30 protein-coding genes are annotated in these 44,306 nt (G+C 67.9%); 15 read left to right on the plus strand and 15 right to left on the minus strand.

From position 1 onward, the window contains the following. Positions 1 to 515: 515 nt before the first annotated feature. The 4 genes from GXY15_13065 to GXY15_13080 all read left to right on the plus strand — a co-directional run bounded on the left by GXY15_13065 (position 516) and on the right by GXY15_13080 (position 7,571). Positions 516 to 1,472 (plus strand): hypothetical protein, encoded by a 957-nt coding sequence (locus GXY15_13065; protein NLV42140.1) that lies wholly within the window; start codon positions 516 to 518, stop codon positions 1,470 to 1,472. 253 nt (positions 1,473 to 1,725) lie between these two features. Beyond that, positions 1,726 to 3,972, plus strand: coding sequence for an amino acid permease (locus GXY15_13070; GenBank protein NLV42141.1), 2,247 nt, complete (start codon positions 1,726 to 1,728; stop codon positions 3,970 to 3,972). Positions 3,973 to 4,074: 102 nt separating this feature from the next. Continuing rightward, positions 4,075 to 5,196 carry a hypothetical protein gene (locus tag GXY15_13075; protein ID NLV42142.1) on the plus strand — a complete coding sequence of 374 codons (1,122 nt, stop codon included), beginning with the start codon at positions 4,075 to 4,077 and terminating at the stop codon, positions 5,194 to 5,196. A gap of 41 nt (positions 5,197 to 5,237) precedes the next feature. Further along, positions 5,238 to 7,571, plus strand: a complete 2,334-nt coding sequence (locus GXY15_13080) for a glycoside hydrolase family 92 protein (GenBank protein NLV42143.1) — start codon at positions 5,238 to 5,240, stop codon at positions 7,569 to 7,571. A gap of 9 nt (positions 7,572 to 7,580) precedes the next feature. Here GXY15_13080 and GXY15_13085 read toward each other — a convergent pair whose 3' ends face one another. Genes GXY15_13085 through GXY15_13095 form a run of 3 tightly spaced genes read right to left on the minus strand, consistent with a single transcriptional unit; the run spans position 7,581 to position 12,557 of the window. Then, positions 7,581 to 8,777 carry a hypothetical protein gene (locus GXY15_13085; GenBank protein ID NLV42144.1) on the minus strand — a complete coding sequence of 399 codons (1,197 nt, stop codon included), beginning with the start codon at positions 8,775 to 8,777 and terminating at the stop codon, positions 7,581 to 7,583. Positions 8,778 to 8,811: 34 nt separating this feature from the next. Next, positions 8,812 to 10,782, minus strand: a complete 1,971-nt coding sequence (locus GXY15_13090) for a hypothetical protein (GenBank protein ID NLV42145.1) — start codon at positions 10,780 to 10,782, stop codon at positions 8,812 to 8,814. After that, positions 10,779 to 12,557: a trypsin-like peptidase domain-containing protein gene (locus tag GXY15_13095; protein NLV42146.1), complete on the minus strand. Its 1,779-nt coding sequence runs from the start codon at positions 12,555 to 12,557 to the stop codon at positions 10,779 to 10,781. Before GXY15_13095 ends, GXY15_13090 begins: the two co-directional genes overlap by 4 nt. Positions 12,558 to 13,103: 546 nt before the next feature. On the opposite strand from GXY15_13095, the gene GXY15_13100 reads away from it, so the two are divergent. From GXY15_13100 to GXY15_13110, 3 genes are read left to right on the plus strand one after another with little or no spacing between them, the layout of a single operon-like run. Continuing rightward, positions 13,104 to 14,996, plus strand: a complete 1,893-nt coding sequence (locus GXY15_13100; protein NLV42147.1) for a 1-deoxy-D-xylulose-5-phosphate synthase — start codon at positions 13,104 to 13,106, stop codon at positions 14,994 to 14,996. Between the two features lie 32 nt (positions 14,997 to 15,028). Continuing rightward, positions 15,029 to 16,759 carry a hypothetical protein gene (locus GXY15_13105; protein ID NLV42148.1) on the plus strand — a complete coding sequence of 577 codons (1,731 nt, stop codon included), beginning with the start codon at positions 15,029 to 15,031 and terminating at the stop codon, positions 16,757 to 16,759. 29 nt (positions 16,760 to 16,788) lie between these two features. After that, on the plus strand, positions 16,789 to 17,886 hold the full coding sequence (locus tag GXY15_13110) for a hypothetical protein (protein ID NLV42149.1): 1,098 nt from the start codon (positions 16,789 to 16,791) through the stop codon (positions 17,884 to 17,886). Positions 17,887 to 17,895: 9 nt separating this feature from the next. Here GXY15_13110 and GXY15_13115 read toward each other — a convergent pair whose 3' ends face one another. Both GXY15_13115 and GXY15_13120 read right to left on the minus strand, forming a co-directional pair. Beyond that, positions 17,896 to 19,836, minus strand: a complete 1,941-nt coding sequence (locus GXY15_13115) for an alpha-galactosidase (protein ID NLV42150.1) — start codon at positions 19,834 to 19,836, stop codon at positions 17,896 to 17,898. 11 nt (positions 19,837 to 19,847) lie between these two features. Then, positions 19,848 to 21,212 carry an NCS2 family permease gene (locus GXY15_13120; GenBank protein NLV42151.1) on the minus strand — a complete coding sequence of 455 codons (1,365 nt, stop codon included), beginning with the start codon at positions 21,210 to 21,212 and terminating at the stop codon, positions 19,848 to 19,850. A gap of 314 nt (positions 21,213 to 21,526) precedes the next feature. Here GXY15_13120 and GXY15_13125 point away from each other — a divergent pair, with 314 nt between their 5' ends. The 3 genes from GXY15_13125 to purD all read left to right on the plus strand — a co-directional run bounded on the left by GXY15_13125 (position 21,527) and on the right by purD (position 24,141). Next, positions 21,527 to 21,988: a hypothetical protein gene (locus GXY15_13125; GenBank protein NLV42152.1), complete on the plus strand. Its 462-nt coding sequence runs from the start codon at positions 21,527 to 21,529 to the stop codon at positions 21,986 to 21,988. Positions 21,989 to 22,166: 178 nt separating this feature from the next. Further along, positions 22,167 to 22,772: an IMP cyclohydrolase gene (locus GXY15_13130; GenBank protein NLV42153.1), complete on the plus strand. Its 606-nt coding sequence runs from the start codon at positions 22,167 to 22,169 to the stop codon at positions 22,770 to 22,772. Positions 22,773 to 22,851: 79 nt separating this feature from the next. Further along, entirely contained in the window at positions 22,852 to 24,141 is a 1,290-nt protein-coding gene (gene purD / locus GXY15_13135; GenBank protein ID NLV42154.1) for a phosphoribosylamine--glycine ligase, read from the plus strand. Positions 24,142 to 24,148: 7 nt separating this feature from the next. Here the strand turns inward: purD and GXY15_13140 are convergent, their stop codons facing one another. Together GXY15_13140 and GXY15_13145 are read right to left on the minus strand one after the other, a co-directional pair. Beyond that, positions 24,149 to 25,015 (minus strand): diguanylate cyclase, encoded by an 867-nt coding sequence (locus tag GXY15_13140; protein ID NLV42155.1) that lies wholly within the window; start codon positions 25,013 to 25,015, stop codon positions 24,149 to 24,151. A gap of 148 nt (positions 25,016 to 25,163) precedes the next feature. Next, complete coding sequence (locus GXY15_13145) at positions 25,164 to 25,976, minus strand: hypothetical protein (GenBank protein ID NLV42156.1); 813 nt, start codon at positions 25,974 to 25,976, stop codon at positions 25,164 to 25,166. A 237-nt stretch (positions 25,977 to 26,213) separates the two neighbouring features. Between GXY15_13145 and GXY15_13150 the strand changes: the two genes are divergently transcribed. From GXY15_13150 to GXY15_13160, 3 genes are all read left to right on the plus strand, one after another. Next, a complete protein-coding gene (locus tag GXY15_13150) occupies positions 26,214 to 27,497 on the plus strand; it encodes a 6-phospho-beta-glucosidase (protein ID NLV42157.1) in 1,284 nt (427 codons plus the stop codon). A 48-nt stretch (positions 27,498 to 27,545) separates the two neighbouring features. Next, entirely contained in the window at positions 27,546 to 28,439 is an 894-nt protein-coding gene (locus GXY15_13155; GenBank protein ID NLV42158.1) for a phosphoribosylaminoimidazolesuccinocarboxamide synthase, read from the plus strand. 84 nt (positions 28,440 to 28,523) lie between these two features. Beyond that, entirely contained in the window at positions 28,524 to 29,942 is a 1,419-nt protein-coding gene (locus GXY15_13160) for an amidophosphoribosyltransferase (protein NLV42159.1), read from the plus strand. 86 nt (positions 29,943 to 30,028) lie between these two features. Here GXY15_13160 and secD read toward each other — a convergent pair whose 3' ends face one another. From secD to GXY15_13180, 4 genes are all read right to left on the minus strand, one after another. Next, complete coding sequence (gene secD, locus GXY15_13165; protein NLV42160.1) at positions 30,029 to 32,710, minus strand: protein translocase subunit SecD; 2,682 nt, start codon at positions 32,708 to 32,710, stop codon at positions 30,029 to 30,031. A gap of 67 nt (positions 32,711 to 32,777) precedes the next feature. Next, complete coding sequence (gene yajC, locus GXY15_13170) at positions 32,778 to 33,035, minus strand: preprotein translocase subunit YajC (protein ID NLV42161.1); 258 nt, start codon at positions 33,033 to 33,035, stop codon at positions 32,778 to 32,780. Between the two features lie 129 nt (positions 33,036 to 33,164). Further along, positions 33,165 to 34,289 carry a tRNA guanosine(34) transglycosylase Tgt gene (gene tgt / locus GXY15_13175; GenBank protein ID NLV42162.1) on the minus strand — a complete coding sequence of 375 codons (1,125 nt, stop codon included), beginning with the start codon at positions 34,287 to 34,289 and terminating at the stop codon, positions 33,165 to 33,167. Positions 34,290 to 34,380: 91 nt separating this feature from the next. Further along, a complete protein-coding gene (locus GXY15_13180; GenBank protein ID NLV42163.1) occupies positions 34,381 to 35,241 on the minus strand; it encodes a ThuA domain-containing protein in 861 nt (286 codons plus the stop codon). 163 nt (positions 35,242 to 35,404) lie between these two features. Between GXY15_13180 and mutL the strand changes: the two genes are divergently transcribed. Then, a complete protein-coding gene (gene mutL, locus GXY15_13185) occupies positions 35,405 to 37,327 on the plus strand; it encodes a DNA mismatch repair endonuclease MutL (protein ID NLV42164.1) in 1,923 nt (640 codons plus the stop codon). Further along, positions 37,324 to 38,316, plus strand: a complete 993-nt coding sequence (miaA, locus tag GXY15_13190; protein NLV42165.1) for a tRNA (adenosine(37)-N6)-dimethylallyltransferase MiaA — start codon at positions 37,324 to 37,326, stop codon at positions 38,314 to 38,316. Before mutL ends, miaA begins: the two co-directional genes overlap by 4 nt. Here the strand turns inward: miaA and GXY15_13195 are convergent. From GXY15_13195 to GXY15_13210, 4 genes are all read right to left on the minus strand, one after another. Next, complete coding sequence (locus GXY15_13195) at positions 38,242 to 39,486, minus strand: hypothetical protein (GenBank protein ID NLV42166.1); 1,245 nt, start codon at positions 39,484 to 39,486, stop codon at positions 38,242 to 38,244. The two genes, miaA and GXY15_13195, sit on opposite strands and share 75 nt — an antisense overlap. Positions 39,487 to 39,584: 98 nt before the next feature. Continuing rightward, positions 39,585 to 40,814, minus strand: a complete 1,230-nt coding sequence (locus GXY15_13200; protein ID NLV42167.1) for a hypothetical protein — start codon at positions 40,812 to 40,814, stop codon at positions 39,585 to 39,587. Positions 40,815 to 41,012: 198 nt separating this feature from the next. Next, a complete protein-coding gene (locus tag GXY15_13205; protein ID NLV42168.1) occupies positions 41,013 to 41,387 on the minus strand; it encodes a TraR/DksA family transcriptional regulator in 375 nt (124 codons plus the stop codon). A 152-nt stretch (positions 41,388 to 41,539) separates the two neighbouring features. Continuing rightward, positions 41,540 to 44,017 (minus strand): S1 RNA-binding domain-containing protein, encoded by a 2,478-nt coding sequence (locus tag GXY15_13210; protein ID NLV42169.1) that lies wholly within the window; start codon positions 44,015 to 44,017, stop codon positions 41,540 to 41,542. Positions 44,018 to 44,306 lie beyond the last annotated feature (289 nt).

Below are 44,306 nucleotides of genomic sequence, written 5' to 3' on the forward strand. Positions count from 1 at the left end.
CGGCAGCTCTTTCCCGGGAACCAAAGCGGCGTCGTTGCCGCCGCACTCCAAAAGGAGACGCCGCGCGCCCCTCCCGTCTCGCCACGGCTTCGGCACCCTCCATCGCCCAAACCGCGCGCCCCCTGGGATCGCCAAGCTCCAGCTTGGCCTCTTGGGTTTTTCCGCGCGGGCCTGTTCGCTCCGTGTTTCCCCGAAAGCCAAGGGGAAGCTTGGCGATCCCAGGGGCACGGCCGCTCCAGCGAACCCGGTACTTTCTTAGCAGGGAGCGCAGCGACCGAAGCGATCTCGTTCTCGCCACGGCCACCCCCCGTCACTGCGAGCGAAGCGCGGCAGTCTCGTTCCCGCCACGGCTCCGGCACCCGCGCCCGGCGAAGACAAGGCCGGCGGGACGCCAGCGGTACGAAAACGTCCAGCGGCGCGCAGTCCCGTACCGCCGGCGTCCCGCCGGCCTCGTCTTCCTTCCAGGGGGAGACCGCCGCTTTTCCCACACGCGCCCGCCGGGGTATACTCGGCACATGGATTCGCGCACCGTCACCCTGAAGGCCGTTGACCGCCTCTCCCCTCCCCGGACGCCGCTGTATTTCTGCAACCGGGATTTCGGGGAGTCGGACGTCGTTAACGTGACGTATGCGCCCGCGGCGGGCTTTGTTCCGTCCGTTCCGGGCATGACGGAGTGGGGCTTTGTGTGGGAGGTGCTGGACGGGACGATGGGCCAGCCGAAGACGCATCCGCTGGCGGATGCGGGGGCCTTGGCAACCTATCGTCCGCCGGACGCCGCCGCGCCGGGGCGCTTTGACGGGGTGGAGGCGGAAATCGCGCAGTGGCCCGGGCGGTTCATCAAGTTCAGTCTGGGGATCACGGGGTTCAACCAGGCGACCTTTCTGCGCGGGTATTCCGCCTTCCTGGAGGACCTCTTCGAGGTGCCGGACCGGGCGGGGGCCGTGCTGGACTTCGTCTTTGACTTTGAGACGGAGATCATCCGCCGGGCGCTGGAATACCCCGTGGACGCCGTCAGCTTTGGCGATGACTGGGGCACCCAGCAGGGCCTCATGATCGCCCCGGAGCTGTGGCGTGACGTGTTTCGGCCCCGCTACGCGGCGCAGTTCGACCTGATCCGCCGGGCGGGCAAGAAGGTGTGGTTCCATTCCTGCGGCAATGTCCACGCGATGCTGGGCGACCTGATAGACATTGGCGCGGACGTGGTGGAACTGCTCCAGCCGGATGTGATGGGGGTGGACCGGCTGGCCCGCGATTTCGGCGGGAAGGTGTGCTTCTGCTGTTCCGTGGACCACCAGCGCCGGGCGATCCACGACGGTCGTGAGGCCATTCTGGACTACGCCCGGCGGCTGCGCGACACCCTGGGCGGCGCGGGCGGCGGGTTTATCGGCTATGTGGAGGACTACGCCTGTCTTGGCATGAGCGAGGAGAACTACCAGCATGTCCGCGAGGCCTTCCATGCGCTGAACCGGTAGGGCGGCTGACTGCCGGAGAAGAGGCTGTGGAGGGGGTCGTGGCGGGCACGAGATTGCGTCAGTCGCTCCGCTCCTTCGCAATGACGTGGAACGTTGTGTCAGCACCATGACGCGCGTGTTCCCGTCATGGCGAACGAAGTGAAGCCATCTCTTGTCGGAATGCCTGCGGTCATTTGGCCCAGGCCGCCCTTCTTGGTGCGGCGGGGCTGGTTTGGGCTATGATGCCCAATGCGTCCGGGTGGGCGCGGGAGGCATGCTTGTGCGTCAGCCGGCGGAGAAGAACAATCTCGGCGTGTTCGGGGGCGTGTTCACGCCCTGCCTGCTGACGATTCTCGGCGTGATCCTGTTCATGCGCGCCAACTACGTGGTGGGGGCCGTGGGGGCCTACCGCGCGCTGCTGATCCTCGTCTTCGCCGAGGGGATTGTCCTCGCGACCTCCTTCTCCACCAGCGCGGTGTGCACCAACACGCGCATGCGCGGCGGCGGCGCCTACTTTCTCATCTCCCGCGTTCTCGGCCCGGAGTACGGGGGGGTGATGGGCATTGCGCTGTTCGCCGCCCAGGCGGTGTCGGTCCCCTTCTACCTTCTCGGCTTTGCCGAAGCCTTCTGCGACACTTTGCCCGGCCTCGGGCTGGTTCCCTGGCGCGTGGCCGCCGTTGCGGCTGTGGTGCTGTTGGCCATCGCGTGGACCGGGGCAAAATGGGCGATAAAGGTCCAGTATGGCATTTTGGCTGTGCTGGGTCTTTCCCTGTTCGTCGCGTTCGCCGGGATTGCCCTCGTTTTTTCTCCGGAAACCCTGGCGCAAAACTGGGCCGGCCCCGTCCCGGGCGCTGCAACGGTTCCTGGCGGGGTGTTTTCTCCCCCCTTCTGGGCCATGTTCGCCCTCTATTTCCCGGCGGTGACGGGCATCATGGCGGGCATCAACATGTCCGGCGACCTGCGCGATCCCGCGCGGAGCATTCCCCTCGGGGTCTTTCTGGCAGTCGGCGCAGGATTTCTGGTCTACGCGGGGCAGATCGTCCTTTACGCCGGGGCCATGCCCCGCGAGGAACTGCTGCTGCGCCCCTATCTGGTCATGACTGAAAACGCCCTGCTGGGCGCGGGGTTTCTGGTGACGGCGGGCGTGTTCGCCGCCACCCTGTCCAGCGCGCTGGGGAGCCTGCTGGCCGCGCCGCGGGTCCTGCAGGCCATGGCCCGCGACGAGGTTGTTCCCCTGATCCGTGTGTTTGCCCAGGGCACCGCCATCGGGGATGAGCCCCGGCGGGGGGTGCTCCTGACCGGTGGCATCACCTTTGCCGTGCTGGCCTGGGCCGGACACACCCCCGGCGGCGCGGGGCTGAACATGGTCGCCTCGGCCATCACCATCCTGTTTCTCGCCGTCTACAGCACCATCAACGCGGCGGCGTTTATTGAGGGCATCACGGGGAACCCCTCCTTCCGGCCCCAGTTCAGGTTTTTTCACTGGGGCATCGCCCTGGCGGGGCTGGTGGCGAGCGCCGCAGTCGCCTTCATCATCTCGCCGATGGTGTCGCTGGGCGTGCTGCTGGTCCTGCTGGCCATGTACCAGCACGCCCGCCGCGTGGAGACCAGGGCCTCCTTCGGCGACGTGCGGCGCGGCCTCTCCTACGCCCGCGTGCGGCGTGGGCTGCTCCAGCTCACCCGCATGGAGGAGTCCCCCAAGAACTGGCGGCCCACCTGCCTCGTCTTCTCCGGACGGCCCGAGTCGCGGGAGACGCTGGTGGATTACGCCGCGTGGTTTGAGGCCGACAAGGGCATCGTTCTGCTCGCCGAGGTGCTTGTGGGGGACATGGACACGAAAGCGCCGGAGCGCCTGCTGGAGCTGAACCGGCTGAACCAGGGCCTCGCCGGGCGGAGCCGGGCCGTGTTCCCCCTGGTGCTGGTGGCCGAACAGCTCGACCAGGGCATCCGGAGCATCCTCCAGACCGCCGGCATGGGCCCCATCCGGCCCAACCTCGCCATGTTTGCCTGGACCTCCACAGAACTGCGCGCCCCGGCCCTGGCCGGACACATCCGCCGCGCCTTCAGCTTTGGCATGAGCGTGCTGGTGCTCCACGAGGGCGCCCGCCCCCCCCGGGACGGTGCGCGCCGGATTGACGTCTGGTGGCGCGGCCAGGCCAACGGGAACCTCATGGCGCTGCTCGGCCACCTCCTCACGCAGAACTGGGAGTGGCGCGGGGCGCGCCTGCGGCTTCTGCGCCAGGTCCGCGGCGAAAGCGACCGCGCGCGGGCCCTCGCCGGACTCGCCGACCTCCTCGTCGCGGCCCGGGTCGCCGCCGAACCCGTCGTGGTCGCCAGCGAAAAGCCCTTCGGCGAAATCCTCCGCGACCTCTCCGGCGACGCCGACTGCGTCTTCCTCGGCCTCAACCTCCCGAACCCCGGCGCCGAGACCGACTGGTACCGCGCCTGCTCCTCCCTCTTCCCGGCCGACCCCACCATTGTTCTCGCCCTCTCGAAAGGCGACGCCGACATCACCGCCTGACGGGCCTTGTCCCGCAGGGGGCGGTTGGGCTATCCTGCGGGTGTGTTTTGCGGCGGTTGCCCCTCTTCGGACGGGGAGGGCGCCATGCAGGAGGTATTTTTCATGCTGAAAAAACTTGTCTTTCTGGGTTTGTTTGCGGCGCTGGCGGTTCCCGCGTTCGCGCTGGACGTGAACAACACCCCCGTCACTGAGCTGACGTCGGCGCGGGTGCGGCGGGTGCTGGCGGTGCCGGACATTATGGGGATGAAGACGCTCAAGGGCGACTTCCACATACACACGATGTTCTCGGACGGCGTGGTGTGGCCGGAGGTGCGGGTGATGGAGGCGTGGATGGACGGGCTGGACGCCATCTCCATCACGGACCATCTGGAGAAGCACCCGAGCAAGGAGGGCGTGAAGGACGACGACAACTTGTCGAACCGGATCGCCTTTCCCGCCGCCGTCCAGCATGACATCCTGCTGGTGAGGGGCGCCGAGATTTCGAAGGACATGCCCCCGGGACACTACAACGCCCTGTTTGTCAAGGACCAGGCGGCCATTGAGAACGAGGACTTCATGAAGTCCGTCGAGGAGGCCATCAACCAGGGCGCGTTCCTCCAGTGGAACCACCCCGGCTGGAAGCGGCAGCAGCCCGAGGTGACCAACTGGAACGACGCGGCGGAGACACTCGTGAAGAAGGGCTGGGTCCACGGCATCGAGGTGTTTAACAGCGACGAGTGGTATCCCGTGGCCTTGGGCTGGTGCATGGACCGCAATCTCGCCGTAACGGCCAACAGCGACATGCACGGCATCATCCGCCAGCAGTACGACCTGACCAAGGTGCAGCGGCCGATGACCCTGATTTTCGCCAAGGAACGCTCCCTGGACGCCCTGAAGGAGGCGATGTTTGCCGGGCGCACGGCGGCCTGGTTCGGCAACAGCCTAGCCGGGAAGAAGGAGTATCTGGAGGCCCTGTTCCGCGCGTCCGTGACGGTCATGCCCCCCCACACGGTGGACCGCGACGGCAACCTGGTCTTTCACGTGAGCAACGCCACCGACCTGCCCTTCGCGCTGACCTGCCCCGCCGCCGGCTGGAAGGACAGCGTCCTCGCCCCGCGCACGGCGATCATGCTGAAGGCCCCCAAGGGCACCGAAACCCTCCAGGTAAGCGTGTCCAACTGCCACACGAACCTGAACGAGACCCTGGCGCTGGAGCTGGCGATCCCCGCGAAGAAGGACAACTGACCCGCCGCGCCGCGGCGGGGGCCATGGAAGGCTTTTCCCCGATGAGTTTTGCAAAAAAGGCCCTGAAGGTCCTGCTTCTCCTGGTCCTCGCCGCGGTGGCGCTGCCCGTCCTGTTCTTGGGCGGGCTCCGGCTGCACTATCTCAACATTGTCCGCCCGGCCCAGACGCTGGTGACCGACGAGTTCCCCGGCCCCCTGGGCGCCAAGGTGAACGTGTTCAGCGGCACCGGCAACGCGTTCTGGATGTGCGGGCACAACACCCCCGCCGCCGCCACCCCCTTCGGCATGGTGCGCCTCGGCCCGGACACAGTCTCCATGCTGGTGGAGAAGCCCGCCCTGAACCGGTCGGGCTATTTCTACGGGGACAACCGGACGACCGGATTCAGCCACACCCGGCTCGTCGGCGCCGACGCCCAGGAGGGCGGTGTCTTCCGGGTCTTCCCCACGGTGGCCTCCCGGCTGAAGAAGGTGACCGCCCCGGGCCGCAAGACGAAGTTCTCGCACCGGGACGAGAAGGGCTTCCCCGGGTACTACGCCGTCAAGCTCCCCGCCGAGGGCGTGCTCGCGGAGATGACCGCCACCCCGCGCAGCGGGGCGCATCGCTACACCTTTTCCGGCGCGGACCCGGCCGTGCTGCTGCTGGACGTCACCAGCTCCATCGGCGACCGGCGCTGCGAGAACGGGACGGTGAGCATCCTCCCCGGCGCCGGGGAGGTCGAGGGGGCATGCAGGCTCTACGGCTCCTTCTCGGGGCGCTACGACGGCCTGGACGTCTTTTTCGCCGCCCGGTCCAGCGTCCCTTTCAGCGCCCACGGCACCCGTATCAGGGAGCAGGTCAAGATGGGGGCGGTCCAGGCGGCGGGCAACGAGCTGGGCATCCTCCTCCAGTATCCCCCGTCGGTGCGGCAGGTGGAGCTGCGGGTCGGCATCTCGTATGTGAGCATCGCCAACGCCCGCGCCAACCTCGACGCGGAGGCCCCGCCCGCCACGGCCTTCCCGGTGCTGGTGAAGGGCGCGCGCGACGCCTGGGAGGCGTATCTGGGCCGCATCCGCGTGAAGGGCGGCACGGAGACCCAGCAGCGCATCCTCCACACGGCCCTGTACCGCACGGCCATGATGCCCACCCTCTTCACGGACGTGACGGGCGAGTACATGGGCTTTGACAAGGCGGTCCACCGGGCGGAGGGTTTCACGTACTACACCGACTTTTCCCTGTGGGACACCTTCCGCACCGCGCACCCTCTCTACAATCTGGTCGCCCCCGGGGAGACGGGGGACTTCATGCGCTCCCTGCTGGAGATGGCCAAGGCGGGCGGGGCCTTCCCCCGCTGGCCCTCCGGCGCGGGGTACACCAACTGCATGTTCGGCACCCCCGCCGACGCCGTCGTTTCCGAGGCCTGGCTGAAGGGCATCCGGGGATTTGACATTGAGGCGGCCTACACGATCCTGCGGCAGACCGCCACCTCCGGTCCCCCCGAGGGATGCCGCTTCGCGGGGCGCGGCGGGCTGCAGGACTACCTGCAATACGGGTACTGCCCGACGGACAAGATGAGGAAGGCCGTGTCCGCCACCCTGGAATATGCGTGGGAGGACCACGCGCTGTCCCTGCTGGCCGGCGCACTGGGGAAGGAGGACGACGCCCGGGAGTTCGCGCGGCGCGCGCAGTTCTACCGCAACCTGTGGAATCCGGCCACCCGCTTCTTCCAGCCCCGCGACAGCCAGGGGAGGTTCACGGAACCCTTCGAACCCCTCGCCCTGAGCTACACGGATTTCAAGCAGAAGTACACCAAAGACTTCGTCGAGGGCAGCCCCATGCAGTGGCGGTGGTGCGTGCCCCATGATCCGGAGGGGCTGGTATCGCTCTTCGGCGGCCCGCAGCGCTTTGTGCCCGAACTCGAGTCGTTCATGGAGAAGACGCGGAAGAAAACCGGCGCCTGGCACCCCGGCAGCCACTACTGGCACGGGAATGAGCACCACCTCAACGCCGCCTACCTGTTCAACCATGCCGGCCGCCGAGACCTGACGCAGAAGTGGGTGCGCCGCATTCTCGACACCAAGTACGCGGACGACTATGTGGGCGTGGACGGCAACGACGACGGGGGAACCCTCTCCTCGTGGTATGTCCTGAGCGCCCTCGGCATCTATCCCATCGCGGGCACGGTCACCTATGAGCTGGGCATCCCCCTGTTCGACGAGGCCGTGGTGGATATCGGCGGCGGGAAGACCCTGAAGGTGACAGCGGAAAACAACGCCCCCGGCGACATGCGCGTGCGCGAGGTGACCGCGGGCGGCACCCCCGTTGAGACGGCCACGCTGACGCATGACCAGCTCATGGCCGCCAACGAGCTGCGTTTCGTCCTCACCCCGCCGAAATGACGCTTCCGGTCAGTTGACGCTGATCCGGTAGATGGCCGGGGAGTTGAACTCCCCCTCCAGGGCGGGGCCCAGCGGGGTTACACCGTCCTCGGCATAGACCTGGACGCTGCCCTTCGGGGAGACGCCTTCGGGGATGCGCAAAATCTGGCGGTCGGGGCCGACGGCCCCCTCGGGAGCACACACCGTTCCGTCCTCGGAGGTGAAGACGGCCTTCTTCTGGAGCCACCGCGCGAAGATCCGGTTGCGGTTGAGCTCCGGCACGGCACCCGCGCCGTAAAGCACGCCCATCACCCGGTTTTCGCGGACCACCCAGCCCAGCGCCACAATGTACCGGTCCTCCGGCCCCGCGTTCTTCAGGAAGTCCACCGGGTCGGCGAAGGCGTCGGGCGTTTCGCCGAGGCTGTACCACAGCGCGTCGCAGTTCATGTGCAGGCCCATGAGGTAGCGGGGCCCGGCCGGGGTGTCCAGCCGTTTCACATCGTTCACCGCCAGCCGCTGGGCGAGGGCCACGCCCTTCAGCGCGTAGGTCATCCCGTCGGTCCCCGCGGCGTGGTACACCTTGCCGAAGTCCCTGTAACTGCTGAAATACAGGTGGCGGGTCTCCCCTTCCCGCAGCAGCACGTTCACGCCGTTGATGTCGGCGTCGTCATAGAGGTCGTATCCCGTGACGCGGACGATGTCCCCGTGCGCCGCGACCCGCGGGGCGGCCTGGTCCAGCTTCGGCAGCGAAAAGAAGGCGGGCTTGTTCAGGTCCTTCGCGTCGGGGTAGGCGGTGCACATCAGCTCGTACCCCCCGCCGGGGGCGTGCTGTGCGTTCACGTTGCAGACATGGATGAACGGGCCGTGCTCGATGACCGTCCGCCGCGCGCCGAAGTCCACGAAGTCCGGCGTGTCCACGGCGTAGATGCGGTCGTTGCCCGTCGGCACGCCGTCCCACGCGCCGTAGAACAGGAGCCATCCGCCGTCCACCGGCAGGGCCGACGGCGCGTAGATGTTCCGGTAGCCCCCGCCCTGGCGGGGTTCCAGCAGCGGGTGGCGCAGGTCCCGCAGGAAATGCAGGGAGCCGCTCCGCCAAAGTGCCTCGTTGAACTCCCCGGCGGCCACCCCGTGGATTTCGAGGCATCCGGGATCCGCCTGGCCGGGCTGCGGGTCCAGCGTGACACCCGAAAGGCCTGCCGCGAGAAGAAGACAAAGCGCTGCCGACATGAAAGACCTCCGTGCGTGGCCGTCGGACCGGCCCTCAGTTGCGGTTGATCCAGGGCAGGGTGAGCGAGCCGAGCCGGGCGGTGTCATTCGGATCCAGCGGGTTCTTGCCCAGGGCGATCTCCCGGAAATCGCTGTATCCGTCGCCGTCCGTGTCGGGGTTCAGCGGGTCCGTCAGGAATCCCCGAATGCCCAGGACCTCCTCGCCGTCGCCGAGCCCGTCCCCGTCCGTGTCCCACCGGTTCGGGTCGGTGACCTGGCCGTAGTGGCCCGAGGTCTCCGCCGCGTCCGACAGCACGTCCCCGTCGCTGTCCACATCGTCGTCGAGCAGGAACACGGTGAGGGTGTGCCGGGTCGCATCCACCCCCGCACAGGGCTCGGCCGCCGCCAGCCGCACCTGAAAACTCCGGGTTCCATCCAGCTCCACATTGTCGTAAACCGGAACGGAGACGGTTGCGAAAATATCGCCCGCAGCGAAGGGGACGGTGCCCGCCCCCTCTTCGTAGTCCCTGCCCGGAAGCGCGGTGTCCGGGAGCAGCGTGTACCCGACCGCCACCGCCTGCGCCGCCGGACGGCTCAGGCGGACAGTGAAGGAGGCGGTCCCCTCGTTTTCCACCACATTGGTCCCCGTGATGGAGAACCGCGCCTCCGGCGCCTCCAGCAAGGGGCGCAGCAGCGTCTCGTAGCTCCGGTCAAACCGCCCATAGTAGTCCGGGGAAAGCGGCAGATCGCACGAGGCGGTGCCCCCCCAAAGCTGCCCGATGATCTGGCCCGTCGCGGAGAGTGCCAGCGGGGAGCCGGACGACCCGTTCTCCGTGGTGCCGGCGCTCCACTGGACCTCGTGGTACCACTCGGGGAAGGCGTTGTCAATGTCCGAAAGCGCCCCGTGGCTGATGCGTTTCCACGACCCGGAGGGATGGTGGAGACAGGTCACCTCCGTCCCCGGGGCGGGAACCCCGGTGGTCCATCCAGCCCGGGCCAGTCCGGCGGGCGGCGCGGAGCGCAGTCGCAGAAGCGTCACATCCGACCCGCCGCCCACATAGCCGGTGCCGCCCATCCCGGCGACGTAGTCCGCCCCGCCGATGGTGCGCGGCCCGGCGTAAATGTCCGGCGGCGCGCCGTTGCAGGACGCCGTCTGATAGAGCCAGTAGAACTCCAGCGTGGACGCCCCCCGGTAGCCGCTTTGCCCGGAGACGCAGTGGTTCGCCGTCAGAACGTAGGGAATGTCGGCGCAGGGGTCGTTTTCGTTCAGCAGCGTGCAGGTGCAGAACAGGATGCCCTGGGAGGTGACCGTGCTGAGCCCGCCGACGGCGGACGCGAAATCCGCCCATCCGGGCTCGCAGGTGGCGTCCAGATGGCACGGGCCCGGTTCGGCTTTTTGCGGCGCTTCTTTCACGGGGTCGCGGTAGATGTGCCCGAGGGTGGAGATTCTCAGCGACAGCGCCCCCGCGCCGTCTTTTCCAAGACCCCGCACCATCACCAGCACCGCGTCGCCCGGGCAGGCGGGCGACCACAGGGGCCAGTCTCCGGCTGGATCGGGCATCACGGGGCCGACCAGCCGCTCCGGGCGCGCCGCCTCCGCCAGCCATACCGACGCCCCCACCGGCACCTCCAACCGGTCAAAGGCGATCCGCAGGGCAAGTGCGCCGGGGGCGTGCAGGCACACCGCCCAGACGGCTTCCCCGTCATCGGCGGTGAACAGCCGTCCCGTCTCCGGAACGACCGGCGTGGCGACGGACTGAAACGCGCCGATGCGCAGGCCCCCCTTCGCGCCGTCCAAGGCCAGCGCCTTGTCCTCCGCGAGGAGCCGCGTGGTGTCCAGGGGGGGGGCCGCCACCAGCGGGGCCTGGTCCCAAGGCACGCCGGACGGCGGGGCCGGCGTCGCGGGGGCGCTCAGGGCCATGCTTCCCGGAACCGTGGGACACTGCGCCGCCGGGCTGTCTGCCGCCCCGGCCGGGGCCGCCAGCGCAGCCGACAGCGCCACAAGCGCGGCGGGCAGGAAACTCATGGCCTGCCGCCGGGAATCACCGCGCCCAGCGCCAGCACGGCCACCACCAGCAGGGCGGCCAGCGCATTGGCGGGATTGGCGATCTTGAATAGATGGCAGCAGCCGTCGTCCTCCTCTTCCTCCCCTTCCCCCTCGCCTTCGCCCTCGGGCTGGCCCTCCCCCTCGCCTTCATCGGGGGGATTCAGCTTTCCCGGGTCGAGATACGGCTGCACCAGCGCGTAGGACCGGTCGAAACGGCCGAAATAGTCGGCTTCATCCGGCGCCTCGCAGGAGGCATAGCCGCCGTAGAGCTGGCCGATGATCAGGCCGCCGTCCCCGGTGAACAGCGGGCACCCCGAGGAGCCCCGCTCGGTGGTCCCGCGGTTCCACACCACGGCGTGAAAGCGATCCTCGTGCATGAGGCGCTCGCCGTCCACCCGGGCGGGAACCGCCCCGAAGGAGATGCACTTTGGGTCGCCCGACGGGTGGTGGATGGTGGCCGTGGCGCGGCCGGGCGCAATGGACTCCGTGGACCACCCGGCATACGGAATGCCCTCGGGCACGGAGCCGCGCAGTTGCAGGAGCGAGACATCTGTTCCCCTGAGGCAGCTGGACGTGGTGAGGATGTCGGCGCCCCCCGTGGTGCGCGGGACGTTCTCCAGCGCGCCCGCGGCGCCGTCACAGGTGTCTGACTGATAGAGCCAGTACACCTCCAAGTTGCCCGCACTGGCCACGTCGCCCACGCAGTGGTTCGCCGTGAGCAGATAGGGCATCGTCGTCTCCGCCACCGTGTCGGCAATCAGCGTGCCCGTGCAGAAGAGGGCCGCAGCCCCGCTGACCTTTCCCAGCCCGCCGACGGACATGGCCGCCGTGGCCCACCCCGCCTCGCAGGCGGCGGGGATGTTGCAGGATCCCGCCTTCTCGGCGGACGCCGCCGCGGGGTCGAGATACAAATACACCAGCCCGTCCAGCGCGAAGGGGGTGAACTCCGTGACCTGCGGGGCCACCCGGCATTCCACCGTCAGCGCCTCGCCGAAACAGGTGGGGCTCCAGCCCGCTTCGGTGACCGCCCAGGCCTCTCCCAGCCTGTCGGAGGGGTAGACCACCAGGTCAACGCCCGGTTCCGCGCGCAGGCCGGTGACGCGCACCCGCTGCCCGACCGCGTCCAACGACCGCAGCGTGAGCGCCCACATCCGCGTGCCGTCCGCCAGCACGCGCCACTCCCCCGCCGTCGCCCCGCCGGGCCCCACCTCCACGGCGGGGACCAGATCATCGGCGACCCCGATGCGGACCAGTCCCTTGGCCCACCCGGCGTCCAGCGCATCCTCCGCCAGCAGCGCCGCGGCGTCCTTCGGCGGAAAGACCATCTGGGGGGCCTCCCCGGCGGCCAGCGCGGGCACCGGCCGTGCTTCCGTCTCCTTTTTGCCGGAGGGGGCAAACTCGGTCGGCTGGCTTCGGCGCACGGGATTCCAGCGCTTCGCGGAGATGCCCAGGGCCTTCACTGCCCGGTCATCCAGCGGCGCGCCGTCCGCGTCAAAATACCGCTCCACCCGTTCTCCCGTCGCGGCGTCGCGGTAAAGGCGGCCCTCCACATGGATTTCCGGCAACGCGGGACTCTGCTCGGTCCACACCATCTCCACGGCATGTCCCTGCGGGGCGGCGAAGTCCGGGCCGCCCTCCCCCGCCTCCGTCCCCGCAAAGGCCGCGGCCATTCCCAAAAGAGCCGCAAGACACCCCGGCAGCGCCCATCCCGCCGACCAGCGCGCCCCGGATCCGACCCGTGGAAGAATACCCATGTCGTGCAACCCTTTCCCGCGCGGGATATCCCCGCGCTCTCCCCAAAGTGTACCCCAAGGACCCGTGCGCGGGGAAATCCCGCCGACGGCGCAGTGCCGCACCAGGGCGCAGCAAGCGGCGCCCCTGCATCCGTGGGCCTGGGGCTTTCGCAGCGGCCCAATGCACGGGCCCGTAGGGGCGCCGCTTGCCGCGCCCTCTTCGTTCGCGGCATGACCGTCGCCCCGCACGACGGCGTGCACCGCCGAACTTGTCATTGTGGACGAAGTGCAATCTCTTGTCGGCAGCGCGTCGGCGGAAGGTATGGCGGGCACGAGATGGCCGCGCTTCGCTCGCCATGACGCGCGGGGATGGGGCCGTGGCGGGAACGAGATGCACGGGCCCGTAGGGGCGCCGCTTGCCGCGCCCTCTTCCGGTGGTTGCGCGCCTCTCTCTCGCGCGGGTTTCAAGACGCCCCGGGGAATATGGTATGCTTTGGCCGCATTTTCCCGGCACACAGGCAGACCTTTCCCCGGGCCCGCAACGGGCCCGTTTGCGAGCAGAACCCCATGCGCATTCTGGATTCCATTAATGGCCCGCAGGACGTGAAGGCGCTGGATCTCCAGCAGCTTTCGACGCTTGCGGAGGAGCTGCGGCGGCAGATCATTGAGACGGTCAACCGGAACGGGGGGCATCTGGCCTCGCCGCTCGGGGTGGTCGAACTGACGCTGGCGCTGCATTACGTCTATGACGCGGCCGTGGACCAGATCGTCTGGGACGTGGGTCACCAGTGCTACGCGCACAAGCTGCTGACGGGCCGGCGCGACGCCTTTGACACGCTGCGGAAGAAGGGCGGCATCAGCGGGTATCCGAAGCTGTCGGAGAGCCCGTGCGACGCCTTCGGCACGGGGCACAGCTCCACGTCCATCTCGGCGGCGACGGGGCTGGCCATCGCGCGGGACCGGCGGGGGGCGGACCACCAGGTGGTCGCCCTCATCGGCGACGGCGCGATCACGGGCGGCATGGCCTTTGAGGCCCTGAGCCACGCGGGCCACCTGGGGCTGGACATGCTGGTGGTGCTGAACGACAACAAGATGTCCATCTCCCCCAATGTGGGCGGGCTCGCGCACTACTTCAACCGCATCATCACGGCGGGCCCGTACAAGCGCGCGAAGCAGGACGTGGGCAGCTATGTGAAGGCCCTGGTCGGCGACCGCATGACGCGGCGCATCCAGGATCTCGAAAAGTCCGTGAAGGGCTTCATCACGCGCGGCGGGCTGTTTCAGGAGCTGGGCTTCAACTACATCGGCCCGGTGGACGGGCATGACCTCCCGCTGCTCATCGAACTACTCCAGCGGGTCAAGACCATCCCCGGCCCCGTCTTCCTCCATGTCGTGACGGAGAAGGGCAAGGGGCTGCAGGCCGCGGAGCGGGACCCCCTGGCCTTCCACGGCGTGACGCCCAACTGCATCAAAACGGACGCGGGCGAGGGGGACGCCGTGCCCTCGAAGGTGGAGGCCGCGCCCCCCGCCAAAATTACCTTCACTTCGGCCTTCTCCGGCGCCGTGCTGGCGGCCGCCGCGGAGGACGACCGGGTCTGCGCCATCACGGCGGCCATGCCCACGGGCACGGGGCTGGGCGTCTTCGCGGAGCGGTTTCCGGACCGCTTCTTCGACGTGGGCATCTGCGAGCAGCACGCCGTCACCCTGGCCGCCGGCCTGGCGGCGGGCGGTCTGCGGCCCGTGTGCGCCCTCTACTCGACCTTTCTCCAGCGCGGCTACGACCAGGTCATTCACGATGTCTGCATCCAGCACCTGCCCGTGGTGTTCGCCATAGACCGCGCGGGATTGGTCGGCGAGGACAGCCCCACCCAGAACGGCACCTTTGACCTGTCGTTCCTGCGCGCGGTGCCGGGGCTGGCCCTGTGCGCCCCCCGGGACAACGTGGACACGGCGCTGATGCTCCGGCACCTGCTGCGCCGCGACGGGCCGGGGGCGGTGCGCTACGCCCGCTGCGCCGCGCCGACCATCGGGGCCGCGGAAGGCCGGGATGTGACCCGAGCCGAAAGGCTGCGCCGGGGAACGGACGTGGTGCTGCTGACGGTGGGGCCCCGCGCGGCGGCGGCCCTGGAGGCTGCGGCGCTGCTCGAGGCGGACGGGGTGCATGCCGGCGTGGTGGATGCCCGGTGGGTCAAGCCGCTGGACGCCGCGCTGCTGGACGAAATCCGGGGGTTCCCGATTTTGACGGTCGAGGAGAACACTCTCGACGGCGGATTTGGCGCGGCGGTTTTGGAGCATTACGAGCGGGAGGGCCGTCTCGGGGGACTGCGCATCCGCCGGCACGGCGTGCCCGATGTCTTCACGGAGCAGGGTACCCGCGCCGAGCAGCTGGAGATGCACGACCTCCATGCCGCGGGACTGCGCCGCACCGTGCTGGATTTCCTTTCCTCCCCCAGTTCCTGACACTTCCCGGCTGTTTTTGTGGTCTTAAGTCCATGATTCGACGTGACAGCCCCCCCAATACCCCCTTCCCCGCCCCTTGTCAGGCCGGCCGCCGCGGCGGCACGCTGCTGGGCCTGATCGCCGCCGTTGCCGCGGTTCCCCTGGTCTGGTTCCTGCCCTGGCTCGTCGGGGCGGGCCGGGAGCCCATTCCCCCGCTGGTACCCGGTGACGCGGCCCCGCGCGCCGCTGCGGCGGTCCTGCGCGTCCCGGGAGACCCGGACGACACCCGGGTGGTTCAGGCCTGGGCCGAGGGCGGCTTTCCCAACTGGAAGACGCAGGGAAAAGTCAGCGCCCCGCGGGTGTGCCTGGCCAAACTCCAGGCGGGCCGGGACATTGAGGAGGTCAACCGGTACCTGCTGGCGGCGGAGCCCTGGGCGGCCAGCGGGTCGACCTGGTCCGCGCACCGGGGGGACTACGACTTCACGGAGGCCACGCTCACCGCGATCCTGTACCTGTTCGGGGAGGACCCCTCGCGGCTCTGGCCCGAAACAGTGGAGCACCTGCTGACGACCCTGCTGTTGGAGGAGGGGAACACTCCGCGCCTTGCCGCCCCGTACACCCTCGGCTACATTGTGGACACGGAAAACCACCACCTCATGACCGAGGGCAGCCGCTACCTGAAAAACCAATGGCTTTTCCGGCGGGGCGGTCCGGGCAGGGAGGGGAACCCCGCCTATGACAACCGCGCGAACGGCATGGAGGCGTGGATGTGCGCCCACCTGCGGGAGACCGTGGAGCAGGGGGTCTATGAGTTCAACGCCATCCCCTACCTCGGCTACACCGTGCAGGCGCTCCTCAACCTGGAGGCCTTCCCGGAGTCGGAGGAGCTGCGCGGGCTGGCGCGGCACATCCTGGACACCATGAACTGGCAGTACGCCCTGGGCAGCCACGGGTTCCGGCGCTGCGCGCCCTTCCGCAGGCGCTACAACAAGGCGCACACCGACAGCCTTCAGAACGATTCGCACACCCAGGTGATGCGCTTCTGGTGCGCCCCCGAGTCGTGGGGGTATTTTTCCGGGCAGCCGGGCAGGCCCCATCAGGAGCTGATTGCCGCGTGCATGCCCTACCGGGTGCCCGAAGCGGTGAAGGCCTGGACCCTCGCCAAGCCCCGGGAGTATTTCGTCCGCATGGGCCGGGGGCCGAAAGCCTGCCCCGAACTTTACAGCGGGGCCCCGGATTTCCTGCTCAGTGCTGGAGGCGCGTTCCGGGGCCAGCGGGAGATGATCGTGCCGCGCCCCATCACGCTGATGCTGCCCGACGCGGAGACGAGAATCAGCCGGTGCTTTCACATTCCGGGCAACGGCCGCTGGTGGTGGTGGAACAGCACAGGGGTCCACCGGCGCTTTGCCGTCGGGCGTTCCCCGGTCCGGGTGCCGGAGCAGTATTCCCCTGCGGCTGAGGGCGGCGGCTGGGCCGTGTTCACCCCCTCTGATGCGCCGGGACTCGCCGTGGCGGTCTTCTCAGCGGAGGAGCTGGGGATCATCGCGCTCTTTCCGGAGGGGGGAGACGGCGCGGAGGAACTGCTCGCCCGGATTTGCGCCGCCAACCCGGATTCGGACGCGTTGCGGGAAAAATTCTTCTGGCCAGACGGGGGCAACATCGAATATGATGTGAAAGCCCCCCGGAACCGGTGGGTCATCCGGCGGGTGGACGGCACAGACACGGACCGTGACTTCGGCGGCTGGCCCATGTGGGACGGCGACATCCCCACGGAGGTCTTCTAGCCGGGACGCGGAACGCCGAGGGCTTCACCATGAAGACGTCCTTTGACGGCCGGGGCCTCCGCAGTTACATCGCGCCCGGAGCGCCTGCAACGCGCACCCCCTGTGACGGCACAGAATCCCCCCTGCGGATCGAGTTCGGGTTTACGCCCCGGTGGTACCGGGACCGGCTGGGGGTGGATTTCTCCGAGAAATGGCACACGGACCCCCTGCACCGTGCGGCGTCCGTGGAGAAGATGCGCGCCCTGCTCCGGAAGAGCTTCCCGGAGCTGCCGATTGGCGGCGATTTTGAGCGCCTGCTGCCGGGAAACCTGGACGGCGCCCACGGCGCGCTGCTGGTCGCCCGCATGTTCGGCATCGGCGCGGTGTATTTCCCCGACAACTGGCCGGCTGCGGAGCACAACCACCTCTCCGAGTCGGAAATCGCCGCCCTCTCCCCTCTTGACCCCGAAAATAACCCCTTTTTCCAGACGGTGCTGGGGCAGATGGAGACCGTCGCCCGCGAATTCGGGCAGATCGGGGGCTATCTCAACTGGCAAGGGGTGCTGAACAACGCGGAGCGCATCCGCGGACCGGAACTGTTCATGGATTTCATGATGAACCCCGGCCTGGCGCGGCACCTCCTCGACGTGGTGACGGAGACCATGATCGCGGGCATGAGGGCTGTCTACGCCCGCCAGGCGGCCTCCGGGGTCACGGTGCGCCACGCCACGGTAAGCAACTGCCTCGTGAACATGGTGTCCCCCGACACCTACCGCGAGTGTCTGCTTCCCTGCGACCAGCGGATCGCGGACGCTTTTGACCTTTTCGGCGTGCACAACTGCGCCTGGTGTGTGGACCCTTACATCGCCGACTATGCCCGCCTGCACCCGCTGGACTATGTGGACATGGGGCTGGACTCAGACCTGGAACGGGTCAGGGGCTTCTGTCCGGACACACGGCGCGCCCTCATGTACACCCCCATGGACCTCGCCAACAAGGCGCTGCCGGAGATTGAGGCGGACCTCCGGCGCATCCACCGGGAACTGGGGCCCTGTGACGTGGTGATGGCGGATATTGAGACGGACACGCCGGACGAGCGCGTGGCCGCCGTGGCGCGGCTGGCTGCGGAGACAGCCGAGGGCGGGTGATGTCGCCCGTTACGGTTTGGGGCTTCCGATCTTGAGCAGCGCGGCGCCGTGGCGGGGAATGTCCCGGCGGTATTCGCCTTTGAACACGCCCAGATCGGTCTTCCGCCAGAGATCCCGCACGGGCAGCGTCCCCTCCAGCCCCAGGTCTTTCCATGTCACGGTGACGGGTCCGGTTTTCCGGTCCAGGTTGAACAAGCCCACCGCCAGGGTGCCGTCCGTCAGGGGCCGGGTCCAGACCTCCATGCGCCCCTCTCGGGCCACGCGCCGCCCCTGCTGTCCAAGGGGGTCCTGATTGACATCCAGCACCTCGTCGTTCCCGAGCAGGTTGAGCGTGAAGGCGTCCAGCCGCGACAGGTCGCAGCTCAGGAACAGGGGCGACGCGAGAATGGACCACAGGGTCATCTGGGTGATCTGCTCGTTGGGCGTGAGCCGCGTGGGGCGGGGCTGCGACAGCATGCCAAGCCATCCGGCCTGGATCATGTCGGGGTCGTTCCAGCCGTTGGGTCCCGCGAAGGGCTCCAGCCCGTCCTGGCCGAACCCGATGTTCGCCATGGCCCCCCAGACGTCGCCCCCGTCGTCGGTGGTGCGCCAGAGGTTGCCCCCGGCGGCGCGGCCCCAGGTCCACACGTCCGCCCTTCCGTACTGGCAGATGCTGAACACAATGTCCCGCCCCGTGGCGTCGAGGGCGTCGCGCATCAGCCGGAAGGGGCGCATCCACGCATCGCGGTCGTCGCCCCCCGCGAAGCGGCCATAGGAGCACCAGTCGTACTTGAGGAAGTCCACGGTCCACGCGCCGTAGGCCGCGGCGTCCGCCGTCTCATGCTTGTAGCTGCCCGCGTATCCCGCGCAGGTGCCGGGGCCCGGCGAGGAGTACAGGCCGAACTTGAGCCCCAGGGCGTGGACGTGGTCTGCAAGGGCCTTCATGTCGGGGAAGCGCTCCGGGTCCCCCGCGATGGCGCCGTCATCGGCGCGGTCGGCCTGCCACGTGTCGTCAATGACCACATAGCGGTAGCCCCGGGCGGCGAGGCCGGACACGGTGAGCCGCTCCGCAGCATCGCGCACCTTGGCGTCGTCCACGTGGCCCGCCCAGACAAACCACGAGTTCCAGCCCATGGGCGGGGTAAGGGCTATCTGGCCGGGGCCGCAGACCACCGTCAGGGTGCGCGTGTCTTTTCCGTGCGCGTTCTCCACGGTTACCCGTGTCTCATAACGCCCCTCTTTCTCGAGCGCGCCGGACAGGATTCCCGTCTCCGTGTCCAGTGCCAGTCCGGGGGGCATGGGGTCCACGGAGAAGCGCATCGGCCCCTCCCCCGTTGCGCCGAGCAGGAACAGGAAGGGGGCGCCGGGGCTGCCGCCGGTGATGCGCGGACCGTGGAGGGCGGCCGCCCTCCCGGGCGCGCAGTCGGCGATTTCCAGCGGCTCGGTGTCAGGATGGGCGAACACGGGAACCAGTTGCCCCGCCGCGCCGTCCTCCACTTCGATCCAGGCGTCCGCCCAGTTGGCGAGGTCGTGGTCATTGCCGTCCCCGGCATCCGTGATGACCAGGTCCATGACCTGCGCCCCCGTGAGGGGGATGGAAATCTCCGCCGGGGGCATGCCGCCGCGCAGCACGCCGGAGTCGAACACTTTTTCGTTGTCCACCCAGACCTCGAAGAGGGCCGTCCCCTTCCCTTCCGTCTGGTTGTCCACCCCGGCCACCGCGTGAAAAAGGGACGCCTTTCCGTTGAGGAGGATGAAGAACTCGCTCTGCGCCTGCACGCCGATGCCCGTCCCATAGGTCACCCCGCCGAGGCGGATGGGCTTGCCCGACACGGACCGGCCGGGCTGGGGTGCGCCCTTGCCCGAGAACATTCGGGAGAGGTCGAGCTTCTCGAGCGGCACCCGCTCGGCGTGCGCGGGGGCCAGGAAGCCCACAAGGGACGCCAGGATGAGGGCGATGGCGCGGTTCATGGGCGTGTCCCTCACGATCCCACCAGGAAGGCATAGCGGCCCGCGAGGGCCAGCGCGACCACCGCCATCACGGGGTGGACCTCCCGGTGGCGGCCGGTGCAGCATTTGATCGCGACGAAGGAGATGCACCCGGCGGAGATGCCCTCCGTGATACCGTAGCCCAGGGGCATGAGGGCCACGGTCATGAAGGCCGGAAGGCTCTCGGTCACGTCATCCCACTGGATTTTCTTCAGGCCGCCAAGCATGAGCATGCCCACCACAATGAGGGCCGGGGCCACGGCGGGGTGCATCGGCGGGACTGGGCCGGGGATGTTCATGGCCGCGTAGTACTGCGGGCCGACATCCTGCCCCACCAGCGCCACCACGGGCGCGAGGGCGATGGCGGCGATAAAGCACAGGCCCGTCACAATGGTGGCCAGTCCCGTGCGCGCCCCCGCTGCAACGCCCGCCGCGCTTTCCACGTAGCTCGTTACGGTGGAGGTGCCGAAGAGGGCGCCCACACAGGTGCCCAGCGCGTCGGCGAGGAAGGCGCGTCCGGCGCGCGGGAGCCGGCCGTCCTTGTCCAGAAACCCCGCCTGGTTGCTCACGCCGACCAGCGTGCCGACAGTGTCAAAGAGGTCCAGGAAGAAGAACAGCGCAATGGCGATGAGGGCGTTGGTGGGGTTGCCCAACAGCTCGGAGAAGTTGAGCTGGAAGAAGGTGGTGAAAGACGGGGTGACCTGCTCCATCTTGAACGGAATGACGCCGGTGAGCAGCCCCAACCCGGTGGTCACGAGGATGCCGACGAGGATGCCGCCCCGGAAGTTCCGGGCCATGAGCGTCGTGATCAGCAGCACCCCGAACAGGGTCAGCAGCGGCGCGCCGTGGCGCAGGTTGCCGAGGCTGACCATGGTGGAGGGGTTCAGCACCACGATGCCGCTCCACTGGAGGCCGATAAACGCGATCAGCAGGCCGATGGCCGGGCCGATGGCGTCCTTGAGGCACGACGGGAACACGTCCAGCACCTTTTCCCGGATCTGGAACAGGGAAAGCGCGACGAACAGCACGCCGGAAATGAAGACAATGGCCAGGGCGGCCTGCCACGAGAACTTCATGGCCATGCAGACCGTGAACACAAACAGGAAGTTCTCCCCCATGCCCGGCGCCAGCGCGAAGGGATACCGGGCGAGAAACGCCATGAGGAAGCACGCGGCGGCCGAGGACAGGCAGGTGGCCACCAGCACCCCGCCGAAGTCCATGCCCGCCATGTGGAGCACCGCGGGCTGCACGAACACGATGTAGCTCATGGTGGCGAAGGCTGTGACGCCCCCCACCACCTCCCGCCGCACCGTGGACCCCGCCTCGTGGACGCCAAAATACCGCACCAACCCGTTCATGGCCGCGACCTCCCTGTTTGCGCCTGCATGCCGCGTACAGTGTACAAGTTTCGCGCCGGACGGACAACCCTGCGGCGGCGGATGCGGCCGCACCGGCCGAACGGGCGGCGTTTGGGGGGGATTCCCCTGACGTTTGGGCGACTGGAAGCCGCCGTCCGTCAAACGGTAAAATAGCGGTGCATGCCGGCCCGCCGCGCCGCTTTGGCGGTTCGCGGGGAAAAAGCGCGTCGGCAGTGTAAACCCGGACAAGGTTTCGCGCGTCTAATTTATGGGACGCGCGGAATAACGGCAACCCAAACGAAAGGAAAGAGACGATGAAGAAGGTTTTGGCGTGTGCGGTTCTGGCGGTGCTGGCGACGATGGTTTTCGGCGTGGTGGTTTCGGCCCAGACGGCGGGCGAGGAGGCCGTGGCCGTGAAGGTTACGGGCGTGAATACCTGCCTGCTGGGCACCTTCGCCCCCGGCGCCGAGGCGGTGGCGGGCATGGAGAAACTGAATGCCCTGAAGGTCACCGAGGCGCTGGACGCCGAGGGCAAGGCGATTGAAGGGATGGCGGGCCGCGTGCTGGTCTATGTGCCCGTGAAGGCGGCCGCCGACCTGATCTCCGGCGATGCGAACGCCGGCAAGAACGTCACGGTGAACGGCAAGCTCTTCAAGGCCGCCGGCGCCCTCGTGGTGGAGAGCTTCGCGGCCGCCGCCGCCCCCGCCGCCGCCGCCGGGGACGACGAGTGGGATTCCGTGGGCACCACGACGGTGACCAAGGGCGCCGTGATCTGATGAGCGTTTTTTGAGTGTTTGCGGGGCGGTTCGTGCGCGAAGCGCGGGCCGCCCCTTTCTGTCCCCGGATTTGCGCGGTAATCAGTGGACATTCGGGGCGCACATTGCGTATTATCAGCAGTGAGTCCGCGCGGGCGGACATGATGGTGGCCAGTGGCTAACACCGGGAGGTCCCCCAATGACCAAGGTGTCGCGCGCAATCCTGAGTTGTCATGACAAGACCGGCCTGGTCGGTTTTGCCCAGTTGCTGAACGGGCTCGGCGTGGAGATCATCAGCACGTCGGGCACGCTCTCCGTGCTGCGGGAGGCGGGCATTGAGGCGACCAGCATTGCGGACTTCACCGGGGTGCCGGAGTTGATGAACGGACGGGTCAAGTCCCTGCACCCCAAGGTGCACGCCGGGCTGCTGGGGGTCCGCGACAACAAGCTCCATGTCGAGCAGCTTCAGGCCTACGACATGAAATGGATTGACATGGTCGTGGTCAATTTGCAGCCGGTTTCGGAGCTGGCCGCGCGGCCGGGCGTCACGCCGGACGAGGTGTTTGAGCAGATAGACATTGGCGGGGTGGCCATGCTGCGGTCCGCCGCGAAGAATTTCCGGTATGTCGCCCCCATTGTCAATCCGGAGCGCTATCCGGCCGTGATGCATGAGATGCGGGCGCTGGAGGGCGGCCTGTCCTACGCGACGCGGTTCCGGCTTGCCCAGGAGGGCTTCGGCTGGACGGCGGATTATGACCGGGCGATTGCCCGGTATCTGGAGTCCACCGCGCCCCCCTCGGAGTAGCCGCCCAGAGGCCCGATCCCCAGGTTCCCCGCGTTGCGCGCCGCCCGGCGCGGGACGTGTCTCAAGAAAAGGAATCCCCATGAAAGTCTTGGTCATTGGAAGCGGCGGAAGGGAGCACGCGCTGGCGTGGAAAATCGCGCAGAGCGCGTCGGTGGAGCAGGTGATCGGCGCGCCCGGCAACCCCGGCATCGCCTCCTTGGACAAGGGGCTGTGCGTGCCCGTGGACGGGATGGATTTCGCGGGCATCAAGGCCCTCATTGAGGAGAAGGACATCGGGCTGACGGTGATCGGCCCCGAGGCCCCCCTGGCGGAGGGGCTGGCGGATTACCTTTCCGAGGGCGGGGACCTGGTTTTCGGCCCGTGCCGCCAGGCCGCGCAGCTGGAGGGAAGCAAGGCCTTCGCAAAGGCGTTCATGCGGCGCCACAACATTCCCACGGCGGACTACGCGGTGTTTGACTCGGCGGACGAGGCGGAGCGCCATGTCCGCGAGAACGGCGCGCCGATTGTGGTGAAGGCCGACGGGTTGGCGGCGGGCAAGGGGGTCACGGTGGCGATGACGGAGGAGGAGGCTGTGGCCGCGATCCGCGAAGCCATGGTCGGCGGCGTGTTCGGCGAGGCCGGCCGCCGGGTGGTCCTGGAAGAGTACATGACGGGCGAGGAGGCCTCGATACTGGCCTTCTGCGACGGCGAGACCGTGGTGCCGATGGCCTCGAGCCAGGACCACAAGCCCGCGCTGGACGATGACAAGGGGCCGAACACGGGCGGCATGGGGGCCTACTCCCCCGCCCCCGTGGTGGACGATGAAATCGCCCGCCGGGTGTATGACGAGATACTGCTCCCCTGCGTGCGCGGCATGGCCGCGGAGGGCACCCCGTACCGGGGTGTGCTCTATGCCGGGATCATGGTCACGGCGACGGGGCCGCGCGTGGTCGAGTTCAATGTGCGTTTCGGGGACCCGGAGACACAGGTGGTCCTGCCGCGCATGACCTCGGACATCGTCCCGGTGCTGGTCGCCTGTGCGCGGGGCGGGCTGGCGGAGGTTCCGGTGGAATACGGCGGCACGCCCTGCGTGGCCGTGGTGATGGCCAGCGGCGGGTATCCCGGGGCCTATGAAAAGGGGAAGGAAATCACGGGCATTGCGGCGGCGGAGCGGGAGCCGGGGGTGAAGGTGTTCCACGCGGGCACGCGGCTGGACGGCGGCGCGCTGGTCACGGCGGGCGGCAGGGTGCTGAATGTCACCGCCACGGGCGCCACGCTGCCCGAGGCGATCGCCCGGGCCTACGGCGCGGTGGACCAGATAAAATTCGAGAAGGCGCACTGCCGGCGGGACATCGGCCGCAAGGCCCTGCGCCGCCTTGGATCCGCCTGAGGGGCGGTCAGTTCTTGTCCGTGAGGCTCTTGGCCTTGAACAGGTCGCTCATGGCGGCGCGCAGCAGCGTTTCTGCGTCCCAGGCCTCCCCGTCGCAGGCGGCAAGCCCCACCGACACCCGCGGATGCACGCTGCAGTCCATGTCGCCGAGCAGGGTGCCCTGCACTTCCTCCACAATCTTCGCTGCGTACTTGCGGGCGTCCCGGTCCCCCGTGTGCGGCAGGATCATGGCGAACACATAGCCCTCGTACCGCGCGATGACGTCGCAGGTGCGCGAGCTGCCCATGAGCGTCATGGCCACCTCGACCAGCATGTCCTCCAGGGACAGCGACTGGTCCCCCTCCTCCGCCGCCGCAGGCTCCTCAAACTCCACCAGGATGCACGACACGGGATACCCGTAGCGCCGCGCCTTGTCGGTTTCCTCGTGGAGCCGCTCGTAGAGGAAGCGCCGGTTCTTGAGTCCTGTCAGCCCGTCGGTGTACACGGGATCCTCGAGCGGCGTGGGGAGCGGCCCCGTGGCGGACCGGGTGCGCAGCGCCGAATCCACCAGCACCATGACAAAGGGCAGGTTGTACGGCTTGACGATGTAGTTGACCGCACCCAGGGAATAGCCGTGGTCCACGTCCGTGGAGGAGCCGCGGGCCGTGACAAACACCACCGGAATGTCGGAAGTTTCGGGGCGCGCCTTCAGGCGGCGGCACACCTCGTAGCCGTCGAGGTCGGGCAGGCCGACATCAAGCAGAATAAGCTCAATGTCCCCCTGCGCGCACCGCTTCAGGGCCTCGGCCCCCGTGTGCACCGCAACGGCCTCGTAGCCGTTCAGATGCAACCCCTCGCACAAAACCAGCGCCTCGTCCACGCAATCGTCCACCACACAAACTTTAAATGCCTCCACCGGAAGCCCTTTCAGTGACAAACACGTCAACCGTCCAAAACCTCTCCGTGCCACCTCTTACAGGAAGTTTACCAGTATTTTGCGATTTTGGCAAATCCTCACGGGCGTTTTCTGCAAAAGAAAGAGGCTATTTCTGGTCGGATGCCTCCAAGGGATGGTCCTCAAGCCGTTCCAGCCCCATGTCATCCCCAGCGCTATTCCCTTTTTCGCCAGGACGTCCGACTGTGGCGGGATCGTTGTTGGCAAACATTCCTGATTCCACTTTTTCCAGCCAGGCGGCCACGGTATCCGCCTCCCGCGAGCCCGCAAACCGGTGGGTGAACCCCCCGGCGAGGGTGGTGCATCTGGCCGCGCCGTCGCTCTCCCGCTGGAGGATGGCGGCGCAGCGCCAGAAGATCAACAACGCCTCTCCGGGCGACTGGAGGAGGGCGATGGCCTTCTCAAAGCAGGCGGCGGCCTCGTGGGGCTGCTCCAACTGGACGAAGTTGGCGCCGGCGCTGATCCAAAGTGCCGGGTCTGCGGGGTGGATGCGTGCCAAGGCCAGGTATTCCCTGGCGGCGGCCCCGTGGTCGCCGAGCCGCTCCAGGGCCTCGGCGGAGCCGGTGCGGGGGCGCTCCACCCCGTCGTCCCCGGGATGCAACACCGTGTCCACCAGCAGTTTGGAGAGCAGGGAGACGCCGACATGCCCATACAGGGCGAAGGCGGCCACGAAGAAGCCTATGGCGGTGAAGATGTAGAAGACCGGCGCGCGCTGGAGGGTGCCCCGGAGCACGATCAGCTCGACCCCGCAGGTCAGGATGGCCCAACAGACGACCACCACCTGGGCCCGGGGCGACAGTTCCTCCAGGAGGGCAAACCGGCGGTGCAGGAGCCAGACGCCCACCACAAGAAAAACCGAGATGTTGGCCAGGGCGAAGCCGTCGCGGACCGGGTTTTCCAACAGGGAGATTTCCACACGCGGCGCCTTTCACGGCGTTCGTTGCCGGGTCAAAAGATAGCGCGGCCGCCCCGGCGATGTCCAGTTTCACGCCCTCCCGGAATTGAAACAATCCGGTCCGCGCGTGTAAGATGGAGACCTGCGGGAAGCGGCCCCGGCCCCGCCCGGCGGCCCGGATTCTGGCGGGATTCCTGTTTCGGCGTCCGTCCGGGCGCGGTCCCACATCGAGAGGTGTTTTCCATGAAACTCACTGTGATTGGCGGCGGAAGTTCCTATACCCCCGAACTGCTGGACGGCCTTTTCTCCCGTTTGGACAAGATCCCCGTGAGCGAGGTCTGGCTCATGGACAAGAACCCCGGGCGCCTCGCCATCAACAAGGCCTTCGCCGGGCGGATGGCCGAGTGGCATGGGAACCCCTTCACGGTCCACGCGACCGGCGACCTGCGCGAGGCGGTGCGCGACGCCCGCTACGTTGTCACCCAAATCCGGGTGGGCGGGATGCAGGCGCGGATCAGCGACGAGAAGCTGGGGCTGCGCCACGGGATCGTGGGGCAGGAGACGACCGGGGTGGGCGGATTCGCCTGCGCCCTGCGCACCATTCCGCGGATTCTCGAGGTGGCGCACGCCATGGAGGAGCTGGCGCCCAAGGGGTTCCTGGTCAACTTCACCAACCCGGCGGGCATTAACACCGAGGCGGTCCTCAAGCACAGCGCCATCCGCACGGTCGGCCTGTGCAACGTGCCCATCGGCATGATCATGGACGTCGTCAAGCACTTCGGCGGCGGGGTCCCGGAGGTCGAGCTGGACTATGTCGGGCTCAACCACCTCTCCTGGGTGCGGAAGTTCACCGTGAAGGGCGAGGATGTGACGCAGGCCGTGCTGGAAAAGTTCATCGAGCACGCCGAAGAGGAGTGGGAGGTGGAGGAGGTCCGCGAGAACATGATCACGGCCATGCGGCGGATCGGCATGTTCTGCAACTACTATCTCCAGTATTTCTACAGCACCCCCTCCGTGCTCGCGTCGCTCAAGGCGAAGCCCTGCACGCGCGGCGAGGAGGTTGTGAAGGTCGAGGAGACGCTCTTTGCCAAGTACCGGGACCCGGAACTGAAGGAGAAGCCCGAGGAGCTGGGCAAGCGCGGCGGCGCGCACTATTCGACCGCCGCCTTCCTCCTCGTGGACGCCATCGAGAACAACCGCGGCAGCCGCCAGATCGTCTGCTGCCGCAACAACGGGGCCATCCCGACGTTTGACGACGACGTGTCGGTCGAGGTGCCCGCCGTCATCACCTCGGAGGGGGCAGAGGCCATCCCGCAGGCGGCCCCCGCGCCGGTGATCCGCGGCCTCATGCAGAACATCAAGGCCTATGAGTCCCTGACCGTGGAGGCGGCGGTGCGCGGCGACCGCAGGGCGGCCTTCGAGGCGATGCTGCTGCACCCGCTGATGCCGGACGCCAACGGGTGCGTCGCCCTGCTGGATGAACTGCTGGAGATCAACCGCCCCCACCTCGCAGGGACGTTTTTCTAGGGGCGGGGCGCGCCGGACCACAATTAACCAGGAAAAGGAGCCCAACGCATGACACAGCAGGCCGTTTGCGAGACGACCCTTCCCGGACGCGGCCCGGACAAGCGGGGCAAGGTGCGCGACATCTACGACCTGGGGGACCGGCTGCTCATCGTGGCCACGGACCGGCTTTCCGCCTTTGACTGGGTGAACCCCGTGGGGATTCCCGACAAGGGCCGCATCCTCACCGCCATTTCCCTTTTCTGGTTCGGGCAGGTGGGCGGCGTCTGCCGGAACCACCTCATCTCGGCGGACATCGCCGATTTTCCGGTGGAGTTCCAGGCGCACCCCGAGACGTTTGCGGGCCGCTCCATGCTCGTGCGCAAGTGCGCCATTTTCCCCGTGGAGTTTATCGTGCGCGGCTACCTCGCAGGCAGCGGCCTCAAGGAGTACCGCCGGCAGGGCACCGTCTGCGGCATCCGCCTGCCGGAGGGCCTGGTGGAGGCGAGCCGGCTGGACACGCCGATCTACACCCCCTCCACCAAGGCCGAGTCCGGGCACGACATCAACATCAGCCCGGAGGAGGCGGGGCGCATCATCGGGGAGGACTGGAACCGCCGGGCCTCCGGCGCCGCCCTGGAAATCTACGGGAAGGCCCGCGACATCGCGGCGGCCCGGGGGGTCCTCCTCTGCGACACCAAATTCGAGTTCGGCGTGCTGGACGGCGAGCTGATCCTTGCCGACGAGATTCTCACGCCGGACTCCTCGCGGTTCTGGCCGGCGGACAGCTACGCGCCGGGCCGGCCGCAGCCCAGCTATGACAAGCAGTTCGTCCGGGACTATCTGGAGACGACGGGATGGGACAAGAACTCGCCCCAGCCCCCGCTGCCGGAGGAGGTCGTGCTGCGGACGCGTGAAAAGTATTTGGAAGCCTACACCAAGCTCACCGGGCGGAAGGATTTGTAAGTGTCAGAATCACATGCGGGGCGGGATGCCGCCCTTCCGGGTTCGGCCGCGGGCACGGCCGGCCCCGGGTTCGACGACGACCGCATGCGCGATGAATGCGGCGTGTTTGCCGTGCACGGGCACCCCGAGGCCCCCAAACTCATCTACCTCGGCCTCTACGCCCTTCAGCACCGCGGCCAGGAGGGCGCCGGCATCGTCTGCGCGCGGGACGGCGCGCTGACGGCGCACCGCGGCGTGGGGCTGGTGGCGGACATCTTCAAGCCGCACCGCCTCGCCCGCGTCGCGGGCGACCGGGGCATCGGCCATGTCCGGTACTCCACTTTCGGCGCCAGCAACCTGCGCAACGTGCAGCCCCTGGTGGTGGACTATGCCCGCGGTTCCATGGCCGTGGCGCACAACGGCAACATCACCAACGCCGCCGTGCTCCGCGAGACGCTCGAGGAGCAGGGCGCGATCTTTCAGGCCACCACGGACAGCGAGGTGATCCTGCACCTCCTCTCCCGCTCGAAGAAGGGGACCTTCACCGAATGCCTGGCGGAGGCCCTCGCCAAACTCGTGGGCTCCTACTCCGTCGTGGCCACGGACGGCAGGGTCGTCGTGGCGGCGCGCGACCCCCTCGGTTTCCGGCCCCTGTGGCTGGGAAAGCTGGACGACGCATGGATTGTCGCCAGCGAGACCTGCGCCCTCGACATCATAGACGCTGAATGGGTCCGGGAGATCGAGCCCGGCGAGATCGTCACCATCAGCGACGAGGGGGGCGTCGCGTCCTGGCGCCCCTTCCCGAAGGCGGTGCCGAAGCAGTGCGTCTTTGAGTTCATCTACGTCGCGCGGCCCGACAGCGTCATTTTCGGGCGCAGCGTGGACGAGGTGCGCAAGAACCTCGGGCGCGCCCTGGCCCGTCAGGCGCCGGTGGACGCGGACGTTGTCATGGCCGTCCCCGACTCCAGCAATCCGGCGGCCCTCGGGTACTCCCACGAGTCGGGGCTGCCCTTCGACATGGGCTTCATCCGGAACCACTATGTCGGCCGCACCTTCATCGAACCGGACCAGGGCATCCGCGACTTCGGGGTGAAGATCAAACTGAACCCCGCTCGTAACGCCGTCGAGGGGAAGCGCATCGTGCTGGTGGACGACAGCATCGTCCGGGGAACCACCGCCCGCAAGATCATCACGATGCTCCGGCGCGCGGGGGCGAGGGAGGTCCATTTCCGGGTCGCCTCGCCGCGGATCATCAACTCCTGCCACTACGGGATTGACACGCCGAACAAGACCAAGCTCATCGCCCACAACATGAGCGTGGAGGAGATCCGCGACTTCCTCGGCGTGGACTCCCTCGCCTATCTGGAGCTGGACGCCCTCCTGGGCGCCACCGGGTGCGACCCCGCCTCCTTCTGCGCGGCGTGCTTCACGGGCGCCTATCCCACGGCCGTCCCGGACGACTTCGTGTCGCGGAACCACAACACGCGCCACGTGGACCACAGCAACGACACCTCCAACGCGTAGCCCCGCCCGGGCCGCGCGGGGAAAGAAAAGCCGCCTTCGGACCGAAGTCCGAAGGCGGCTCTTGTGTTTCCCATGAGGCGTCCGCGTCAGACGGCCGCTCCGCTCTTTGTGCCGCCGCTGCGGCGGTGGCGTCCGCCCCGGTCCTGCTGGGCCGGCCCCTCGGCCTTGAGGACCTTCGTGAAATTCATATTCTGGAAGAGGAGGACGATGGGGCTCGCGATGAAGATGGAGGAGTAGGTGCCCACCATGATGCCGATGGTCAGCACGATGGCGAAGTCCTGGATGGCCTCGCCGCCGAAGATCGCGAGCACCACGGTGACGAACAGAGTGGTCAGCGAGGTGAGCAGCGTGCGGCTCAGGGTGACGTTGATTGCCCCGTTGAGCACGGTCATGAACTTGATGCCCTTGCCGCGGGATTTCTCCATGTCCTCGCGCACCCGGTCAAAGACCACGATGGTGTCGTTGATCGAGTAGCCGAGGATGGTCAGCAGCGCCGCGATGACGCCCATGGAAATCTCGCCGCCGAGCAGGGAGAAGGCGCCCACGGTGAATAAGATGTCGTGCACCAGGGCGAGCACGGCGCCCAGGGCGAACCGCAGCTCGAAACGCACCCACACGTAGCCGATGATGAAGACCAGCGCCCAGAACAGCGCGTTCAGCGCGTCCCAGCGGAGCTGCGCGCCCACGGAGGGCCCGACCGTCTGCTCGTCCTCGACCACCACCTCGTCCAGGGTCTTTCCCGGGGTCAGGTGCAACAGCGTCTCCTGGATGCGCTCCGCCACGGTGCGCACGGTGGCCGCCGCGCCGTCCACGCCGGCGGTAGTATCGCGGGTCACGTCGCCCACGCGGATGATGAAAAGGTTGGGCCGGTTGGACTCGTCCGAGGTCTCCTGCACGACCGGGTTGGTGAACCCGGCGGAGGTGAGGGAGGACCGAACGTCCTCAATGGGTATCTGCTGGTCGGCCTTGACGGAGAGCACCAAGTTGGTTCCCTCCCGGAAGTCCACGCCGAAGTTGTCCATGCCGCGGGTGAAAAACCAGACCATGCCCACGGCGATGCACGCAAGACTCACGGAGATGACCACCTTGCGCACCTGTATGAAGGGGATGCCGGGGTTGGCCGGCACCAGGGCCAGCATCCGGCACTGGGTGAGCAGCTTCCGCTCCAGGGCGAAGTCAACCAGGCCCTTGGTCAGGACGAGGGAGACAAACAGGGTGGAGCAGATGCCGATGCTGAGCGTAAGGGCGAAGCCCTGGATCGGGCCGGTGCCGAACTGCATGAGCACGGCGCCCGCGATGAGCGTGGTCAGGTTGGCGTCGAGGATGGTGATGCCCGCGCGCTTGAAGGCGCTCTCGATGGACGCCAGGACCGTGTGGCCGAGGCGCAGCTCCTCGCGGATGCGTTCGTAGATGAGCACGTTGGCGTCCACCGCCATGCCCATGGTGAGCACCAGTCCGGCGATGCCGGGAAGCGTGAGCGTGAGGTTGAAGTACGCCATGGCCGCGATGATGAGCAGGGCGTTTGCGATGAGGCCCAGGATCGCGACGATGCCGAGGCCCTGGTAGTAGAACACCATGAAGACGCCGACCAGCGCAAGGCTCGCCAGGGACGAGGTGACGCCCTTGCGGACCGTGTCCGCCCCGAGGCTCGCGCTGACGGTGCGGGTGAACTCCTCGCGCACCGGGATGACCATGGAGCCCGAGTTCAGGGCGATGGCCAGGTCGCGCGCCTCCTCGCCCTCGAAGTTGCCGGAGATCTGGCCGCGGCCGACGATGCGGTCGCGGATGGTCGGCGCGGAGACCACCACGCCGTCCAGGACGATCGCCATGGGGTTGCCAATGTTCTGCTCGGTGGCTTCGGCGAACAGCTCGCTGGCCGCCCCGTTGAAGGCGAAGAGAATCTGCCAGTAGGGCGGGTTGGACTCGTCGGGCAGCGCGGCCGAGGAGGCCAGCCCCTCGCCGGAGGCGATGGGCTTCTTGTCGAGCACGTAGAGTTCGTACTCCTGGACCTTCTCGTAGGGCTTGGGCTTCTGGCTGAAGGCCACGATCTTTTCCTCGGGAATGACCCCGGTTTCGGCGGCCTTCGCCAGCACGCGCTCGACGCGCTCGTAGTTCTCCAGGGTGACGGTGAGGGCGTCGGCCCGCAGGGCCGAGAGCTTCACGAAGGGCAGGAACTCCTCCGGGAAGGTGTCGCGGATCTTGGAGAACACCTGCTGGGCGGCGTCCGGGCCGGCCACGATGTGGAAGTTGAGCATGGCCGTCTTGGTGATGAGGTTCTTCGCGCGCTGGACATCCTTCTCGCCGGGCAGCTGGATCTGAATCTGGGTGGTTCCCAGCGCCTGGATCACCGGCTCCTTCGCCTCGAAGTCGTTGACGCGCCGCGTGATCTGGTCCAGCACCGTCTGCTGGATTTCCCGCTCAATGTCCGCGTCGCTGTACTTGCTGTCGCGGTACTCCTTGAGGCGCTCAGGGGAAAGGTCTTTGATGTCGAACCCCAGGACCATGTGGATGCCGCCCTGGAGGTCGAGGCCGAGGTTGATCACCCGGCTCCGGTCGCACTGCGCCCAGCGCTTGACGCCGAGCACCTGCCGCTCAAAGTAACTTGGGCGCTTGCGCGCAAGCTGGTCCTCCTCCGCCTGCCAGGCGGCCATGCGCGCCCCGCGGGTCTCCTCGGAGAGGACCATCCACCCGATGGTCGGGTAGACGTAGTAGGCGGCCATAGCGAGCACGCCCCAGATAAGGATTGTCCGATAGATGTTCTTGGCCATGAGAAACTCCACTGATGCCGAATGTTCGGAATGGTCGCCGCCGTCCGGGGGCGAAGCCCGGAATGGTTTACTTGCCTGTGCTCTTGGGCTCCACCTTCGCGATGGCCGCCCGCAAAAACTCCATGGTCACGTTGTCGTCCACGCGCAGGATCACCCGGTCCTCGCTGAGGTTGACCACGGTGCCGCACACGCCGCCCGTGGTGATCACCGCGTCGCCGCGCTCGACGGCGGCCAGCATCTGCCTGCGCTCCCGCTCGCGTTTCTGCTGCGGACGGATCATGAGAAAGTACATGATCGCGAAAAAGATCACCAGCATGGGCAGCATGCCGCCCAGGGCGCTCTGGGGCGAGGCCCCCTCGGCGGGGGCCTCCGCGGCCTGCTCAACTGCCTGCGCGGTCAGAAATCTCCACACGTGGGTCGTCCTCCTGTTGGGGTAACCGTCTCCCGGGGAAGGTCAGACACCATCTTCCCCGCGGTAAGACTGGAGAAAAGCGTCTTTGAACTCCCTGAAGCGCCCCTGCCGGATGGCGGAACGTGCCCGGGACGCCAATTGTAGCATAAAGCAAATGTTGTGTAAAGTATTCAGACGCAGGGCGAGAATCTCCCCCGCCCGGAACAGGTGCGAAAGGTAGGCCCGGCTGTACCGCGCGCAGACCGGGCACGGGCATCCGGGGTCGAGGGGGCCGAAGTCCCGCGCGTGCCGCGCGTTCTTGATGTTCACCCTTCCCCCTGCCGTGAAAAGGGTCCCGTTGCGCGCGTTGCGCGTCGGCATCACGCAGTCGAACATGTCCACGCCCAGCCCGATGCCCGTCAGGAAGTCGTCCGGCGCGCCCACGCCCATGAGGTAGCGGGGCCGGTCCTCCGGGAGGATGGCGGTGCTCCAGGCCACGGCGGCGGCCATCTCCGCCTTCCCCTCCCCCACGCTCACCCCGCCGATGGCGTATCCCGGAAACCCAATTTCCACCAGGGCTTCCGCGCACTCGCGCCGCAGGGCCTCATGGGTGCTTCCCTGCACGATGCCGAACAGCGCCTGGGAGCCGTCACGGGTCTCCTCCCACCGCGTCTTGCAGCGCCGGGCCCACGCCACGGTGCGCCGCATGGAGGACGCCGCCCGGTCGAAGGGGGCGGGGTATTCCGTGCATTCGTCGAGGCACATGATGACGTCCGCGCCGATTCCCTGCTGGATGTCCATGGCGGATTCCGGCGAGAAAAAGTGGCGGGAACCGTCCAAGTGGCTCTGAAAGGCCACCCCCTCGTCCGTGACCTTGTTCAGCGCCGACAGGCTGAAAACCTGGAACCCGCCGGAGTCGGTGAGCACGGGGCGGTCCCATCTCATGAAACGGTGGACGCCGCCGGCGGCGCGCAGGGTCTCCACGCCGGGCCGGAGGTAGAGGTGATAGGCGTTCGCCAGGATGATCTCCGCGCCCAGCAGCTCGAGGTCCTCGGAACTCAGGGCCTTCACGGTCGCCTGGGTGCCCACGGGCATGAAGACCGGGGTCTCCACCGTGCCGTGGGGCAGCGTGAGCCGCCCGGCACGGGCGGCGCAGCCAGGGTCGCGCGCCTCGACGCAAAAACGCATGTCACCATCCATGGGCCGGGGGCCTTTCAAAAGGGAACGCCGCCGGACCGCTCGGCGTCCGGCGGCGTGCAAATCACTGCATGGGAACGGGTTACTTCTTCTCGATGGTTTTGGGGACGACCTGGTCGTAGTTCGGGTCGGCCTTCAGCTCTCCCTCCCCCGCCGCCCACTTCAGGTTGTCCGCGATGAGCTTCTTGAACACGTCGGCCTCCCACACGGCATCGTTGTGGCCGAGGCCGTTGTACAGCACACGGCCCTGCCCGTAGGCGCGGCACCAGATGATCGGGTAGTCGGGCATGTTGTATTTTTCCTGCCGCTCGCGCGTCTTGTCCCCCACCTCCAGCAGCGCCAGCACGTGCATCTTCCCGGTGTTCAGGTTCTTGTTGATGTACCACTCCTCGAAGGCCGCCCAGCCGTCGGGCAGGCTGGCAATGGCCGGATGGCCCGGACTCGTTATGCGCAGGGCGCCCTTGAACTGCTGGCCGTGGGTGTCAAACTCGCCGCCAATCATCTCGATGTAGCTGCTGACCTCGCCCTCCTTGCTGTGGAAGGAGTCCGTGGCGGAGTGCAGGCCGACAAACGACCCGCCCGCGCTGATCCAGTCCAGCAGCTCCTTCAGGCCGTTCTCGCCCATGGGGGGCTGGCCGTCGGTGCCCTCCTCGGTCAGGAACCCGGTGGTGTAGAAGATCACCGTCTTGTAGTTCTTGAGGTTCTCGGCGGTGATCAGGCTGGCGTCCTTGGTGCATGTCAGCTCAATGCCCATCGCCTTGCACACTTCCGTGAGCACTTTCTCCGCCACGCTGGGCTGGCCGTTCTCCTGCTTGATCGCGCTGTGCTCGAATCCCGCCGACTTGCTCAGGAAAAGCATCTTCGCGGGCGGGTCGGCGGCATGGGCGGCCGCGCCCGTCAGGCACACAACGGCCACAAGGGCCAGGGAAAGCGCAGATCGCATGGTTTTTCCTCCGGGCGCCCGCGGGCGCCGGTTGACAACTCCGTCCGTCAGACGGTGTATAGTGTAGGGCATGCCGGGGCCGCAGTCAAATGGGCCGGCCCGGTTGAAGCGGGGCGGCGGTATCGCGGAAAATGGGCGGGAACGGCAGCCGGGAGCCGCAGGCATGGCATCGGTTTCGGACATACCCAATGTGAGGATTTTGCCCGACGACGTGGCAAACAAGATCGCCGCCGGGGAGGTCGTCGAGCGCCCCGCCTCCGTGGTGAAGGAGCTGGTGGAGAACGCCCTCGACGCGCGGGCCACCCGCGTTGTCGTGCGCATTGTGGCGGCGGGCCGCCAGCTCATCGAGGTGCAGGACAACGGCCACGGCATGTCGGAGCAGAACGCCCTGCTGGCCATCGAGCGGCACGCCACGAGCAAAATCCGGTCCGCCCAGGACCTGGACGCCATCAAGACCCTCGGGTTCCGGGGGGAGGCCCTCGCGAGCATCGCCTCCGTGTCGCGTTTTCTCCTCACCACGCGCCGCGCCGCCGACGCCGAGGGCACCCGCCTGCGGGTGGACGGCGGCGTGCTGCGGACCGTGGAGAAGACCGGCGCGCCCCCCGGCTCGATGGTTTCCGTGAACCGGCTGTATTTCAACACCCCCGTCCGCGCGAAGTTTCTCAAGGGCATCGCCACGGAGCTGGGGCACTGCATTGACGTGGTCCAGCGCCACGCCTTCGCCCACGAGGGCGTCGCCTTCCAGCTTTTCCACAACGACAAGGCGCTGCTGGACATCCCCGAGCGTGCCACCCTGCGCGAGCGCGTCGCCCTGATCTGGGGGCTCGCCTTCTCCCGCGAGATGGTGGAGGTGGACGCCGAGGAGGGCGGGTTCCGCGTGCGCGGGCTCGTGGGCAGTCCCGGCCTCACCCGCACCGGGCGCTCCCACCAGTTCTTCTTCATCAACGGCCGCCCGGTGGTCAACCGGGTGCTTCAATACGGGCTGGCGGACGCCTACCGCGGCCTGCTGACCGTTGGCCGCCATCCCGTGGGCCTGCTCCTGATCGAGGCCAACCCCCGGCTGGTGGATGTCAACATCCACCCCACCAAGCGCGAGGTGCGCTTCCGCGAGGACCGCGGAGTGCATGACGCCGTCATGGGCGCCGTGCGCGGCGCCCTCGCCCGCGTGGCGGCGTCGTCTCCCCGGGAACCCCTCCCCTCCCCCGCCCCGGTTTCACCGGACTTCACAGAAGGGGATCCGGGGGAGGTCTTTCGTCCGTATGCGCCCTCCCCGGGCGGATTCTCGCCGCCGCCGTCGCGCGGGGCGGAGCCCCCGCCTGCGGCGGTTCAGGGAATGCTCATCCCCCGGCGCCAGGATCCTTTGGAGCAGGCGGGCAGGACGCCCGCGCCGCCGCCCGTGCCCGGGACAGCGCCCGCTGTGCAACCCGGGAGCGATGCCCTTTCGGAGGAGGCGGCCCACGGATTGGACGCCGTGTCGCCGGACGCGCTGTATGAACCCGTGGGCGACCTGCCGGACGCCCCGATCCAGGTCTTCGACACCTATCTGATCGTGCCCTCGGAAAACCGCCTCCTGATCATTGACCAGCACGCGCTCCATGAGCGCCTGAACTATGAGGAGCTGCGGGCGGAGCTGACGGACCGGGGCTACGCCTCGCAGCAGCTTGCCGTGCCGCTCGTGCTGGAGGTGGCCCCGTCCCAGATCGCGCAGGTGGAGAAGCATCTGGATCTTTTCGCCCGGCTGGGGGTGGAGATGGAGTCCTTCGGCGGCAACACCTTTCAGGTCACCGCCGTCTGCCACCTCTACGAGGAGTCCATGGTGGGGGACCTCGTGTTCCGGGTGCTGGACGAGCTGGCCCAGGGCAACCTTTTCGGCCGCGACAGCCTCATGGACGACATGCTGCGCCTGGCCACCCGCGCCTGCAAGGCGTCGGTGCGGGCCGGGGAGCCCCTCACGCCGGAGGAGCGCAAAAACCTGCTGGCGGGGCTGCGCCGGCTACAGCCGCCCTACACCTGCCCCCACGGCCGCCCCATCATTGTGGAACTGACCCGGCGCCAGATGGAGAAAAGCTTCCGGAGGATTCAGTGAGGCCGGTGCTTGCCGTGGTGGGGCCGACGGCCTCCGGGAAAACCCGCCTGTCCCTCGAACTGGCGGAGCGCCTCAACGGGGAGATTGTGTCCGCCGACGCCATGCAGGTCTACCGGGGCATGGAGATCGGCACCGCCGCGCCCACGCCGGAGGAGCGCGGCCGCGCCCCGCACCATCTGGTGTCCCTCCTTTCCCCCGACACGCTCATGGCCGCCGGCCGTTTCCAGAAGGAGGCGCGGGACTGCGTCCGCGACATCCAGGCGCGGGGCCGCACCGCGCTCGTGGTCGGCGGGTCGGGGCTCTATGTGCGCGCCCTGCTGGACGGCTTGTTCGAGGGGCCGGGCCGGGATGAGGCGCTGCGCGCGCTGTTGCGGGAGGAGGCGGAAAGGCTGGGGAACGCCGCCCTCATGGCGCGCCTGCGCGCCGTGGACCCGGACTATGCGGCCATGCTGTCCAGTGAGAACGACGTCGTGCGGGTGGTGCGCGCGCTGGAGGTGCACGCCCTCACCGGCATCCCCTATTCGCGCCTGCATGCCGCCCACAAGGAGCGCCCCGACCGGATTCCCGCCCTGCGGATCGGGGTCGCGCCGCCCCGGGATGCGCTGTATGACCGGATCAACCGGCGAGTGGACGAAATGGTCGCCGCCGGATGGGTGGACGAGGTGCGCGCCCTCCTTGCGGCGGGCCACGAGGGGCACCTGGAGCGCATCAAGGCGCTGGGCTACCGGGAGATTGCCGCCCACCTGCGCGGGGAGCAGTCCCTCGAGGAGGCGGTGGAGGCGGTCAAACTGCACCACCGGCGCTATGCCCGCCGCCAGCTCTCGTGGTTCCGGGCGGACAAGCGGGTCGTGTGGATGGATCCGTCGGACGGCCCGGCCGCAGTGGACGCCGTGCGGGCGCGCTGGGCGCGCTTCCTAGAACAGGAAACTGTACCCGAGGGCGAAGGAGAAGGCGGTGGCGGAGACGGTGGACCCCTTCCCCAGCAGTGAGAAGGGCTCGTTCCCGCGCCCCGTGTCGGTCTGGGTGTGCCTGGGCGCCCAGATGCCCGTCACATGGACGTGGTGCCGGTCGTTGATCTTGTGCGTGACCCCCAGCGTCCAATGCTGCTCGGGCGTGACGGGCACCAGCATCGCCACCAGCACATGGTCGTCATGGATGGGGCTGTTCGCGTAGGCGTAGCCGCCCATGAGCGTCCAGCGCTCGTGCAGCCGCCACTCCGCGCCGAACTTCACCCCGTGCTGGTCCCGCCAGCCAAAACCGCCCTTTGCGAGGAGGTCGCCCCCGTAGGCGGAGATGCCGGCCCAGTTGAGCCATTTGTAGTCCAGTGTCAGCTCCACCTTGTCCGACATCTTCCACGCGACGCCCGTTTGAAGGGTCTGGGGCGTGTCCAGCGCGTTGCGCAGCAGGTCCCCGTAGTCCTTCATGGTCTGGGTCCAGTGGCGGGACACATAGTTCAGGCCCCAGGCCCACCGGTCCCATTTCTTGTACAGGCCCAGCCCGAACCCGGCGCCCAGGGCGTTCTCCCACGCGTGGTTGGCCTCGGCCCCGGAAAAGGACAGCGTGAGGTGGTCGGTGCGCAGGCGCGACAGCGACCCGTGCAGCCCGAAGCCGACCGACCAGCCGTCGCCCAGGTCGTGCGCGTAGGCCAGCACCCCCCGCAGGTGCTGGTAACTCAGGCGGCGGTCCACATTGCCCCCCACCAGGCGGGTGAGCCAGGTGCGGGAATGGGGATAGTCCACCCCCGACCCGCTGGGCACGAAGAACCCGCCGCCCAGGGTGCCCGACTTCAGCGGCCACACAAATCCCGACGCCACCAGGTTGCCCGTCACCTCGGACTCCAGGGTGCCCTCGAAACGGTTGCCGATGACACCCCGGGGATGGGCCTCGAAGTCGCTGAACACACTGTACCAGTTCACGTCCAGCCGCCGCTCCAGGTCCACCATCGCCGCAGGGTTCATGAAACTCCAATAGGAGCTGCGCGGGCTCGCCACGCCGCTGGAGGCCCGTCCCAGTTGCTGGGCGTCGTTCCCGAGAAGGAACACCCCCTCCCCCGCCGGGGCGGCCGGACAGAACAGGGCGGCCGCGCAGAAGGCGGCCACCGCCAGCGCGAAACGCGATGGGACACGGGAAAAGAGCCGGGGCGCGACGGCGGAAGACATAACTGCTCCTTGGAAGAACGGGTTTGGGGGCACTGCGAAAAGAGCCGCAGTCTACCCAAAGGGGTCCGGTGGACGCAAGACCAGTGTGTTGTTAACCCCTAGAACAGGTAACTGTATCCAAGGGCGACGGAGATGGCACCGGAGGAGACGGTGCTGCCCTTGCCCAGCAGGGAGAAGGGCTCGTTGCCCCGGCCCGTGTCCGTCATGGTGTGGTGCGGGGCCCACACGCCGACCAGGTGGATTTCGTTCTTGTCGTTTATCTTGTGGGTCACCCCGGCGGTCCAGTGGTGCTCCACGTTGACCGGCACCAGGGCGCTCAGGAGGACATGGTCCTCGTGGATGGGGGAGTTGGCGTAGGAGTACCCCGCCATGAGAATCCATTTGGCGTGGGCCTTCCACTCGACGCCGATCTTGCCGCTGTGCTGGTCGCGCCACATGAAGCCGCCCTTGCCCATCAGGTCGCCGCCGTAGGTGGGGATGCCCTTCCAGTTAAGCCACTTGTAGTCCAGGGTGAACTCCAGCCGGTCGGTGGCCTTCCACGCAAACCCCGTCTGCACCGTGCGCGGCGTGTCGAGGGCGGATTTCAGCAGGTCCCCGTAACCGCTCATGGACTCGGTCCAGTGGCGGGAGCTGTAATTCGCGCCCCAGGACCACTTGTCCCAGCGTTTGAAAAGGCCGACGCCGAACCCCGCGCCGAGCGAGTGGTCCCACTCGTGGCCCATTTCGGCGGACCGGAGGGAAAGGGTCAGGTGGTCGGTGCGGAACCGGGACACGGATCCGTGGAGCCCCAGGCCGACGGACCAGCCGTCGCCAAGTTCCAGTCCGTAGGCCAGCACCCCGCGGATGTGCTGGTAGCTGAGGCGGCGGTCACAGTTGGCCCCCGCCAGCTGGCTCAACCAGGTGCGGGAATGGGGAAAGTCCACGCCTGATCCGCTCGGGATGAACACGCCTCCGCCCAGGGTGCCCGTGGACAGGGGCCAGATGAACCCGGTGGACACGATGTTTCCGATCACCTCGGACTCCAGGGTGCCATCGAAGCGGTTGCCGATGAGTCCGCGGGGGTGAAGCTCCACATCCGTGAGGACGCTGTACCAGTTGATGTCGAAGCGCCGGTCCAGCTCCACGATGGAGGCCGGGTTCATGTAGCTCCAGTAGGCGCTGCGGGGGCTGGCCACGCCGCTGGACGCCCTCCCGAGCTGCTGCGCATCGTTGCCCAGAAGGAACACCCCCTCACTGGCCAGCGCGGGGAGTGAGAGGCATCCCAGCAGGAGGAAAGCGAAAAACGGGGTAAACGTGCCTTTCCGGACCGTGTGCGTAAAGAGCGTCATAGAGGAGGTTTCCCGTGGGGTAAGAAGCCTGACCATTCCTTGCGTGAGGGATTTTACCCCAGAGAAAACAGGAAAATCAACGAAATTGTTTTTATCTAATAACGAGAAAAAAGCAGAATTAGTAAATAGGGCAGGAAAACAAAAAAACAGGGCGCTTGGACGGGCCAAGCGCCCTGCGGGAATGTCTATGGGAGGAGCCTACCGCTGGTTGGTTTGCTCCCGCTCGAGTTCTTCCTGATATTCCACGGTGTAGCGGGCGGCCGGGAAAACCTCCAGACGCTTCTTGGGGATGGGTTTGCCGCTTCCCTCGCAGACGCCGAAGGTGCCGTTCTTGATGCGTAGAAGGGCCTCGTTGATCTCCATGAGGCGCTCCGAGGCGTTGCTGGCAATGTTTAGCGCGGTGTCCAACTCGAAACTGTCGGTCCCCTTCTCGGCGAAACTGGCAAGATCCCCGCCGTTGTCGCGCCCGGACTCGTTTCGGGTGGTTTCTTCGATGTTGCGAATGCTTCGCAACAGGCGCTCGCGTTCTTCCAGGAGCATCTTCTCAAACTTCTTCAGGTCCGTCTTGTTCATAATGCGGCACAACCTCCGTTTAGAGCAAGGACCCGGGGGTCCGGATTCCGCGTCTCCGGATTCTCCGGTGACGTCAAAAGCACATGGTCTAAATTGTTTTATGCCCGGTTTTGCCCCCTTCCGGGAGCGCCGGGAATCGGGGAAAGCACCGGTCAGTCTGACAACAGTTTATCACGCAGGGCGGCCAACTGGTCCGCCAGCAGCGTGTTCATGAGCGGGTTGTCGCCGCCCGCCGTTTCCCGGCGGTCACGCGGGGCGGACCGGTCTCCGGAGCGGTCGTGCGGCCGCCGGTCATCTTCCCTGCCCCGGCGCGGGCCGCCGCGGTCGGGCCGCGAGTCGCGGCCCTCGGGACGGCGTCCCCGCTCCCCTGCGTCCCGCGGACCCCGGGGCCGGTCATCGACCGGGCCGCGCCGTCCGCCTTCGGCGGGGTCGGGCTCGCGGGGCGGCAGCGTGGCGCGGATGGACAGGGAGATGCGCCGTCCCTCCGGGTCCACGCGGGTGACCATGGCTTTGACGGTCTGTCCCACCTCCAGGAAAGACTTCGGATCCTCAACAAAGTGGTCGCTCAGTTCGGAGAGGTGAATCAACCCTTCCTTGCCGACGCCGATGTCCACGAACACGCCGAACTCGGCGATGTTGGTGACTTTTCCCTCGACGACGACACCCTCTTGGAGGGCGGAGAGGTCAACGCGGGGGCGTTCGGGGCGGGTTCGCTCGGGGCGCGGCCTGGGTTCGGGCAGCACATAGCGGCCGCGGGGGTCCTCCCAGGGGGCGGTCAGTTCCCGCTGCCAGTCCGCAATGGCCAGGGGGCCGAAGGCGGGATCTCCGGATTCGGGGAAGCCCACCGTGACGGTGTCGGCCAGGGGAAGCGCCGCAGCGGAAAGACCGGCGGCGGCGAGAGCCTCCGTTATGGCCTCGTGCGCCTCGGGATGGATTCGCGTGGCGTCCAGGGGCTGCTCGCCCCCGGTGATGCGCAGGAAACCTGCGCAGAGAAGGGAGGATTTCTCCCCGATGCCGGAAACTTCCTTAAGCTGGGCGCGGCTGGTGAAGGGGCCGTCGGTTTCCCGGCGGCGGACGATGTTCTGCGCCGAGCCCATCTGGAGGCCCGTCACATAGCGCAGGGCGTGGACGGGGGCGCTGTTCAGGTCGAGGCCAATCCGGCAGACGCAGTATTCCAGGGTGCGGTAGAGGCCCTCCTGGAGCCGGCGCTGGTTCACCTCGCGCACATGGGGCCCGACGGCCAGATTGCGCGGCTCCAGCTTGATCATTTCCATGAGGGGATCCTGGCCCCGCCGCGCCAGACTGACGGCGGCCCGGAGCGGCTCCGCGAGGCCGGGGAGTTCAGCGGCGGCTTCGGCGGCGGCAGCCCAGGCGCTGATGCCCGCCTCCGGCGCGTGGATGACATGTACCCCGCGGATCCGGGTGCCGCGCAGGGCGTCCTGCAGGGCGCGTCCGGCGCGCCGGGCGGGGCCGCTGTTGCCCACCACCACGAGGCGGATATGGTGCGTCTCCAGTAGTTCGGCGGCCACATCGGCGGCGGTCTTCGGCGCGGCGTCGCCTTCTGCCTGCCCCTCCGCTGGCGTGTCCAGCCGCGCCTCCAGGCAGGCGCCCGTCTCGTCCACGGCGGCGAAGGCCGTGCCGCCGCCGCGCATGGGATGGACCGCCAGCAGGCGCACCGGCCCGGCCGGCTGCGTCATGACCGCCGTCTCCACCTGCCTGCGCAGGTCGGCGATGACGGCCTCGTCCGCCGCCTGCTGGGCGGACGCGAAGACCTGCTCCTCCATCTCCACGCGGAGCACGCGGCGGAAGGCGTCGCGGACGGCGGCGGTGATCTCGGGGGCGAAGGAGCTCTCGGGGTCCTTCAGGTATTTCGCGATGATGGCCGCCTCGAGGGCGTCCTCGTCAATGAGGAGTTCCGTGCGCAGGGCGCCGATCTTCAGGCCGCGCAGGATGGTGAGCAGGTCCGCCGGCGCCGTCTCGCGCAGGGGCTTGCGGTGGTTGAAGAACGGCTCGAAGCGCTGGCGCTGCGCGCCCAGGTACTTCGTGCCCGACACCGCGAGCACGCCCTCGTCCCGCAGGGTGTCGCGCACCATCCGCCGCACGCCCGCGTCGAGCGCGATGCGCTCGCTGAGGATGTCCCGCGCGCCCTCCAGCGCCTCCTCCACCGTGAGCACATGGTGCTCCGCGCTGATGTGCTGCTCCGCCATGAACGGCACCGGACCCGGATGGGGCACCTGGATCATGATGAAGTCCGCCAGGGGCTCCAGGCCGCGCAGCGCGGCCACGGCCGCCTTGCTGTTCTTCCGCTTGCGGAACGGCAGACACAGGTCCTCGAGGGTCAGGGCGTCCGAGCAGGCGTCCAGCGCGGCGGCGAGGGAGTCCGTGAGCCGGTTCGCCGCGGTGATGTTCGCCCGCATGGCGTCCCGGCGGCTGGTCAGGGTGATGAACTGCTGGTTGCGCCGCTCGATGAGCTCCAGGCGCTCCGCGTCCAGCCCCCCCGTCGCGTCCCTGCGGTATGCGGCGATGAAGGAGGCCGTCAGCCCCCTGTCCAGCAGTTCGACCGCCGCCCGCACCTGGTCGGGCAATGCCGCCGTTTCCACGGCGACCATCTCGACAAAACGCTGTTCCATAATGACGCGCTCCAGCATGTGCGAAAAAAGCGCGCGAAGTGTACCAGAAAAGGCTTCTGCAAGCAACGTTTGCGCGGAAACACAGGGCGGCGGGCCGGGGGGCCGCAGCCGCCGGACCCTCCCCGTTCCCAGGGAGGAAACCGGAATGGCACCGTTCCGTAGCGCCGGCGTCCCGCCGGCCTTGTCTTGAGTCCGTGTGAGCGCTGTTCCGGAAGAATTGACATGGATGAACAGGATGCACAGGATTTCTTTGCCGTATCTTGATCGCTCGGAACGCGTGAAGAGGCCA

This window comes from Candidatus Hydrogenedentota bacterium, assembly GCA_012730045.1.
In the GTDB taxonomy this organism is placed as follows: Bacteria; Hydrogenedentota; Hydrogenedentia; order Hydrogenedentales; family CAITNO01; genus JAAYBR01.

Excerpts from the sequence above, each read along its gene's own strand:
- GXY15_13065 (NLV42140.1), top strand. The coding sequence starts at position 516 with ATGGATTCGCGCACCGTCACCCTGAAGGCCGTTGACCGCCTCTCCCCT.
- GXY15_13070 (NLV42141.1), top strand. The coding sequence starts at position 1,726 with ATGCTTGTGCGTCAGCCGGCGGAGAAGAACAATCTCGGCGTGTTCGGG.
- GXY15_13075 (NLV42142.1), top strand. The coding sequence starts at position 4,075 with ATGCTGAAAAAACTTGTCTTTCTGGGTTTGTTTGCGGCGCTGGCGGTT.
- GXY15_13080 (NLV42143.1), top strand. The coding sequence starts at position 5,238 with ATGAGTTTTGCAAAAAAGGCCCTGAAGGTCCTGCTTCTCCTGGTCCTC.
- GXY15_13085 (NLV42144.1), bottom strand. The coding sequence starts at position 8,777 with ATGTCGGCAGCGCTTTGTCTTCTTCTCGCGGCAGGCCTTTCGGGTGTC.
- GXY15_13090 (NLV42145.1), bottom strand. The coding sequence starts at position 10,782 with ATGAGTTTCCTGCCCGCCGCGCTTGTGGCGCTGTCGGCTGCGCTGGCG.
- GXY15_13095 (NLV42146.1), bottom strand. The coding sequence starts at position 12,557 with ATGGGTATTCTTCCACGGGTCGGATCCGGGGCGCGCTGGTCGGCGGGA.
- GXY15_13100 (NLV42147.1), top strand. The coding sequence starts at position 13,104 with ATGCGCATTCTGGATTCCATTAATGGCCCGCAGGACGTGAAGGCGCTG.
- GXY15_13105 (NLV42148.1), top strand. The coding sequence starts at position 15,029 with ATGATTCGACGTGACAGCCCCCCCAATACCCCCTTCCCCGCCCCTTGT.
- GXY15_13110 (NLV42149.1), top strand. The coding sequence starts at position 16,789 with ATGAAGACGTCCTTTGACGGCCGGGGCCTCCGCAGTTACATCGCGCCC.
- GXY15_13115 (NLV42150.1), bottom strand. The coding sequence starts at position 19,836 with ATGAACCGCGCCATCGCCCTCATCCTGGCGTCCCTTGTGGGCTTCCTG.
- GXY15_13120 (NLV42151.1), bottom strand. The coding sequence starts at position 21,212 with ATGAACGGGTTGGTGCGGTATTTTGGCGTCCACGAGGCGGGGTCCACG.
- GXY15_13125 (NLV42152.1), top strand. The coding sequence starts at position 21,527 with ATGAAGAAGGTTTTGGCGTGTGCGGTTCTGGCGGTGCTGGCGACGATG.
- GXY15_13130 (NLV42153.1), top strand. The coding sequence starts at position 22,167 with ATGACCAAGGTGTCGCGCGCAATCCTGAGTTGTCATGACAAGACCGGC.
- purD (NLV42154.1), top strand. The coding sequence starts at position 22,852 with ATGAAAGTCTTGGTCATTGGAAGCGGCGGAAGGGAGCACGCGCTGGCG.
- GXY15_13150 (NLV42157.1), top strand. The coding sequence starts at position 26,214 with ATGAAACTCACTGTGATTGGCGGCGGAAGTTCCTATACCCCCGAACTG.
- GXY15_13155 (NLV42158.1), top strand. The coding sequence starts at position 27,546 with ATGACACAGCAGGCCGTTTGCGAGACGACCCTTCCCGGACGCGGCCCG.
- GXY15_13160 (NLV42159.1), top strand. The coding sequence starts at position 28,524 with ATGCGCGATGAATGCGGCGTGTTTGCCGTGCACGGGCACCCCGAGGCC.
- secD (NLV42160.1), bottom strand. The coding sequence starts at position 32,710 with ATGGCCAAGAACATCTATCGGACAATCCTTATCTGGGGCGTGCTCGCT.
- yajC (NLV42161.1), bottom strand. The coding sequence starts at position 33,035 with ATGCTGCCCATGCTGGTGATCTTTTTCGCGATCATGTACTTTCTCATG.
- tgt (NLV42162.1), bottom strand. The coding sequence starts at position 34,289 with ATGCGTTTTTGCGTCGAGGCGCGCGACCCTGGCTGCGCCGCCCGTGCC.
- GXY15_13180 (NLV42163.1), bottom strand. The coding sequence starts at position 35,241 with ATGCGATCTGCGCTTTCCCTGGCCCTTGTGGCCGTTGTGTGCCTGACG.
- mutL (NLV42164.1), top strand. The coding sequence starts at position 35,405 with ATGGCATCGGTTTCGGACATACCCAATGTGAGGATTTTGCCCGACGAC.
- GXY15_13195 (NLV42166.1), bottom strand. The coding sequence starts at position 39,486 with ATGTCTTCCGCCGTCGCGCCCCGGCTCTTTTCCCGTGTCCCATCGCGT.
- GXY15_13200 (NLV42167.1), bottom strand. The coding sequence starts at position 40,814 with ATGACGCTCTTTACGCACACGGTCCGGAAAGGCACGTTTACCCCGTTT.
- GXY15_13205 (NLV42168.1), bottom strand. The coding sequence starts at position 41,387 with ATGAACAAGACGGACCTGAAGAAGTTTGAGAAGATGCTCCTGGAAGAA.
- GXY15_13210 (NLV42169.1), bottom strand. The coding sequence starts at position 44,017 with ATGGAACAGCGTTTTGTCGAGATGGTCGCCGTGGAAACGGCGGCATTG.